The organism is Achromobacter sp. ISS7 (assembly GCF_056523125.1).
The window spans coordinates 5625253-5681668 of record NZ_JAWRZD010000001.1 but is presented as its reverse complement, the minus strand read 5'-3'; the positions used below and the strand labels follow the sequence as shown (position 1 = coordinate 5681668).

Annotated in this window: 53 protein-coding genes (2 of these 53 running past the window's edge); 35 read left to right on the top strand and 18 right to left on the bottom strand. The window is 70.5% G+C overall.

The features are described 5' to 3' along the window. The 5 genes from AC1HFW_RS25725 to AC1HFW_RS25705 form a co-directional block, all read right to left on the bottom strand. Positions 1-794, bottom strand: partial view of an ABC transporter permease gene (locus tag AC1HFW_RS25725; protein WP_479285579.1) — the 5' portion only. Its footprint begins 70 nt before the window's first position; only the first 794 of its 864 coding nucleotides appear in the window; the start codon lies at positions 792-794; its stop codon lies off the left edge, out of view. A 12-nt stretch (positions 795-806) separates the two neighbouring features. Continuing rightward, positions 807-1748: an ABC transporter permease gene (locus AC1HFW_RS25720; RefSeq protein WP_479285578.1), complete on the bottom strand. Its 942-nt coding sequence runs from the start codon at positions 1746-1748 to the stop codon at positions 807-809. Positions 1749-1763: 15 nt separating this feature from the next. Then, a complete protein-coding gene (locus AC1HFW_RS25715; RefSeq protein WP_479285576.1) occupies positions 1764-3347 on the bottom strand; it encodes an ABC transporter substrate-binding protein in 1584 nt (527 codons plus the stop codon). Between the two features lie 57 nt (positions 3348-3404). Continuing rightward, positions 3405-4838: an amidase gene (locus AC1HFW_RS25710; protein ID WP_479285574.1), complete on the bottom strand. Its 1434-nt coding sequence runs from the start codon at positions 4836-4838 to the stop codon at positions 3405-3407. A 287-nt stretch (positions 4839-5125) separates the two neighbouring features. Continuing rightward, on the bottom strand, positions 5126-6034 hold the full coding sequence (locus AC1HFW_RS25705) for a LysR family transcriptional regulator (protein ID WP_241075737.1): 909 nt from the start codon (positions 6032-6034) through the stop codon (positions 5126-5128). A 121-nt stretch (positions 6035-6155) separates the two neighbouring features. Between AC1HFW_RS25705 and AC1HFW_RS25700 the strand changes: the two genes are divergently transcribed. The 7 genes from AC1HFW_RS25700 (at position 6156) to AC1HFW_RS25670 (ending at position 12578) form a co-directional block, all read left to right on the top strand. Continuing rightward, a complete protein-coding gene (locus tag AC1HFW_RS25700; protein WP_061073389.1) occupies positions 6156-6749 on the top strand; it encodes an amino acid synthesis family protein in 594 nt (197 codons plus the stop codon). Then, positions 6746-7531 (top strand): alpha/beta fold hydrolase, encoded by a 786-nt coding sequence (locus AC1HFW_RS25695; protein ID WP_479285573.1) that lies wholly within the window; start codon positions 6746-6748, stop codon positions 7529-7531. The genes AC1HFW_RS25700 and AC1HFW_RS25695 overlap by 4 nt, the downstream gene beginning before the upstream one ends. A gap of 47 nt (positions 7532-7578) precedes the next feature. Further along, positions 7579-8550 (top strand): Bug family tripartite tricarboxylate transporter substrate binding protein, encoded by a 972-nt coding sequence (locus tag AC1HFW_RS25690; RefSeq protein ID WP_479285572.1) that lies wholly within the window; start codon positions 7579-7581, stop codon positions 8548-8550. A gap of 122 nt (positions 8551-8672) precedes the next feature. After that, a complete protein-coding gene (locus AC1HFW_RS25685) occupies positions 8673-9134 on the top strand; it encodes a hypothetical protein (RefSeq protein ID WP_479285570.1) in 462 nt (153 codons plus the stop codon). An 88-nt stretch (positions 9135-9222) separates the two neighbouring features. Then, positions 9223-9687, top strand: a complete 465-nt coding sequence (locus tag AC1HFW_RS25680) for a hypothetical protein (RefSeq protein ID WP_006391246.1) — start codon at positions 9223-9225, stop codon at positions 9685-9687. Further along, complete coding sequence (locus AC1HFW_RS25675; RefSeq protein WP_479285569.1) at positions 9684-11096, top strand: S41 family peptidase; 1413 nt, start codon at positions 9684-9686, stop codon at positions 11094-11096. The genes AC1HFW_RS25680 and AC1HFW_RS25675 overlap by 4 nt, the downstream gene beginning before the upstream one ends. 99 nt (positions 11097-11195) lie before the next feature. Continuing rightward, on the top strand, positions 11196-12578 hold the full coding sequence (locus AC1HFW_RS25670) for an MmgE/PrpD family protein (RefSeq protein WP_479285567.1): 1383 nt from the start codon (positions 11196-11198) through the stop codon (positions 12576-12578). 30 nt (positions 12579-12608) lie between these two features. Here AC1HFW_RS25670 and AC1HFW_RS25665 read toward each other — a convergent pair whose 3' ends face one another. Then, on the bottom strand, positions 12609-13337 hold the full coding sequence (locus tag AC1HFW_RS25665) for an IclR family transcriptional regulator (protein ID WP_225856556.1): 729 nt from the start codon (positions 13335-13337) through the stop codon (positions 12609-12611). Positions 13338-13495: 158 nt separating this feature from the next. Between AC1HFW_RS25665 and AC1HFW_RS25660 the strand changes: the two genes are divergently transcribed. Genes AC1HFW_RS25660 through AC1HFW_RS25635 form a run of 6 tightly spaced genes read left to right on the top strand, consistent with a single transcriptional unit; the run spans position 13496 to position 20975 of the window. Next, positions 13496-14938 (top strand): FAD-binding oxidoreductase, encoded by a 1443-nt coding sequence (locus AC1HFW_RS25660; RefSeq protein WP_479285565.1) that lies wholly within the window; start codon positions 13496-13498, stop codon positions 14936-14938. An 18-nt stretch (positions 14939-14956) separates the two neighbouring features. After that, positions 14957-16321: an adenylosuccinate lyase gene (gene purB, locus AC1HFW_RS25655; protein WP_479285563.1), complete on the top strand. Its 1365-nt coding sequence runs from the start codon at positions 14957-14959 to the stop codon at positions 16319-16321. Between the two features lie 40 nt (positions 16322-16361). Beyond that, positions 16362-17366 carry a Bug family tripartite tricarboxylate transporter substrate binding protein gene (locus tag AC1HFW_RS25650; RefSeq protein ID WP_479285561.1) on the top strand — a complete coding sequence of 335 codons (1005 nt, stop codon included), beginning with the start codon at positions 16362-16364 and terminating at the stop codon, positions 17364-17366. 37 nt (positions 17367-17403) lie between these two features. Next, entirely contained in the window at positions 17404-17745 is a 342-nt protein-coding gene (locus AC1HFW_RS25645) for a carboxymuconolactone decarboxylase family protein (protein ID WP_061073379.1), read from the top strand. Positions 17746-17758: 13 nt separating this feature from the next. Further along, complete coding sequence (locus AC1HFW_RS25640) at positions 17759-18622, top strand: sulfurtransferase (RefSeq protein ID WP_479285560.1); 864 nt, start codon at positions 17759-17761, stop codon at positions 18620-18622. Between the two features lie 7 nt (positions 18623-18629). Continuing rightward, positions 18630-20975 (top strand): molybdopterin guanine dinucleotide-containing S/N-oxide reductase, encoded by a 2346-nt coding sequence (locus AC1HFW_RS25635; RefSeq protein ID WP_479285559.1) that lies wholly within the window; start codon positions 18630-18632, stop codon positions 20973-20975. A gap of 44 nt (positions 20976-21019) precedes the next feature. Here AC1HFW_RS25635 and AC1HFW_RS25630 read toward each other — a convergent pair whose 3' ends face one another. Together AC1HFW_RS25630 and AC1HFW_RS25625 are read right to left on the bottom strand one after the other, a co-directional pair. Further along, on the bottom strand, positions 21020-22033 hold the full coding sequence (locus tag AC1HFW_RS25630) for a cyclase family protein (protein WP_061073377.1): 1014 nt from the start codon (positions 22031-22033) through the stop codon (positions 21020-21022). A 94-nt stretch (positions 22034-22127) separates the two neighbouring features. Further along, positions 22128-23036, bottom strand: a complete 909-nt coding sequence (locus tag AC1HFW_RS25625) for a LysR family transcriptional regulator (protein ID WP_479285557.1) — start codon at positions 23034-23036, stop codon at positions 22128-22130. A 130-nt stretch (positions 23037-23166) separates the two neighbouring features. Between AC1HFW_RS25625 and AC1HFW_RS25620 the strand changes: the two genes are divergently transcribed. Next, entirely contained in the window at positions 23167-23871 is a 705-nt protein-coding gene (locus AC1HFW_RS25620) for an ankyrin repeat domain-containing protein (protein WP_479285556.1), read from the top strand. Between the two features lie 79 nt (positions 23872-23950). Here the strand turns inward: AC1HFW_RS25620 and AC1HFW_RS25615 are convergent, their stop codons facing one another. Beyond that, positions 23951-24385 carry a response regulator gene (locus tag AC1HFW_RS25615; RefSeq protein ID WP_225856555.1) on the bottom strand — a complete coding sequence of 145 codons (435 nt, stop codon included), beginning with the start codon at positions 24383-24385 and terminating at the stop codon, positions 23951-23953. A 175-nt stretch (positions 24386-24560) separates the two neighbouring features. Here AC1HFW_RS25615 and AC1HFW_RS25610 point away from each other — a divergent pair, with 175 nt between their 5' ends. The 4 genes from AC1HFW_RS25610 to AC1HFW_RS25595 are packed head-to-tail and all read left to right on the top strand — an operon-like array spanning position 24561 to position 30600. Beyond that, positions 24561-27974 (top strand): response regulator, encoded by a 3414-nt coding sequence (locus AC1HFW_RS25610; RefSeq protein WP_479285555.1) that lies wholly within the window; start codon positions 24561-24563, stop codon positions 27972-27974. Between the two features lie 15 nt (positions 27975-27989). Next, complete coding sequence (locus AC1HFW_RS25605) at positions 27990-28835, top strand: CheR family methyltransferase (RefSeq protein ID WP_479285553.1); 846 nt, start codon at positions 27990-27992, stop codon at positions 28833-28835. Then, positions 28832-29443 (top strand): chemotaxis protein CheB, encoded by a 612-nt coding sequence (locus AC1HFW_RS25600; protein WP_241073521.1) that lies wholly within the window; start codon positions 28832-28834, stop codon positions 29441-29443. Before AC1HFW_RS25605 ends, AC1HFW_RS25600 begins: the two co-directional genes overlap by 4 nt. A 20-nt stretch (positions 29444-29463) precedes the next feature. Beyond that, positions 29464-30600 (top strand): hybrid sensor histidine kinase/response regulator, encoded by a 1137-nt coding sequence (locus AC1HFW_RS25595; RefSeq protein WP_035359500.1) that lies wholly within the window; start codon positions 29464-29466, stop codon positions 30598-30600. Between the two features lie 15 nt (positions 30601-30615). On the opposite strand, the gene AC1HFW_RS25590 is transcribed toward AC1HFW_RS25595, so the two are convergent. Then, complete coding sequence (locus AC1HFW_RS25590; RefSeq protein WP_479285551.1) at positions 30616-31404, bottom strand: AraC family transcriptional regulator; 789 nt, start codon at positions 31402-31404, stop codon at positions 30616-30618. Positions 31405-31617: 213 nt separating this feature from the next. On the opposite strand from AC1HFW_RS25590, the gene AC1HFW_RS25585 reads away from it, so the two are divergent. The 15 genes from AC1HFW_RS25585 (at position 31618) to AC1HFW_RS25515 (ending at position 44194) form a co-directional block, all read left to right on the top strand. Then, positions 31618-32583, top strand: a complete 966-nt coding sequence (locus AC1HFW_RS25585) for a Bug family tripartite tricarboxylate transporter substrate binding protein (RefSeq protein WP_479285550.1) — start codon at positions 31618-31620, stop codon at positions 32581-32583. After that, complete coding sequence (locus tag AC1HFW_RS25580; RefSeq protein WP_479285548.1) at positions 32576-33457, top strand: PhzF family phenazine biosynthesis protein; 882 nt, start codon at positions 32576-32578, stop codon at positions 33455-33457. Before AC1HFW_RS25585 ends, AC1HFW_RS25580 begins: the two co-directional genes overlap by 8 nt. Beyond that, the gene (locus AC1HFW_RS25575; RefSeq protein WP_479285547.1) at positions 33445-33933 is read left to right on the top strand and encodes a RidA family protein; all 489 of its coding nucleotides are present in this window, start codon (positions 33445-33447) and stop codon (positions 33931-33933) included. Before AC1HFW_RS25580 ends, AC1HFW_RS25575 begins: the two co-directional genes overlap by 13 nt. Before the next feature lie 124 nt (positions 33934-34057). Further along, on the top strand, positions 34058-34603 hold the full coding sequence (locus AC1HFW_RS25570) for an RNA polymerase sigma factor (protein ID WP_006391269.1): 546 nt from the start codon (positions 34058-34060) through the stop codon (positions 34601-34603). Beyond that, positions 34600-35271: an anti-sigma factor gene (locus AC1HFW_RS25565; RefSeq protein ID WP_006391270.1), complete on the top strand. Its 672-nt coding sequence runs from the start codon at positions 34600-34602 to the stop codon at positions 35269-35271. The genes AC1HFW_RS25570 and AC1HFW_RS25565 overlap by 4 nt, the downstream gene beginning before the upstream one ends. 59 nt (positions 35272-35330) lie before the next feature. Beyond that, positions 35331-36230, top strand: a complete 900-nt coding sequence (locus AC1HFW_RS25560) for an alpha/beta hydrolase (RefSeq protein ID WP_479285545.1) — start codon at positions 35331-35333, stop codon at positions 36228-36230. Positions 36231-36232: 2 nt separating this feature from the next. Further along, positions 36233-36985, top strand: coding sequence for a hypothetical protein (locus tag AC1HFW_RS25555; RefSeq protein WP_479285544.1), 753 nt, complete (start codon positions 36233-36235; stop codon positions 36983-36985). A gap of 68 nt (positions 36986-37053) precedes the next feature. Next, on the top strand, positions 37054-37986 hold the full coding sequence (locus AC1HFW_RS25550) for an acyl-CoA desaturase (protein ID WP_479285543.1): 933 nt from the start codon (positions 37054-37056) through the stop codon (positions 37984-37986). Between the two features lie 2 nt (positions 37987-37988). Further along, positions 37989-39254: an NAD(P)/FAD-dependent oxidoreductase gene (locus AC1HFW_RS25545; protein WP_479285541.1), complete on the top strand. Its 1266-nt coding sequence runs from the start codon at positions 37989-37991 to the stop codon at positions 39252-39254. Continuing rightward, a complete protein-coding gene (locus tag AC1HFW_RS25540) occupies positions 39251-40027 on the top strand; it encodes a DUF1365 domain-containing protein (protein WP_479285539.1) in 777 nt (258 codons plus the stop codon). The genes AC1HFW_RS25545 and AC1HFW_RS25540 overlap by 4 nt, the downstream gene beginning before the upstream one ends. Before the next feature lie 5 nt (positions 40028-40032). Further along, positions 40033-41298, top strand: a complete 1266-nt coding sequence (locus tag AC1HFW_RS25535) for a class I SAM-dependent methyltransferase (protein ID WP_479285537.1) — start codon at positions 40033-40035, stop codon at positions 41296-41298. After that, a complete protein-coding gene (locus AC1HFW_RS25530) occupies positions 41298-41810 on the top strand; it encodes a DUF2878 domain-containing protein (protein ID WP_479286557.1) in 513 nt (170 codons plus the stop codon). Before AC1HFW_RS25535 ends, AC1HFW_RS25530 begins: the two co-directional genes overlap by 1 nt. Beyond that, positions 41807-42574, top strand: coding sequence for a DUF1295 domain-containing protein (locus AC1HFW_RS25525; protein ID WP_479285536.1), 768 nt, complete (start codon positions 41807-41809; stop codon positions 42572-42574). Before AC1HFW_RS25530 ends, AC1HFW_RS25525 begins: the two co-directional genes overlap by 4 nt. A gap of 11 nt (positions 42575-42585) precedes the next feature. Continuing rightward, positions 42586-43668 carry an SAM-dependent methyltransferase gene (locus tag AC1HFW_RS25520; RefSeq protein WP_479285534.1) on the top strand — a complete coding sequence of 361 codons (1083 nt, stop codon included), beginning with the start codon at positions 42586-42588 and terminating at the stop codon, positions 43666-43668. Positions 43669-43678: 10 nt separating this feature from the next. Next, positions 43679-44194 carry a lipocalin family protein gene (locus AC1HFW_RS25515; RefSeq protein WP_241073532.1) on the top strand — a complete coding sequence of 172 codons (516 nt, stop codon included), beginning with the start codon at positions 43679-43681 and terminating at the stop codon, positions 44192-44194. Positions 44195-44240: 46 nt separating this feature from the next. Here the strand turns inward: AC1HFW_RS25515 and AC1HFW_RS25510 are convergent, their stop codons facing one another. The 7 genes from AC1HFW_RS25510 to AC1HFW_RS25480 form a co-directional block, all read right to left on the bottom strand. Next, positions 44241-46514 (bottom strand): TonB-dependent receptor, encoded by a 2274-nt coding sequence (locus AC1HFW_RS25510; RefSeq protein WP_479285533.1) that lies wholly within the window; start codon positions 46512-46514, stop codon positions 44241-44243. A 127-nt stretch (positions 46515-46641) separates the two neighbouring features. Further along, positions 46642-47643: a siderophore ABC transporter substrate-binding protein gene (locus AC1HFW_RS25505; RefSeq protein ID WP_479285532.1), complete on the bottom strand. Its 1002-nt coding sequence runs from the start codon at positions 47641-47643 to the stop codon at positions 46642-46644. Further along, a complete protein-coding gene (locus AC1HFW_RS25500) occupies positions 47640-48416 on the bottom strand; it encodes an iron ABC transporter ATP-binding protein (protein ID WP_061073358.1) in 777 nt (258 codons plus the stop codon). The genes AC1HFW_RS25505 and AC1HFW_RS25500 overlap by 4 nt, the downstream gene beginning before the upstream one ends. After that, a complete protein-coding gene (locus AC1HFW_RS25495; protein ID WP_479286556.1) occupies positions 48413-49360 on the bottom strand; it encodes an iron chelate uptake ABC transporter family permease subunit in 948 nt (315 codons plus the stop codon). The genes AC1HFW_RS25500 and AC1HFW_RS25495 overlap by 4 nt, the downstream gene beginning before the upstream one ends. Then, positions 49360-50301, bottom strand: coding sequence for an ABC transporter permease (locus AC1HFW_RS25490; RefSeq protein ID WP_479285531.1), 942 nt, complete (start codon positions 50299-50301; stop codon positions 49360-49362). Before AC1HFW_RS25490 ends, AC1HFW_RS25495 begins: the two co-directional genes overlap by 1 nt. Further along, positions 50301-52070: an ABC transporter ATP-binding protein gene (locus AC1HFW_RS25485; protein WP_479285530.1), complete on the bottom strand. Its 1770-nt coding sequence runs from the start codon at positions 52068-52070 to the stop codon at positions 50301-50303. The genes AC1HFW_RS25490 and AC1HFW_RS25485 overlap by 1 nt, the downstream gene beginning before the upstream one ends. Next, positions 52064-53863: an ABC transporter ATP-binding protein gene (locus AC1HFW_RS25480; protein WP_479285529.1), complete on the bottom strand. Its 1800-nt coding sequence runs from the start codon at positions 53861-53863 to the stop codon at positions 52064-52066. The genes AC1HFW_RS25485 and AC1HFW_RS25480 overlap by 7 nt, the downstream gene beginning before the upstream one ends. Positions 53864-54003: 140 nt before the next feature. Between AC1HFW_RS25480 and AC1HFW_RS25475 the strand changes: the two genes are divergently transcribed. Continuing rightward, positions 54004-54624, top strand: a complete 621-nt coding sequence (locus AC1HFW_RS25475) for a TetR/AcrR family transcriptional regulator (RefSeq protein ID WP_479285528.1) — start codon at positions 54004-54006, stop codon at positions 54622-54624. A gap of 19 nt (positions 54625-54643) precedes the next feature. On the opposite strand, the gene AC1HFW_RS25470 is transcribed toward AC1HFW_RS25475, so the two are convergent. Further along, a complete protein-coding gene (locus AC1HFW_RS25470; RefSeq protein WP_479285527.1) occupies positions 54644-55582 on the bottom strand; it encodes a LysR family transcriptional regulator in 939 nt (312 codons plus the stop codon). 136 nt (positions 55583-55718) lie between these two features. Here AC1HFW_RS25470 and AC1HFW_RS25465 point away from each other — a divergent pair, with 136 nt between their 5' ends. Next, positions 55719-56416, top strand: the 5' portion of a protein-coding gene (locus AC1HFW_RS25465) for an oxidoreductase (RefSeq protein ID WP_479285526.1). 157 nt of this gene lie beyond the right edge of the window; only the first 698 of its 855 coding nucleotides appear in the window; its start codon is at positions 55719-55721; the stop codon falls past the right edge of the window.

Genomic DNA, 56416 nt, shown 5'->3' with positions numbered 1-56416 from the left:
GACAGGATCAGCAGCGCCAGGTAGATGCCCGGGAACAGGACGATCCACGGCGCGCGCTGGAAGAACGGGCGGCCTTCGGAAATGATGCTGCCCAGGCTGGGGATCTCGGGCGGGAAGCCCAGGCCCAGGAAGCCCAGCACCGCCTCGATCAGGATGGCCGAGGCGCAGATGAACGTGGCCTGCACCACCAGCGGGTTGATGGTGCTGGGCAGCACGTGGCGCCACAGCACCCGCCAGGTGCGCGTGCCCATGCCGAGCGAGGCTTCCACGTAGGGTTCCTCGCGCACCGACAGCACCACGCTGCGCACCAGCCGCGCCACGCGCGGAATCTCGGGGATGGCGATCGCGGTCACCATGGTCGAGATGGTCGCGCCGCCCAGCGCCACCATGGCGATGGCCAGCAACAGGCCCGGAATCGCCATGATGCCGTCGATGATGCGCATGACGACCGCGTCCAGCCCGCGGAAATAGCCGGCCAGCAGACCCAGCAGCAGGCCCGCGCAGATCGAGATCACGCTGACCAGCGCGGCCAGCGTGATCGACAGCCGGCCGCCGTACAGCACCCGCGAGAACAGGTCGCGGCCGAGCGAATCGGTGCCCAGCCAGAAATCGGCGCTGATCGGTTTCAGGCGCAGCCGCGGCGCCAGCGCGGCCGGGTCGTGCCAGGTGATGAGCGGCGCCAGCATGGACAGGCCGACCAGCGCCACCAGCAGCGTCAGCCCGGCCAGCATCAGCGGATCGCGCGCCAGCACCGGCCAGATGGAACGGGGATGGACCAGGGTGTTCGAATTCATGGGGATCCGGCCTCAGTAGCGGATGCGCGGATCGAGCACCACGTACAGCAGGTCGATCGCCAGGTTGATGAAGACGTACACGAACGAGAAGAACAGGATCGTGCCCTGCACCACCGGATAGTCGCGCGCCAACACGGCGTCGACGATCAGGCGGCCCACGCCGGGAATGTTGAAGATGGTCTCGGTGACCACCACGCCGCTGATCAGCGTGGTAAGCGCCAGGCCGATCACCGTCACGATCGGCACCGCGGCGTTGCGCAGCGCGTGGCGGTACAGCACGTAGCGCTCAGGCACGCCCTTGGCGCGCGCGGTGCGCACGAAGTCCTCGCCCAGCACCTCCAGCATGCTGCCGCGGGTGATGCGCGTGATCAGCGCCACGAACACCGTGGCCAGCGTCACGGTCGGTAGCACCATGTGGTACAGGAAGGTGCCGAAGCCCGCCGCCAGGCCCGCGTAGCCCTGCACCGGCAGCCAGTTCAGCTTGACCGAGAACACCAGGATCAGCAGGTAGCCGACGACGAAGGCCGGCACCGAGAACGCCAGCACCGTCACCGCCAGCGTCACCCGGTCGATCAGCCGCCTGTGCCACCAGGCGGAAAACACCCCCAGCGGAATCGCCGCGCACACGGTCAGCAGGATGGCGCACAGCGCCAGCGCCAGCGTCGGGCCGAGCCGCTGGCCGATCAGCGTGGCCACGGACTCGCGCGAGATGATGGACGCGCCCAGGTCGCCCTTGAGCAGCGATCCCATGGCCAGCGCGTACTGGGTCAGCAGCGGCTGGTCCAGGCCCATCTGGGCGCGGACCTCGGCCACCGCCTGTTCGCTGGCCATGTCGCCGGCGATGATGCGGGCCGGATCGCCGGGCGCCAGCCGCAGCAGCAGGAACACCACCGTGGCCACCACCAGCATGACGGGGATGGCGGCCAGCAGGCGCTTGAAGATCAGATTCAGCATGACGATTCCCCGGCGTTACTTCGGCGAGGTCCAGAACAGGGGAATCGGCGCGTCCACCATGTCGGCGAACTTGGCGTCGTAGCCCTTGAACTTGGAATAGCCGCCCAGGGGCACGTAGATCACCTGCTCATAGTTGCGGCGCTGGATCGCGGCGGCCACCTCGCGGCGCGCGTCCTCGGTCCTGGCCAGGGCGAACTGGTCGCGCAGGCGCTCCATCTCGTCATCGTGGGTCCAGCCCGGATAGGTCGAGTCGGCGCGGCTGTCCAGGTTCGGGTTGCCCACCGGCGAGGTCAGGTCCAGGCTGGAGAGGTTCGACTGGAAGATGCTCCAGCCGCCCTGCGCCACCGGCTCTTTCTTGCTGCGGCGGCTGAGCAGCGTGGCCCAGTCCATCGACTGGATCTCGACGTTCATGCCGATGCTGCGCAGCGCCTGCGCCGTGACCGGCGCGATGTTGGCGAAGATCGGCAGGTCGGTCGGGTGCAGCACCACGACCTTCTCGCCGGCATAGCCGCTTTCCTTGAGCAACTGGCGCGCGCGCGCCAGGTCGGGCGCCTTGATCTGCGTCGCGCCTTCCTCCGAGGCATAGGGCGAGACACAGGTCAGCACCGCGCCGCACACCTGGTAGATCTCCGGATCGCCGATCTGCACATCCAGGTAATCGACCTCGCTCAGCGCCGCCAGCGCGGCGCGGCGCACCTTGACGTTGTTGAACGGCGGCTGCAGCCAGTTCATGCGCAGCGTGAACATGTTGGAGTTCTTGCCATACGACTTCAGGCTGACGCCCTTGGCGCCCTTGAGTTGCGGCATCAGGTCCGGCGGCACGTCCTCCAGGAAGTCGATCTCGCCGTTGCGCAGCGCGTTCACGGCGGTCTGGCTGTCGGGGATGTTGACCAGTTCGAGCCGGTCGATCTTGGCCAGCTTGCCGCCGGCGAAGGCGCTGGCCGGCTCCTGGCGCGGCACGTAGTCGGCGAACTTCACATAGGTGGCCTTCACGCCCGCCTGGAAGTCGGCCTGCACGAATTTGTAGGGACCGGAGCCGATGACCTCCGTGATCGCCTGCGAGGCCGGCACGGACGCGATGCGCTGCGGCATGATGAACGGCACCGGCGAGCTTTCCTTGGCCAGCGATTCCAGCACCAGGCCATAGGGGGCATTCAACTTCAGCGTGAAGGTGTCCGCGGCCGTCGCCGTGAGCGCCGCCGTCACGCTTTTCAGGCGGTTGCCGATGGTGGGATCGCCCGCCTCCCAGCGCTGCAGCGACGCCACCACGTCGGCCGCGGTGACGGGCGCGCCGTCATGGAACTTCAGGCCCGGCCGCAGCTTGAAGGTGTATTCCAGCCCGTCCGCCGACACCGTCCAGGACGCCACCATCTGCGGCTGCGGGTGGCCCGTCGCGTCCATCGAGAACAGCGTGTCGTACACCAGATAGCCGTGATTGCGCGTCACGTAGGCCGAGGTCAGGACCGGATCGAGCACGCGCAGCGGCGCGTGCATCACGAACCGCGCGGTGGTCTGCGCCTGGCTGGCGGCCGGCACGACCGCCAGCGGCGCCGCCACGGCCAGCAGCAATGCGGCGGAAAACAGAATGGATCGCTTCATTTCTACCCCTTGTATGGTTGGGAACGGCGCCGCCAGCGCGGCGCGCCGCGCTGCGGATCAGGGCAGCAGGATCTGCCGGCCCGCCCAGGGCGCCGCGCGTTCGAGTTCGGCCGCCAGCCGCAGGATCTGGTCCTCGCGGCCGAAGTGCCCGATCAGCTGGCTGGCCACCGGCACGCCCGCGGCCGTCCAGTCCAGCGGCAGGCTCGCCGCCGGCTGGCCCGAGGCGTTGATCACCGCCAGGAAGGTCGCGTAGCGCGACACCTTTTCGCGGAACGCCCAGAATCCGCCTTCCAGCGCCAGGTCGCCCAGCACCGCGGGCAGCTGCGCCAGGGTCGGCGTCAGCACCAGGTCGACGCCCGTCATTGCCGACTCGATGGCGCGGCCGATCGCATGGAAGCGGTTGATCGAATCCACATATTGCGTGGACGACAACGTGCGCCCCACCGCCAGCCCGTCGCGGATCACCGGCTCCAGGTCGTCGTCGCGCAGGTCGCGGCCCAACAGGGCCAGGCGCGCCTGCACCGCCAGCACGATGTTGGTGGCCAGCACCGTGCCGTGGGCGCGCACGAAACCGGAATAGTCCAGCTCCGGCAGCGGCGCCTCCACCACCTCGTGGCCCAGTTCGCGGCACAGCCGCGCGGTGCGGTCGACGGCGGCCAGGCATTCCGGCGCGATGGCGATGCCGTTCCAGGCCTGCCGCCAGACGGCGATGCGCAGCGGCTCGCGGCGCTGCTCGCGCACCGAGTCCAGGTACGAGCCGGGCTGCGGCGGCGCGGCGTACGGTGCGCCGGGCGCATAGCCGCCGATGCCGTCCAGCGCCGCCGCCGTGTCGCGCACGCTGCGGGTGATGACGCCTTCGCAGGCCATGCCGCCCCAGCCTTCGCCGCGGGCCGGGCCCATCGGCACCCGGCCGCGGCTGGGCTTGAGGCCGAACACGCCACAGCACGCGGCGGGAATGCGGATCGAGCCGCCGCCGTCGCTGCCATGCGCCACCGGCACGATGGCCGCGGCCACCGCCGCCGCCGCGCCGCCGCTGGAGCCGCCGACCGAGCGGTCCAGCGCGCGCGGATTCAGGGTCGCGCCGCCATTGCGGCGCGCTTCGGTGGAGGGCCCCATGCACAGTTCCGACACCGTGGTGCGGGCGAACGGCACCAGCCCCGAGGCCTCGAAGCGCTCGGCCAGCGTGGCGTCGAACGTGTACGAAACGTCGTCGAACAGGTGCGATCCCAGGCTCGACGGAAAACGGCGGCTGGGCAGCCCCGAGTCCTTCAGCAGGAACGGGATGCCGCGGAAGATCCCGCGCTGGCGCCATTCAGCGGCCAGGGCCTTGCCCGTTTCCGGCTGCACATAGGTCAGCGCATTCAGCGGCTTGCCGCGCTGCTCCGCCAGTTGCAGGGCGCAATCCATCAACTCGGCCGGCTGCACTTCCTTGCGCGCCAGCAACGCCGCCAGATCCAGGCCGTCCAGCCCTTCGTACTCGTCAATCCGCATGCTGCTCCCCAGCTTGGACGGTCGTCGCGCCAACCCGAAATCGGACGCGAAGCCGTCGATATTCATCTACGCCACAAGTATTTATTAGCAATACTTAGATAGCACATATAAATATTCTAGCCACGGATCCGGCACGCAAGCAATGCGCCGCGGATCAGGGATTTCCCGTGCGTTGGAACAGGTTTGAATGAGAGAAAGGCGTGCGCGGGCAGCCGGCCAAATCGTGCCGGCGGCGGTATGGCGAAGGGGGGGGCTACACGAAGGGAGGAACGACTCGAAGGAAGGAACTACACGCGCACCGCGCCCTTGCGGCGCGTGAACTGGGCCAGGGACTGCAGCGCCAGCGCATGCATGGCGGCCACCGACGGCAGCAGGGTTTCCTCCTTGCGCGTCAGCACGCCGACGATGCGTTCCACCACCGGCCCGGCCAGCGGCACGAACGCCAGGCCGCTGCCGGCGGCGGGCCGCGCCAGCACCGGCAGCACCGTCACGCCAAGGCCGCCTTCGACGCTGGCCAGCAGCGAGGCGCGGTTCGACACCACCATGGCCGGATCGTCGATGGCGCCGCCAAGCTGGCGGTTCTTCAGCGTATCGAAGGTGGCGTTGCCGATCAGCCGTTCCTCCGCCAGCGCCGACCACGGCACCGGACCGCGCCGCCGCGCCAGCGGATGGCTCTTGCGGCAGACCAGCCCGAAGGCGTCGCGCGCCACCGGCGTGAACGCCACTTCGTCCGTGCGCGACGCCTGCCCGGCGACGCCGACCTGCACCTCGCCGGTCAGCACCAGCCGGTGCACTTCGGGCGACGGTTCGTCGATGGCGCGGATGCGCACGTCGGGATGATTGCGCGCATAGCGCTCGAGCAGCCGCGGCAGCCATTCATCGGCCAGCGACGGCATCACCGCCAGCGCCACCGGCCCCTGGTGGCCCGTGCCGAAGCGCCGCGCCGCGTCCAGCACCCGGTCGTGGGTGGCCAGCAGTTCGCGGAACAGCGGCGCCACCGCCACGCCCAGCGGCGTCAGCTGGGCCCGCTTGCCGGGCTCGAACAGCGGCGCGCCCAACTGCTGCTCCAGGTCCTGCATGGCGGCCGACACCGCCGCCTGCGAGCGGAACGTGCCCTGCGCGGCCTGGCGGAAACTGCCGTGGTCCGCGGCCAGCAGGAACTGGCGCAGGTGCTGGATCTTCAAGGGCGTGGGCATGATCGGAGCCTGAATGAATTCGGATTTTCCGAAATTAACTTGCATTAATTTGGATTGTCAAAACTCGCCGCGCCGCCCAACAATGGTTCCATCTTTCAGCCAACAGGTATCGGAGCCCGCAATGTCCCTGCAAGTGCGCAAGGTAGTCAGTTATGTCGAGAAAACGCTCATCGAAGGCGGCCGCGCGGCCGAACGGCCGCTGGTGATGATCGTGGCGGCCGCGGTCATCCGCAATCCGTGGGCCGGCCTGCCGTTCCAGGAAGACCTGCGCCCGGGGATTCTCGCCGCGGCGCCGCCGCTGGGTGAATTGCTGGTCGCCGAAATCCTGCGCCATGCCGGCTCGGCGGACAATGTCGAGGCCTACGGCAAGGCCGCGGTGGTCGGCACCGCCGGCGAAGTGGAACACGCGTCGGCGCTGATCCATACGCTGCGCTTCGGCAACGCCTACCGCAACGCCGTGGGCGGCACCAGCTACCTGAGCTTCACCAACCAGCGCGGCGGCCCGGGCTGCGTGATCTCCGTGCCGCTGATGCACAAGCTCGACGAAGGCCTGCGCTCGCACTACCTGACGGTACAGACCACCATCAACGATGCGCCCGCCCCCGACGAAATCGTGATCGCCCTGGGCGCCGCGACCTCCGGCCGTCCGCATCACCGCATCGGCAACCGCTATTCGGACCTGCAGGAACTGGCGCAGGAGGCGCAGGCGAAATGAGCGCGCGTCAGCGTTCCGGACGCGGCGAACCGCTGGTGCTGCTGCACGGGGTCGGGCTGGACCACACGCTGTGGGATGACCTGGCGCCGCTGCTGGAACCCGATTTCGAGGTACTGCGCTACGACCTGCTGGGACACGGCGCCGCGCCTGCCCTGCGGGGCCCGGCGGCCATCGGCGACTTCATCGCGCAACTGGACGACGAGCTGGAACGCGCCGGCTGGCGCGATGCGCATCTGCTCGGCTACTCGATGGGCGGCCTGATCGCCGGCGCCTACGCCGCGGCCCGGCCGCGGCGCGTCAGGCGGCTGACGTTGCTGAGCACCGTGTTCCGCCGCACGGAGCAAGAAGCCGCGGCGGTCCAGGCGCGCCTGGCGGCCGCGGCCACGCAGGACCCGCAGGCGGCGGCGCGCATCTCGCTGGCGCGCTGGTTCACGCCGGACTTCCAGGCACGGCGTCCGGAGCGCGTGGCGCGGATCGGCCAGCGCCTGCTGGACAACGACCGCGCCAGCTTCCTGGCGGCCTACGCGCTGTTCGCGCATGGCGACGCGATGCTGGCGCAAGCCGCGCCGGACATCGCCTGCCCGGCCCTGGTCATGACGGGCGAGGAAGACGTCGGCTCCAACCCGCGCATGACGCGCGAGCTGGCGCGGGCGCTGCCCACGGCCCGCGCCCACGTGGTGCCGGCCCAACGGCATATGCTGCCGGTGGAAGAACCCGCCGTGGTCGCCGCCGCGCTGCGTGGATTCTTCCTGGCGCGCCAGACCGAATCGTCCACCCCATAGAGACGATCGGCGACACAACCACCCAAGGTGGATACGGAGACAAGACAATGCATCGCAGAACCCTGATCAAGCACATGGCGGCGCTGACCCTGGCGCCGCTGGCCGCCACCGCCGCGCGCATCGCGATCGCGCGCGAAGGCCCGTTGCGCGTCATCGTGCCGTTCCCGCCGGGCGGCGGCACCGACGTGCTGGGCCGCGTCATCGCCGCGACGCTGGGCGACTCGCTCGAACGGTCGGTGATCGTCGAGAACAAGCCCGGCGCCAGCGGCATGCTCGGCGCCGACTACACCGCCAACGGCGCCAAGGACGGCAGCATCCTGCTATTCGCGGGACTGGTCCCTTCCGTGCGCTATTACGCCAGGCCGGCCGAAGAGGTGCTCAAGCAGCTGGCGCCGGTGTGCCCGATCGCGCGCTCGCCCTACATGGTGGCCGTCAACGGCGACCTGCCCGCCAGGACGCTGGGCGAGCTGGTCGCCCAGGCGCGCGGCGCCCCCAAGAGCCTGACGTTCGGATCGCCCGGCAACGCCACGCCGCAGCACCTGGCGACCGAACTGCTGCAAGCCGCCTGCGGCATCGACATGCTGCACGTTCCCTATCGCGGCACCGGGCCGATGATGACCGACCTGCTGGGCGGCCAGATCCAGGTGGTGGTCGCCACGGTCGCCGCCGTCGAGCCCTACCTGAAGAGCGGCCGCCTGCGCGTCCTGGCCGTGACCAGCCAGGAGCGGCTGGCCAGGTATCCGGACATTCCGACAGTCGCCGAAAGCGGCTTCCCCGGCTTCGTCGCGCAGATCCAGTTCGGCACGTATTGCGCGGCCGGCACGCCCGAGGCCGCCATCGCCGCCTTGAACCAGGGCATCAACCGCGCGCTGCAGACCGACGCGGTGCACGCCAAGCTGGCCGAGCAGGGCTTCCAGCCCACCGGCGGCACCCCGGCCCAATTGCGCGACGCGCTGCTGGCTGAAATCCGCGACGTCGCCGGGCTGGTGCAGGCGGGCAAGGTGCGGGTGGACCTGTAGGCGCGGCGGGAACGGCAAGGGATTTGTCGCACCTGTAACCGCCGGCGAAACGTGTCGGCTGATAAGATCGCCGCACGCAAAAAAGCCAGGCGCCGCGTGCCCGCACCGGCGCCGCATCCCGCATGACAAGACTTCTCTCTGCCTTTCTGGCGGGGCCTTTCTGGTCCGCGCTGGTCATCGGATTGCAGGCCCGCCTGTTCTGGCGCCAGCCCGATTTCATCGCGGCCGCCGAGCAGCCGGACTGGACCTTGATGGCCACCCTGCTGGGCGCGGCGGCCGGCGCCGGCGCCATGCTGCTGCTGGGCCTGCCCGCGCACTTCGCGTTGCGCCGCCGCGGCCGCGTCACGCTGGCGCCCTATCTGCTGGCCTTCATCGCCATCGGCCTGGTGAGCTGGTGCGCGCTGATCCTGCTTTCCTCGATATTCGGCCCCGGCGACCTGCGCCTGGCCGTGGCCATGATGGCCGACACCATCGTGTCGCGCCCCATCGTGCCGTTGACCGCCGCCGCGCTGGGCGCGGTGGTCGGGGCCAGTTTCTGGTGGATCGTCCGCCCCGACCGCCGGCACGCGCCGCCACCCGCTTGACCGCCTTGTCCGCCGGCACGCGTGCGCGCGGCCGGCAGGCAGGACTTCCCCCCACCGAACCGTCCGCTCCCGGACCAGGAGGCCACGCATGACCCGTCGTACCCCTCTCGCCTGGACTGCCGCCGCATTCGCCCTGTGCGCCGCATCGACCGCCTTTGCCCAATCCGACCGCGAGGTCGTCGAGACCACCGTGGCGCGCAGCGCCAACGTATGCCCCGGACACAGCAAGGAGCGCACCACCCCGGCCGTCAAGCTGGTGCCGGTGGGCGGCCTGCGCGTGCTGCTCGACAAGGGCCTGGTGATGTGTCCCGACCGGCGCCTGGACGCCGACGCGCCCGCGGTCTGGTACGGCCAGTGGGGCGTGTACGCCTGGAACCCCGAGGTGGACGGCGCCGCCAAGCTGGTGGCCGCGCAGATCGACAAGATGACGCGCGACGAGAGCTTCCCCACCGACACCCTGGTGTGGAACGCCAAGGGCGAAGCCGTGAAGAACCGCACGGTGCCGGCGTTCGAACCGCGTCCCGGCGCCGCGGTGCGCGTGAAGGTGCAGTGATCGACGCGCGCCAGGCGCCGCGGCCGCGCTTGCCGCGGCCCGCGCTCGCGCTGCTGCTTGCCTGCGGCGTCGCGCTGGCGCCGCCCGGCTGGGCCCAATCGCGCCAGCAGGTCGAGGGCACGCTGGCCGCCGCCGTGACGCAGCTCACGGACCAATACGTCGATCCCCTCGATTCGCGCGCGCTGGCGGTGCATGGCCTGCGCGCCCTCGCCGCGCTGCCCGGCGCCTCGGACGAGGCGCGCAAGGCCTCGCTCGCGCAGGCGGTCCAGGCCGAGGACAAGGCCGCCGGCATCACGCCGCAGACCCGCATCCTGGCCGACGAGATCCTGCGCTTTGCCGCCGGCGCGGCGCGCGAAGCCGCCCTGGACGCGGCCCTGCGCGGCATGCTGGCCAGCCTGGACGCCTACAGCCGCGTGGCGACGCGCGCCGAGATGGCGCCGCCGCCGGCCTCGGTCGGCCTGGAGATGTCGATCCAGCGGGGCGTCCTGACCGTCGAACGGCCCTTGCCCGGCAGCCCCGGCGAACGCGCCGGCATCCAGGCCGGCGACATCATCACCCGCGTCGACGGCCGCCCGACCGCCGGCCTGCCGCTACCCGAGGCCGTCGCGCTGCTGCGCGGCGCCGTCGGCACCCGCCCCACGGTGGAGATCCAGCGACCCGGCGTGGCCGACGCCCTCGTCATGCGTCCCGTGCGCGGGCCGGTCCAGGCGCCGCCATCGGTACGCTGGGAGCGGGACGGCGCGGTCGCGGTGATCCGGATATCGGCCTTCAATAGCCAGACCGGCGCGCTGCTGCGGGACGCCCTCGATACCGCGCGGTCCGGCGGCGGCGCGCCGCTGGCGGGCGTGGTGCTGGACCTGCGCGGCAATGCCGGCGGGCTGCTCGAGGTGACCGAACAGGTGGCGGGCATGATGCTGGCCGAGGGCACCCGCGTCGGCAGCCTGCGCGGGCGCACGCCAGCCAATGCCGTGACGCTCGTCGCCCGGCACGGCCGGTTGCCGCATGACGTGCCGATGGTGGTGCTGATCGACCACCGCACCGGCGCCGGCGCGGAAATCGTCGCGGCGGCGTTGCAGGACCACGGCCGCGGCCTGCTCATCGGCGAAAAGACCGCCGGCGCGGGCACGATCCAGACGGTCCTGCCGCTGCCCGACAACCAGGGCGCGCTGGTGGTGACCAGCGCGCGCGTGCACCGGGCCAACGGCGCGACGCTCGAGCGCGACGGCGTGACGCCCGACATGCGGCTCGACGGCGCCACGGGGCGGATCACCCTGCGCGCCGAGATCGCGGCCGATTTCAACCAGCCGATGGCGCAGCGGATACGCGCGGCCCTGGCCGCGGCTCCCGCCGGCACCGACCTGGCTCGGCTCGCGGCGCTGACCGCGTTGCGGGACGCCGGCCAACGATAGGCGTGGCCGCGGGAACGGCAGCGGAGGGATCCGCCACATCGCTTGACAAACCGGCGCTTGTTTCGTTGAATGAAATATATTCCATTCAACGAAACGATAATGACCTCTTCCGCTGAACACTCCCTGGTGACCCACCTGGCCGACCTGCAACGGCGCCCGATTTCCCCAACCACGCGCGCGCGGCTGGCGCAGGCGCTGCTGGACTGGTTCACCGCGGGATGGTCCGCCGCCGACACGCCGGCGGCGGACCGCTACCGGCGCGTGGCGCACGACTGCCAGCCGGGCGCGGGGCCGGCGCCCATTTTCGGCGGCCCCGCCGCCAACGCCAATGGCGCGGCCTTCGCCAATGCCGCCATCGCCCACATCCGCGAAATCGACGACGCCCATCGCGCCGCCATGCTGCACCCGGGCGTGGTGTCGGTCACGCCGGCGTTGGCGTTGGCGGCGAACGGCGGCATGACACAACGGCAGGTCGCGGACGCCATCATCGCCGGCTATGAAGTTTCATTGCGCCTGGGCGAGGCCCTGGGCACGCGCCACGCGGCGGGGTTCCATGCCACCGCGACGGCGGGCGCGGTGGGCGCGGCCGCCGCTGCCGGCGTGGCCCTGGGGCTGGCGCCAGCGCCCCTGCACCACGCGCTCGGCATCGGCGCCACCCAGGCGGCGGGCCTGTGGCAACTGGTGGACGACGACGCGCACGAAGCCAAGTCGCTGCATCCGGCCTTCGCGGTGCGCAACGGCCTGGCCGCGGCCTATGCCGCGCGCGCCGGCCTGCCGGGCGCGCAACGCTTCGCCACCGGCGCGCGCGGCCTGTACGCGCTGCTGGCGGGCGACGGCCCGCTGGACGCGCTGGCGGGCGGCCTCGACGCCAGCGAGCGGCTGAACACCGCCACCATCAAGGCCTGGCCCTGCTGCGCCCAGCTCTTCACGCCGCTGGATGCCACCCGCGAGCTGTTGGACGCGCACGCGCCGACACCCGACGACATCGAATCGGTCGACATCGAGATATTCACGCACGCGCTGAAGATCGCCGGCGTCGACTGGCCCGCCACGCCCGCGCAGACCTGCTTCTCGCTGCGCTACGTGGTGGCGCGGCTGCTGCTCACCGGCGGGTTGGGCATTGAAGACATGGAGTCGGCGGATCTGCAGGCGCCCGACCTGCTGGCGCTGGCGCGCCGCATCACGGTGCGCACCAGCGACGCCTTTCAACGCGAATTTCCGCGCCTGCGGCCATGCCGGGTGACCCTGATACTGAAAGATGGGCGCCGGCTGAGCGCGTTGCGCCAGCTGCGGCGCGGCGATCCCGAAGACCCTTACGACTGGCCCGCGCTGCAGGCGCGCATGCGCGCCTTTGCGCCGGCCATGGACGACGCCGCCGCGCGCGCCATCGTGGCCTGGTGCGAACGCTTCACGGACGAGGGCAATGACGCGCGGACGTGCCTGCCGGCGCCCGCGCTGTTCGGCTGCGCGGCGCCGCGCTAGGCGACGCCGCGGGGCGCCCGCCCGGGCGCCTCATTCGGATGCGGGCGGCGTCCAGGACGCGGGCGGCGCGGTGCGAAAGCCCTGCTGCGCCAGTTCGTGGCGCGCGATCTCGACCGCCTTGCGCTGCGCCGCCTCGTTGTGGCGCGACGCCAGCCCCAGCACCACCAGCGCGCCGACGAAGGCATCGTCGGCATCGAACACCGGCACGGCCACCGACGCCATTTCCGCGACCCGCTCGGAGCGGGTCATGGCATAGCCCTTCTCATGGATGTCGCGCGCCAGCGGCGTGGCGCCACCGGTGAAGGCGCGCAGCACGTGCGCCGACGAACCGCCGTCCTTCAGGCTGATGCGGGTGCCGACCTCGACGTGGTGGCGCACTTCCTTGGTGGTGTTCTCGCGGTACAGGCAGATGCGGTCGTCGCCGCTGCGCACGTACACGGCCACGGTCTCGCCGGTCTGCGCGACGATGTTGCGCAGCGCCGGCTGCAGGCGCGAGCCCAGGTCGAAGGTATCGCGATACAGCATGCCCATGTGCAGCAACGCCGGTCCCAGCGCGTAGGTGCTGCTGTCGTAGCGATGGATCATGCGCGCCTTGATGAACACGCCCAGCAGGCGCAGCAGCGTGGCCTTGTCCAGGCCGGTGCGGTCGGCCAGGTCACGCAGCGACAAGCGCAGATGGTCTTCGCCAAAGCACTCCAGCACGGAGATGCCGCGTTCGAGCACGCCGGCGGGCGGCTTAGGGGAATTCTCGCTTGACACGGTTTCGGATGCTTCCTATAGTTTTGTTCAATAAAACGTATTTTAATCAATGAAACGAAAGACGGCTACCGGACCAGGGAACCGCCGTCCCGGTTTCAACCCAGGAGACAAGCGTCGCGCGACCCGCGAGCCTTACGCCCGCCGCGCACCGTAGCATTATGCCGAATCAGATCGATGCATTCGCCGCCGCGCTGGGCGCCATCGTCGGGCCGTCCCACGTCCTGACCCATGCGGCCGACACCGCCCGCTACACGGCCGACTGGCGCCGCAATTTTCCGGGCGCCGCGCGCGCCGTGGCGCGCCCGGCCGATACGGCCGAAGTCTCGCGGGTGGTGGCGCTGTGCGCGGCGCAGGGCGTGGCGGTGGTGCCGCAAGGCGGCAACACCGGCCTGGTGGGCGGCTCGACGCCCGACGCCTCGGGCCGCGAAATGGTGCTGAGCCTGGACCGCATGACGGCGGTGCGCCGGGTCGACGCGCTGGACAACAGCATCACGCTGGAAGCCGGCTGCACGGTGCTGGCCGCCCAGCAGGCGGCCGCCGAGGCTGGCCGGCTGTTCGCGCTGTCGCTGGCCTCGGAAGGCAGCGCCACCATCGGCGGCGTGGTCTCCACCAACGCCGGCGGCGAACAGGTGCTGCGCTATGGCAATACCCGCGAACTGACGCTGGGGTTGGAAGTGGTGCTGGCCGACGGCAGCGTGCTGCCGCAACTGGGCACGCTGCGCAAGGACAACACCGGCTACGACCTCAAGCAGCTCTTCATCGGCGGCGAGGGCACGCTGGGCGTGGTCACCGCAGCGGCCTTCCGCCTTTACGCCCTGCCGCGCAAGGTAGTGACGGCCTGGGTCGCGGTGCCGACGCCGCAGGCGGCGGTGGACCTGTTGGCGCGCCTGACCGACGCGGTCGGCGAGCGCGTCACGGCCTTCGAGCTGATCGGCCGCCAGACGCTGCAACAGGTGCTGGCGCATCCGCTGGACGGCATGCGCGATCCGCTGGCGCAGCCCTCGCCCTGGGCCGTGCTGTTCGACGTGTCCGAGACGTCGGCCTTGATGGACCCGCAACCGGCCGTCGAGGGCGTGCTCGAGGCCGCCATGGAACACGACGACGTGACCGATGCGGTGATCGCCGCCTCCGGCCGCCAGGCGCACGGACTGTGGGCGCTGCGCGAGCACGTGCCGGAGGCACAGCGGCTGGACGGCCCCTCCATCAAGCACGACATCTCGGTCGCGGTGTCGCGCATTCCCGAATTCATCGCCACCGCCGGCGCCCGCCTGCAGGCCCTGATGCCGGGCATCCGCATCGTCTGCTTCGGCCACGTCGGCGACGGCAACCTGCACTACAACCAGAGCAAGCCGCTGGCGATGGACGACGCCGCCTTCCGGGCCCAGGAGGACGCGGTGCACGACATCGTGCACGACGTCGCCGCGCGGCTGGACGGCTCTATCTCGGCCGAGCACGGCATCGGCCGCCTCAAGCAACACGCCTTCCTGCAATACAAGCCCGCCGTCTCGGTGGACGTCATGCAACGCATCAAGCACGCGCTCGACCCGCGCGGCACGTTCAACCCGGGCCGGCTGCTGCCCCGCCCCGCCCATCACTCCTAAGCCTCCAGGACCCGCACCATGCCCGTTTCCGTCTTCGACATGCAATCGCTCCAGCACCTGTGGAGCACCGATGAACTGCGCCCCATCTTCTCGGAAGAGAACCGCGTCCAGCAATGGCTGGATTTCGAGGCCGCGCTGGCCGAGGCCCAGGCCGAGCTGGGCATCATCCCGGCCGCCGCCGCCGCGCGGATCCGCGCCCAGGCGACCGTGGCCAATATCGACATCGCCGCGATGTCGGCCGAGATCCGCCGCATCAAGCATTCGCTGGTGCCGGCGCTCAGGCAATTGCAGGCGCATTGCGGCCCCGACCATGGCGAATGGCTGCACTACGGCGCCACCACCCAGGACGTGGTCGACACCGGCGTGGCGCTGCAGCTCAAGCAGGCCCATGCCGTCTTCATGCGCGACCTCGCCGCCATCGGCCGCGAGCTGGCGCGCCTGGCGCAAAGCCATCGCGACACGCCCATGGCGGGCCGCACCCATGGCGTGCAGGCGCTGCCCATCACCTTCGGGCACAAGTGCGCGGTGTGGCTGGACGAACTGTCGCGCCATCACGAGCGCCTGAAGGAATGCGAGGCGCGGGTGCTGGTGGGCATGGTGGTCGGCGCGGTCGGCAGCCAGGCCTCGCTGGGCGAACAGGCCGCCGAGGTCGAGCGCCGCACGCTGGCCAGGCTGGGGCTGGAGACGGCGCCGATCAGCTGGGCGCCGGCGCGCGACCGCTTCACCGAATACGCGCTGGTGCTGGCCATGATCGGCGCGACGCTGTCGAAGATCGGCAATGAACTGTTCAACCTGCAACGCAACGAATTCGCCGAAGTCGAGGAAGCCTTCTCGGAAGGCAAGCTGGGCTCGTCGACCATGCCGCACAAGCGCAACCCGACCTCGGCCGAGAACCTCGCCGGCCTGTGCCGGCCGCTGCGCGCCAATGCGACGCTGATGCTCGAAGGCATGGTGCAGGAAGGCGAGCGCGACGGCATTGCCTGGAAGATCGAATGGAAGGCGCTGCCCGAATGCTGCCTGATCGCCGGCGCCATGCTGTTCCAGGCCAAGAACCTGCTGGCCGGGCTGCGCGTGGACGCCGACGCCATGGCGCTGAACCTGGACCGCATGCGCGGCTACCTGCTGTCCGAACACGTGATGCTGGACCTGTCCGAGCGCGTCGGCAAACAGACCGCGCACGAATGGATCTACGAGGCCTCGATGCACGGCATCACGCACAAGCTCGATTTCGCCCAGGCGCTGCGCCAGCACAAGGATCTGGCCAACCTGCTGGGCGAGGGAGAGATCCTGCGCCTGACCGATCCCGCGGGTTACCTGGGACAGTGTGCCGCCTCGGTGGACAGGGTGGTGCAGCGACATCAAGCCGGCTGGCTGCAGGCCTGACGGTTCCCCCTGATAAAAAAATACACAGGAGACAAACACCATGGGCATTTCCTTCGCAAGCGGCGCCATGCGCCGGCTGGGCCGGCGCGCCGCCCTCGCCGCGGCGCTGGGGCTGGCGGCGCTGGCCGGCGGCCAGGCGCAGGCGGCATTTCCCGAGCGTCCCATCACCCTGGTGGTCGGCTTTCCGCCGGGCGGCGGCGGCGACCTCTATGGCCGCCTGATCGCCACCGCCATGGGCAAGACCCTGGGGCAGACCGTGATCGTCGAGAACCGGCCGGGCGCGGGCGGCAACATCGCCGCCGGCCTGGTCGCCAAGGCCGCGCCCGATGGCTACACCATCCTGCTGGCCATGAGCGGCAACCTGGCGGTCTCGCCGGCGCTCAAGCCGCAGAGCCTGCCGTACAAGGTGCCGGACGACTTCGCGCCGATCGGCCTGATCCTGGAGGCGCCGCACGGCCTGTTCGTGGCCACGCCGTCGCATTTCAAGACGGCGCGCGAAGTGATCGACGCCGCCAGGCAGAAGGAACTGACCTTTGCCTCCACCGGCACCGGCGGCGCCGCCCACATCGGCATGGAGACGATCAAGGAACTGGGCCACCTGAAGCTCCTGCACGTGCCCTACAAGGGCTCCGGCCCCGCCATTACCGACATGCTGGGCGGACAGATCGACATGTTCTTCGCCACCGCCTCGCCGCTGGTGCCGCAGGTGCAGCAGGGCCAGTTGCGCGTGCTGGCCCTGACCGGCCGCCAGCGCAGCCCGATCCTGCCCGACGTGCCGACCTTCAAGGAACTCGGCATCGACATGACCATGACGCAGTGGTACGGCCTGGCGGCGCCGGCCGGCACGCCGCCCGCGGTGATCAAGGTGCTGTCCGAGCACCTGTCGCGCGCGCTGGCGGACCCCACGGTGCAGAACACGATCCGCAAGGACGCCGCGATGGAGCGCGACCTGCCGATGGACCAGTTCAAGCAGTACATCCTCGACGACATCGCCAACTACCGCAAAGCCGCCACCCCCGACCTGCTCAAGCAGATCGGCCAATGACCCGATCAGACCGAACCGATTTTCAGGAGACCCCACCATGTTGCAGAACTGGACCGACACCCTCGCCAACAACCGCAAGGCCGGCGAGGCCCTGGGCAAGCACAACCCGCAGCTGCTGACCGCGTTCCGCGCCCTGAACCAGGCGCAGGGCGCCACCGGCACGCTGGACGCCAGGACGCGCGAGCTGATCGCGCTGGCGGTGGCCGTCACCACGCGCTGCGACGGCTGCATCGCCGCGCACGCCGACGCCGCCCGCAAGGCCGGCGTGACGGAACTGGAGCTGAGCGAGGCCTTGAGCACCGCCATTGCCCTGAACGCGGGCGCCGCCTATGTGTATTCGTTGCGCGCGATGGACGCGCTGGCGGCGGGCCAGGGTTGAACGGGAGCCACGCATGTACACCACCCTGATCAGCGCGGACGAACTGGCCCGCGCCCTGCAAGACCCGCGACACCGCGACATCGTGGTGCTGGACTGCGGCTTCGAGCTGACGGATCCCCAGGCCGGCCGCCGCCACTACGATGCCGGCCACCTGCCGGGCGCCTTCCACGTGCATCTGGAAGACACCCTCAGCGGCCCCAAGACCGGCCGCAACGGCCGCCACCCGCTGCCCGACCGCGCCGCGCTGGCGCGGGCCCTGGCGGCGCTGGGCGTGAACGCGGACACCCAGGTGGTCGCCTACGACAATGCCGGCGGCATGTACGCGGCGCGCCTGTGGTGGCTGCTGCGCTGGATCGGCCACGAGGCCGTGGCGGTGCTCGATGGCGGCGAAGGCGCCTGGAAAGCCGCGGGCCAGCCGTTCACGACCGATGCGCCGGCGCCGCGCCCGGCGGGATCCCTGGCCGTCGGCGAGGGCCGCCAAGCCACGCTGGACTACCCCCAGCTGCGCCAGGCGCTGGCCGCCGACGCGCGCCGGGTGCTGGACGCGCGCGCCCCCGACCGCTACCGGGGCGAGAACGAGACCCTGGACGCGGTGGGCGGCCACATCCCCGGCGCCAGCAACCGGTTCTTCCGCGACAACCTCGGCGCCGACGGGCGCTTCCTGCCCCCCGCCGCGCTGCGCCAGGCCTTCCTGGCGCAGCTGGATGGCCACGCGCCGGACGCGGTGGTATGCCAATGCGGTTCCGGCGTCACGGCGTGCCACAATCTATTGGCCATGGAAATCGCCGGCCTGTCCGGCGCCGCCCTCTACCCCGGCTCGTGGAGCGAATGGAGCGCGCAACCCGATGCGCCCGTCGCCACGGGCGCCAACCCCTGATCCGCCCATGATCGACGCCTCTTCCCGCCCGCCCCGTCCCGACAGCGGCCGCCTGTCCCATAGCGCGCACTGGGGCGTGTTCTCGGCCGCCTGGAAAAACGGCGCGCTCGAAGTGCGGCCGCATCCGGGCGATCCCGACCCCAACCCGCTGATCCAGAACTTCACCAACGCGCTCGACCATCCGGCGCGCGTCACCACGCCGATGGTGCGGCGCGGCTGGCTGGAACGCGGGCCGGGTCCGGACGCGCGCCGGGGACACGACGATTACGTGCCGCTCGGCTGGGACGACGCGCTGGACCTGCTGGCCGCCGAACTGCGCCGGGTGCGCGACCAGCACGGCCCGCAGACGGTGTTCGGCGGTTCGTATGGCTGGTCCAGCGCCGGCCGCTTCCATCACGCGCAGAGCCAGGTGCACCGCTTCCTGAACACGGCGCTGGGCGGCTACGTGCGCTCGGTCAACAGCTACAGCGCGGGCGCCTCGGCCGTGATCCTGCCGCACATCCTGGGCAGCATGGACGACGTGGCGCGCCGCAACGTCACCTGGGAACAGATCGTGGCGCACACCGACGTGGTGCTGGCCTTCGGCGGCATGGCGCTGAAGAACTCGCGCGTGGCCAGCGGCGGCATCAGCCGGCACATCGAGCGCGACTCGATGCGCCAGGCCGCGCGGCGCGGCTGCCGCTTCCTGAACATCAGTCCGCTGGCCTCCGACCTGCCGGCGGACGCGGCGGCGCAGTGGGTGCGCGCCGTGCCCGGCACCGATGTGGCGCTGATGCTGGCCCTGGTGCACGAGCTGGTGGCCAATGGCTGGCATGACCAGGCGTTCTTGCGCGACTTCTGCGAAGGCTGGGACGGTTTCGAGGACTACCTGATGGGCCGCGCGGACGGCCAGGCCAAGGACCCGGCCTGGGCCGCGCCGATCTGCGGCGTGCCGGCCGCGGACATCGCGCGGATCGCGCGGTCGCTGCCGGGCAAGCGCGTGCTGGTGACCGTGGCGCATTCGCTGCAACGCGCCGAACATGGCGAACAGCCGGTCTGGATGGGCGCGGTGCTGGCCGCGGCGCTGGGGCAGCTGGGATTGCCGGGCGGCGGCTACGCCTACGCGCTCGGCACGCTGGCGCACTACGGCAAGCGCAGCAACGCGGTGCCGGTGGCATCGTTGCCGCAGGGCGTGAACGGCGTCAAGGCGTTCATCCCCGTGGCGCGCATCGCCGACATGCTGCTGCACCCTGGCGAACCGTTCGACTACAACGGCAAGCGCATGGACTACCCGCACATCCGCCTGGCCTATTGGGCGGGCGGCAACCCGTTCCACCATCACCAGGACCTCAAGCGCCTGTCGCGCGCCTTCGCCACGCTCGACACCTTCGTGGTCCACGAGATCGGCTGGACCGCCACCGCGCGCCACGCCGACATCGTGCTGCCCTGCACGATGACGCTGGAACGCGAGGACATCGGCGGCGCGCCCACCGACCCGCTGCTGGTGGCCATGCACCGCATCGCCGCCCCCAACGGCCTGGCGCGCGACGACTACGACATCTTCGCCGACCTGGCCGAACGGCTGGGCACGCGCGAGGCCTTCACCGAAGGCCGCAGCAGCGGCGAATGGCTGCGCCACCTGTATGAAAGAACCCGCGCGGCCCTCGAGGAAAAAGGCCTGGAGGCGCCGGGCTTCGACCAGTTCTGGACGCGCGGCGAATTGACGCTGCCGCAGCAGGAGGACGACGGCGGCATCCTGCGCGCGTTCCGCGGCGATCCCGCCGGCAAGCCGCTGCCCACGCCCAGCGGCAAGGTCCAGATCAGCTCGCCGACCGTGGCCGGCTTCGGCTACCCCGATTGCCCCGGCCATCCGGCCTGGCTGGCGCCACAGGATGCGCCGACGCCGGCGCATCCGCTGTTCCTGGTCGCCAACCAGCCCGCCACCCGCCTGCACAGCCAGCTGGATTTCGGCGCCCACAGCGCGTCACAGAAGCGCCAGGGCCGCGAGGTGTGCACCCTGCATCCCGATGACGCCGCCGCCCGCGGCATCGCCGAGGGCGACATCGTGCGGCTGTTCAACGAGCGCGGCGCCTGCCTGGCCAGCGCCACGCTGAGCGAGGCCATCATGCCCGGCGTGGCGCAGCTGCCCACCGGCGCCTGGTACGACCCGGTGCGGGACGAGCGCGGCGAGGTGACGCTGTGCGGCCACGGCAATCCCAACATCCTGACGCGCGACGTCGGCACCTCGTCGCTGGCGCAGGGTTGCAGCGGCCAACTGACGGCGGTGCAGGTCGAGCGCTACGACGGCATCCTGCCGCCGATGCGCGCGTTTGATCGCCCGCAGCACGGCGAACCCTCCCGGACGAAGGCATAGGCCGGGCGGCGCGGCCGCAGGCGCAGGCGGGCGGCGTAGCCGCGTCAGCGCAACGGCATCGCCACCGGGCGCAGCGGCGCCGCGTCGCCGCCGCGGATCTTCAGCGGGCCGCCGATGAAGGCGAATTCATAGACCTGGTCGCGCGACAGCTCGTCCAGCGCGGCCAGCTCGATGATCGGCACGCCTTGCTGCGCCAGCAGATACGTATGCAGCGGCACGTAGTCATCGGCCACCTCGGACGGGAAGGTCTCGAAGCTGAGATTGTCGGCCCCCAGGATCATGGCGCCGCCCTCCTCCACCAGATAGCGGGCCGCGTCCAGCCCCATGCCGGGCGGCTTGGCCATGTAGGCGGCCGGATCGTCGTACAGCTTCATGCGGCCGGTGCGGATCAGCACGATGTCGCCCTGCTGCAACGCGGTCTTCTGGCGCGCCAGCGCCGCCTTCAGGTCCTGGCGGGTGATGCGGTACGAATCGGGCAGCATGTCCACGCCCTTGAGCGCGGCCACGTCGATCAGCACGCCACGCGCCACCAGCGGCGGGAATTTCTCGATGCCGGTGCGGCGCCAGCCGCGGTCGCCCAGGTGCTCGTCGGCGCGAAAGCCGTTCCAGATCTTGCCGTGGATGCCGAAATGGTTGAGCGCGTCGATGTGCGTGCCGGTGTGGCTGTACATCGAGAACGCGGTGCCGGTGTAGCTGCGCGTGGCGTTCATGTCCTTGCCCACGCCCATCGGGTCGTCGACCTCGGTGCCGCGCGGCGTGTGCGTCATCCAGAACTGGTAGCGCGGATCGCCCGCGTCCTGCCAGCTCGGCATGCCCACGTAGTATTCCGTGGCCAGGTCGTAGACCTTGCCGCCGGCCACGCGCGACATGATCGCGGCGCGCGATTCGGGCGTGATCAGGTTCAGGCGGCCGATCTCGTCGTCGGGCCCCCAGGGGCTGATGCCCACCTCCTGTCCGGACGCCGGGGCGCGCGACGGCGCCCCATGCGCGAAAGCGTTGCCGGCAAGGGCGGCGGCCAGCGCCAGGCCGAGCAGTTTGCGGGAGTAAGACAGCGACATGATGCACCTTGTGCGTGGTTTCAATGGACGCCAGCTTACGGAGGGAACGGCGCGCCAGTAAGGTGGCCGCCGGCAGGACATTATTCGCTGGGCGTCAGCAATCGCCGCGCATGGCGGCGGGCAGATGCGCCGCCAGGAAATCCACGAAGGCCTTGACCTTGGGCTGCAGGTGGCGGCTGGTCGGATACACCGCGTAGACATGGCGCGGCGCGCCGGGCAGCTCCGGCAGCACCTGCGCCAGCCGGCCCGCGGCGATGGCGGGCGCGGCCAGGAAGGACGGCAACGCGCCGATTCCCAGGCCGGCCTCCAGCAGATCGCGCAGCATCAGGCTGTTGTTGGCCTGGACCCGCGCCGGGCCGCCGAACGGGTCCGCCGGCTGCCCGGCGTCGTCATCCGGAACCGGGCCGGGGCTGTCGGCCAGGCTATAGCTGAGCAGGTCATGCGCGCGCAACGCGTCCACGCTGTCGGGCCGGCCGTGGCGGTCGAGATACGACGGCGCCGCGCACAGCACCTGCGTCAGCGACGCCAGCCGGCGCGCGATCAACGAGGAATCGTCCAGTTGCGCGCGCAGGCGGATCGACACGTCGAACCCCTGGCCCACCGCATCGACCAGGCGGTCTTCCATGGCCAGGTCCAGCCGCAGCTCCGGATACTGCCGCAGGAAGCGCGCCAGCAGCGGCGACAACACGCTCAACGCGAAAGACACGGGCGCGTTCACGCGCAGCCGCCCGGCGACACGCCCGGACTGCTGCTTGATGGATTTCTCCAGGGTGTCGAGCTCATCGAGCAGGCGGCAGCATTCGGCGTAGTACGCGGCGCCGGTGTCGGTCAGGCTCATCTTGCGGGTGGTGCGCTGGAGAAGCACCGCGCCCAGGTGGGCTTCCAGCGTGCGCAACTGCTTGCTCAGACCGGCGGATGACAGGTTCAGGTCTTCCGCCGCCTTGGCGAGGCTGCCGAGTTCCACGATGCGCCGGAAGGCGCGCATGTAGTTGAAGGTGTCCATGGCGGAAACGGATAGAAGGGAATCCCGGGATTCTGCAGGGATCGGCGGCATTCGCCAAACAGGCGGACCGTGCCGGGCCATGGCGGCATAATCAGGGGGTATCCCGTTACACGACAAGGAGGCTCGACGCATGTCCATCATCCGTTCCTGGCGCAGATTCCTGGCCGCCACCCTGCTCATGGTCGCGGAGAGCGGTGCGACCGGCGTAGGTGCGGCCGGCGCGGCCAGTCCCCGCGCGGCCGAGGCGGGCGCCGCCCTGCTGCGGGCCGCCGGCGACGGCGACGCCGCCCGGGTCCAGGCCCTGCTGGCCGAAGGCGCGCCGCTGGAAGCGCGCGACGCCGACGGCAACACGCCCCTGCTGCGCGCCACGCTGGCCAATGCGGAGGCCGCCGCCAAGGTTCTCATCGAGGCCGGCGCCGACGTCAACGCCAAGAACGCCATGCAGGACAGCGCCTACCTGTACGCCGGCGCGCGCGGCCACAACGGCATCCTGGCGCGGACGCTGCGCCATGGCGCCGACTTGCGCAGCACCAACCGCTACGGCGGCACCGCGCTGATCCCGGCCTGCGAACGCGGCCTGGTCGAAACGGTGCGCATGCTGCTGGAGGCCGGCGTCGATCCGAACCATGTCAACCGGCTGGGCTGGACGGGCCTGCTGGAGGCCATCATCCTGAGCGATGGCGGGCCTGACCACCAGGCCGTCGTCGCGCTGCTGATCGCGGGCGGGGCCGATGTGAACCTGGCCGATGGCGATGGCCGTAGCCCGCTGTGGCACGCGCGCCAGCGCGGGCAGGCGGCGACGACGCAGCTGCTGCTGGCCGCCGGGGCGCGCTGAGGCCGCTTGCCAGCCCTGTCGTCGATGGGAATCCGTGCGCGCGCGGGCCGGGCCCGGGGCGGCGCGCAGCGAGGCGGCGCTACGCGGCCAGGGCGGCCAGTTGGCGGGCCTCGCCCGCCGCCAGGACCGGCGCGTCGGCGCGCGGCCGCCGCGCGGGCGCCGGCGCCAGGCGACGGACGACAGCCAGCACGTCGTGCGGCTCGGCGGGCTTGCGCATCAGGGTGGCGCGCCCTTCGCAGGCCGCGGCGATCTCGGATTCCGGCCGGCCGCTCAGCACCAGCACCGGCGTGTCGCCCAGGTAGGCGTTCTCGCGCATGGCGGTCAGCAAGGCCCCGCCGTCCATGCCGGGCATGGAAAAGTCGGTGATGACCAGATCCGGCCGCACTTCGAGCATTTGCCGCAGCGCGGTCAAGCCGTCCGTGTGCGTCGTGACGTCATAGCCTTCGCCGCTCAGGAATTCGCTCATCAGGGCGACCAGCACGGGCTGATCGTCGACCAAAAGGATTTTCGTCATGGTTGTCGGTGCCATGCATTCAAGACGCCGGCGGGCAAAACAGATTGGGGGAGAGGCCGAATCCTAGGACATGCGGGCTCTTCATGTGTGAAGTAATTGTATCCGGGCGAAACGAACGCTCCATACCCCTGTATAGTCCATCGGTCCTTTCCCCCCCGAACCGTAAACCGTTCTCATGCCGAATTCGCTGCAATCCGCCAGCCGCCATACCCTTCCGCGCACCCTGATCGGCGGTTTCGTGCTGGCGGCGCTGGCCACCCTGCTCATCGCCTTCGTCAACGTGCGTTCGGCGGAGACCCGCACCCGCGCGGTCAAGGCCATGGACCGCGCCACCGAGACGGTGCGCCAGCTCAGCCTGTTCAACTCGGCGCTCAAGGATGCCGAGATCGGCCAGCGCGGCTATCTGTTGACGGGCGACCCGTCCTACCTGCAACCGTACCTGCGTTCGGTGCCGCTGATCGAACAGCGCCTGGAAGTGGTCAAGGAAGCGGCGAGCGGCGATTCCGCGCAACGCCGCATCGTCAACGACATCGCCGGCATCACGCAGCAGAAGCTGACCGAACTGCGCGAGACGGTCGAAATGCGCAAGGCCGGCGACGTGGAAGGCGCCATGGCCGTGGTGCGCACGGACGCCGGCAAGGACGCGATGGACCGCCTGCGCGACCTGGTCGCCGACCTGTACACGCGCCAGTTGAGCCAGGTCGAGGAGGAACGCGAGGCCTGGGCGGCGGCTTCGGCCACCTCCACCCTTTACTCATGGGGCGGATCGTTGCTGCTGCTGGCGCTGATCCTGGCATCGGCCGGCATGACCATCCGCGAATACCGCGCCAAGGCGCGCCAGGCCTGGGTCACGACCGGCCTGTCGGGCCTGAGCCTGCGCCTGCGCGGCGACCATCGCCTGGACGAGATCGGCAAGCGCGCGCTGGACTACCTGGCGGACTACCTGCACGCCAGCGTCGGCGCGGGCTACGTCGTCACCAACGGCGGCGACGACCTGGAGCTCTTTGGCGGCTACGCCCTGCCGGCCGAGCGGCTGGCGCAGAAGATTCCCGGCGCGCAGGGGCTGGTCGGCCAGGCCGCCGCCTCGCGCAAGCTGCTGCACCTGCGCGACGTGCCCGCCGGCCACTTCGAGGTCTCGTCGGCCACCGGCCGCTCCAACCCGGCCGAGCTGATCCTCGCGCCTGCCATGCAAAACGAGCGCGTCTATGCCGTGATCGAACTGGGCTTCAACCACGCCGTCGGCCAGAGCGAGCGCAGCCTGCTGGAAGGCGCCTCCGAGATGCTGGCCTCGGCGATCCGCGCCGGCCTGGACCGCACGCGCCTGGAAGCGCTGCTGGCCGAAACCCAGCGCCAGTCGGAAGAACTGCAGACCCAGCAGGAAGAGCTGCGCGTCAGCAACGAAGAGCTGGAACAGCAAAGCCGCATCCTGCAGGAATCGCAGGCCCGCATGGAAGTGCAGCAGACCGAGCTCAAGCAGGCCAACGTCAGCCTGGAGATGCAGACCGAGCAATTGCTGCGGGTGCAGGGCGCGCTCACCGACAAGGCGCGGCTGCTGACGCAGGCCAGCCAGTACAAGAGCGAATTCCTGGCCAACATGAGCCACGAGCTGCGCACCCCGCTGAATTCGACGCTGATCCTGTCCAAGCTGCTGTCCGAGAACAAGCCGGGCAACCTGAGCGCGGACCAGGTCAAGTACGCTCGGACCATCTACGAAGCGGGCAGCGACCTGCTGGCGCTGATCAACGACATTCTCGACCTGGCCAAGATCGAGGCCGGCCAGGCCACCGTGGAAGTCGAGGCGGTGGCCATCGCGCCCACGCTGGAACGGCTGCTGGATCCGCTGCGGCCGATCGCGCAGGACAAGCGCCTGACGCTGGCACTGGACATCGCCGCCGACGTGCCGGCGTCGCTGCACACCGATCCGCAGCGGCTGGGCCAGGTGCTCAAGAACCTGCTGTCGAACGCCTTCAAGTTCACCGAGCAGGGCGGCGTGGCGCTCAAGGTCTCGCGCGCGCCGCGCAACATGCTGTCGTTCGCCGTGCAGGACACCGGCATCGGCGTGCCGGCCGACCAGCAGGAACTGATTTTCGAAGCCTTCCGCCAAGCCGATGGCAGCAGCCACCGCAAGCATGGCGGCACGGGCCTGGGGCTGTCGATCTCGCGCGACCTGGCCAAGCTGCTGGGAGGCACCCTGTCGCTGGTCAGCACGCCGGGACAAGGCAGCGTGTTCACGTTGCTGCTGCCGATGCGCCTGGAGGCCGCGCCGGCCGCGCCCGCGCCGATCGCCGCGGCGCCAATGCCGGAAATTCCCGCCTGGGCGACGCCCAAGGCGCCCGTCACGCCTCCGCCGGCCGAGCCGATGAGCTCGCCGGAACCGGCCCTGGAACCGCCCCCCGAGGCCGGCCGCACCATCCTGGTCATCGAGGACGATGAACGCTTCGCCGACATTCTCGGCGACCTGGCGCGCGAAATGGGATTCGGCTGCCTGGCCGCGCACACCGCCACCGACGGCCTGGCGCTGGCGGCGCAGCGCCGGCCCGACGCCATCGTGCTCGACATCAACCTGCCCGACTTCTCGGGCCTGGGCGTGCTGGACCAGCTCAAGCGCAATCCCCAGACCCGCCACATCCCGGTGCACATCGTGTCGGTGGCCGACTATTCGCAGGAGGCCATGGGCCGCGGCGCGATCGGCTACGCGCTCAAGCCGGTCAAGCGCGAAGAGCTGACGCAGGCCCTGCTGCGCCTGGAAGCCAAGTTCACCCAGAACGTGCGGCGCGTGCTGGTGGTGGAGGACGATGACCGCCAACGCGAAAGCGTGCGCGAGCTGCTGGCGCGCGACGACGTCGAGATCGTGCCGGCCGCGACCGCCGGCGCCGCCCTGAACCTGCTGCGCGAGGCCACCTTCGACTGCGTGGTCATGGACCTGAACCTGCCCGACATCAGCGGCTACGAGCTGCTGCGCGAGATGGCCGAACAGGAGAGCGTGTCGTTCCCGCCCGTGATCGTGTACACCGGCCGCGCCCTGTCGCGCGACGAAGAGCAGCAGCTGCGCCGCTTCTCCAAGTCCATCATCATCAAGGATGCGCGTTCGCCCGAGCGCCTGCTTGACGAAGTGACGCTGTTCCTGCACCAGGTCGAGGCCGACCTGCCGCCGCAGCAGCGCCAGATGCTGGAGCTGGCCCGCAGCCGCGACAGCACGCTGGAAGGCCGCACGGTGCTGGTGGTCGAGGACGACGTGCGCAACGTGTTCGCGCTGTCGAGCATCCTGGAGCCGACCGGCCTGCGGGTGGAGATCGCGCGCAACGGCCGCGAGGCGCTCGAGGCGCTGGATCGCGTCGGCGTGGACGGCCATCCGGTGATCGACCTGGTGCTGATGGACATCATGATGCCCGAGATGGACGGCTACACCGCCATGCGCGAGATCCGCACGCGGCCCGAATGGCGCCGCCTGCCGATCATCGCGCTGACCGCCAAGGCCATGAAGGACGACCAGGAGAAATGCCTGGCGGCCGGCGCCAACGACTACATCGCCAAGCCGCTGGACGTGGAGCGCCTGCTGTCGCTGGTGCGCGTCTGGATGCGCAAGTAACGCGGCCCCGCGACCATGCCCCAGTCCCCACCGAACAAGGCGCATACCGAGGATATCGAGCAGCGGCTGCTGCTCGACGCGATCTACCACCAGTACCACTACGATTTCCGCGCGTATGCGCAGGCCTCGCTCAAGCGCCGCCTGCAGAGCGCGCTGTCGCACTTCAGCTGCAAGACCCTGTCGCAGCTGCAGGACCGCGTGCTGCACGAGCCCTCGGTGTTCACCGGCCTGCTGCAATTCCTGACGGTGCAGGTCAGCGACATGTTCCGCGACCCCAGCTACTTCCTGGCGCTGCGCCGCGAAGTGGTGCCGATCCTGCGCACATACCCCTCGATCAAGGTGTGGGTGGCCGGCTGCAGCACCGGCGAGGAAGTCTATTCGCTCGCCATCCTGCTGCACGAGGAAGGCCTGCTGGACCGCGCCCTGATCTACGCGACCGACATCAACCCGCATGCGCTGCGCGCGGCCGAACAGGGCGTGTTCGACCTGGAGCGGGTCGCCACCTTCACCAGCAACCACGCCCAGTCCGGCGGCCGCAGCTCGCTGTCCGACTACTACACCGCGCGCTACGGCCGCGTGGTGTTCGACAAGCGGCTGCGCGAGCACATAGTGTTCTCCGACCACAGCCTGGCCACCGACAGCGTATTCGCCGAGGTGCACCTGGTGTCGTGCCGCAACGTGCTCATCTATTTCGAGCGCGACCTGCAGAACCGCGCGCTGCGCCTGTTCCACGACGCGCTGGTGCATCGCGGCTTCATGGGCCTGGGTTCGCGCGAGTCGGTGCGCTTTTCCGCCCAGGCCGACGGCTTCGACGACTTCGTGCTCGAAGACCGCATCTACCGCAAGAAGGCCGGCCTGTGAGCGCCCCGACGCCGGATCGCCGCGACGCGGCGCTTGACTGGGACGCCATCGTCATCGGCGGCTCGTCGGGCGCCATCGAGGTCCTGAACCTGCTGATGCCCGCCCTGCCGGCCGGCCTGCGCGCGGCCGTGATCGTGCTGCTGCACCTGCCGCGCGACCGCCGCAGCCTGCTGGCCGACATCTTCCGCGACCGCTGCGCGCTGCCGCTGTGCGAGGCCGAGGACCAGCAGCCCATCCAGCCGGGCCACGTGTATTTCGCGCCGCCCGACTACCACCTGCTGGTCGACCGCGGACCGCGCCTGGCGCTGTCGATCGGCCCGCTGGTGCATTTCTCGCGGCCGTCGATCGACGTGCTGTTCCAGTCCGCCGCCGACGGCTATGGCGAACGGCTGCTGGGCGTGCTGCTGTCGGGCGCCAACGAGGACGGCGCCGCCGGCCTGGCCGCCATCCACGCCGCGGGCGGCCGCGCCGTGGTCCAGGCGCCGGACACCGCCGCCATGCGCGCCATGCCCGACGCCGCCCTGGCGCGCATCGACACCGCCGAAGTCCTGGCGCCCGCCGCCATCGCGGCGCTGCTGTCGCGACTGCCCGCGCAGCCGCGACCCTGAACTCCCAACCCCACGACACCATGATATTGACATCCGCCAAACCCTCGGACGACCGCATCAAGTGCCTGTTGGTCGACGACGTGCCCGAGAACCTGGTGGCGCTGGAAGCGCTGCTGGCGAGCGACCGGGTCGAAGTTCTGAAAGCGCAGTCGGGCCCGCAGGCGCTGGAACTGCTGCTGAACCATCCCGACGTGGCGCTGGCGCTGCTCGACGTGCAGATGCCCGACATGAACGGCTTCGAGCTGGCCGAGCTGATCCGCGGCAGCGAACGCACCCGCCACATTCCGCTGATCTTCATCACCGCCGGCTCGCGCGAACAGAACTGGCAGTTCCGCGGCTACGAGAGCGGCGCGGTGGACTTCCTCTACAAGCCGGTCGACCCCTACATGCTGCGCAGCAAGGCGAACGTGTTCTTCGAGCTGCACGAGCGCCGGCGCGCGCTGGCGCAGCAGCTGGAAGCGCGCACCGAGGCCCTGCGGGTCAACGACATGTTCATGGCGGTGCTGGGCCATGACCTGCGCACGCCGCTGCAGGCCGTCATCATGGGCGCGTCGATGCTGGAGCGCCAGGGCGGCGACGCCCGCGTCGTCAGCCTGGCGCAGCGCATGCTGCAAAGCGGCGAGCGCATGAAGCACCTGATCGAGGACCTGCTCGACGTGACGCGCATCCGCCAGGCCGGCGGGCTGGCGCTGGCGCCGGCGCGCATCGGCATGGACACGCTGGTCAACCGCACGCTGGATGAGTTGCGCACCGGCTTCGCCGAGCGCGAGATCGACGCCGAATTCCATGGCGACCCGATTGGCGAATGGGACGGCGAGCGCATCGCGCAGGTGCTGGCCAATCTGCTCGGCAACGCCCTGCACCATGGCGCCCGCGACGTGCCGGTGCGGATCGAGGTGGATGGTTCCGCCGCCGACCGGGTCGTGGTCACCGTCAGCAACGGCGGCAGCATCCCCGCCGAGCTGCTGCCGCAGCTGTTCAACCCGTTCCGCAGCGGCGTGCGGCCGGCCGGCGGCCATCGCGGCCTGGGCCTGGGGCTGTTCATCGCGCAGCAGGTGGCGCAATCGCATGGCGGCCGCATCAGCGCCGAATCGCGCGACGGCATCACCCGCTTCCGCGTGGCGCTGCCACGGCAGGCCTGCGCCGCCGCGGGTTGAGCGGCAAGACCCGGATCAGGCCGAGCCGGCGCCATCCGAGCCCGGATCGACCGCGCGCAGCAGCCGGCCCAGGTGCCCGCTGCTGGCAAACCCCAGTTCGGCGCTGACCCGCGCCACCGGTTCGCCCAGCGCGATCCGCTGGCGCGCGGCCTGCGCCAGCAGCTTGCGGCGCAGGGCGATGGGGGACAGCCCGTAGGCTTCCTGGCAGGCGCGCTGCAGCGTGCGCGTGGTGGCGCCCAGCGCGCTGGCCGATTCCGCGATGGCGGGCAGCGGCTGCCCTTCCTCCAGCCGGCCGCGCAGCAGCGCCAGCCATTGCCGCGCCAACGGCAGCGGCGCCTGCGCCACGCGGGCCCGGGCCTGCAGCCGGTGATTGGCATCGAGCTGCGTGATCAACGCCGCCACCAGCATCGGCAGGGCCGCGTCCGCCAGCGCCGGCTTCCATAGCGCGTCCAGCATGGCCTGGGCCGCGCCATCCAGCAGCAGCACACCACATGCCTGGCAGTCGCGCAGCAATTCGGGGGCCAGATAGAGTTCGCCGTGCTGCTGCGCGGCGCTCTCGGCGCGCGTGCTGTGCTCGACGTGCGACGGCAGCAGCAGGGCCTGGCCGCGCACCAGCCGGCTGCGGCGGCGCGCGCCTTCCTCGTCCTGCCAGGCGCTGTCGAGCGCGCCGGCGCGCGGCCAGAGCAGCATGGCGCAGTCGTGCTCGTGCCAGTGGAAGGCATAGTGCGGCTGGCGGCTGGCGGCGATGGCAAAGCCGGTCTGGGCGATCAGGTCCTGTTTGGACGAAAGCGGGACGGAACGCATGATGGGCGGCGCGGTGGCCACGCCGGCAGCGGGCCGGCGCGGGCGGGAATGGACGTTGGGCCAGTATCGACGCGCGCCCGCTTTCCCGCAAGCGCGGCGCCCGCGCCGCGCCGTCGTTGTCGCGCGCGGGATCAGCCCCTGTCGCGCCGTGGTTCGCCCGCGCGCGGGCCGGTCCCTACGATCTGGACACGCCACCAATACAAGGGGAAGTCCATGATCCGCGCATTGCCGCTAACGTTGCTGTCCGCCGCCACCCTGGCCCTGCCGCTCGCGGGAGCGGCGGCCGAACCCGCTTGGCCCGATAAACCGATCACGCTGATCGTGCCGTTCCCGGCCGGCGGCGGCACCGACCTGGTGGTGCGCACGCTGCAGCCGGCGTTGACGCGCCAATTGCAGCAGACCGTCATCATCCAGAACGCGGGCGGCGCCGGCGGCACGGTGGGCACCGGCCAGGCCGCGCGCGCCAAGCCCGACGGCTACACCGCCGTCGCGGTCACCACCAGCACCGTCGCGCTCAGCGCCAGCCTGTACAAGAACCTGCCGTACAAGCCGGCCCGCGATTTCGACTACGTCGGCTTCATCGGCACCTCGCCCTACGTGCTGGCGGCGCAGCCGGCCCTGAAGGCCGCCACCCTGCCCGCGCTGGTCGCGGCGCTCAAGGGCCGCGGCGCCACCTACGCCTCGGTGGGCGCGGGCACCGTGTCGCATCTGCTGGGCGAGATGTTCAAGAAAGACCAGCGCCTGGACCTGACCCACGTGCCCTACCGCGGCGCGGCGCCCGCCTACACCGACCTGATCGGCGGCCAGGTCGACATCATGTTCGACAACCCCGTGGGCCTGGCGCCGTTCGTGCAGAGCGGCAAGCTGGTCGCCGTGGCCACCACCAGCGCCACCCCGATCCTGCCGAACGTGCCGACCTTCGCCGCGCAAGGAATGCCGGCCTACACGCAATCGCTGTGGTACGGCCTGGCCTTCCCGCAAGGCACGCCGCCGGCCATCGTGCAGAAGATGAATCTTGCCCTGAACACGGTGCTGCGCGATCCGGCCATCGCGGCGGACCTGGCCGCCAAGGGCGTCGACGTCCGCCCGGACACGGCCGACGCGCTGACGCGCACCGTCTCCCACGACCTCGCCTTCTGGGGCGAGCTCATCACCACCCTCGGAGTCCAGTTTGACTGACCTTCAATCCCTGCCCGCGCCCGCCGAGCCGGCCGCCGGCACGGCCGCCCTGCTGCGCGTCTTCGTCGATCCCACCCAGGCCGCCCAGGGCGGCAACCCCGTGCCGCTGGTGCTCGACGCGCGCGGCATGACGGCCGCCGACATGCAGGCCCTGGCGGCGCGCCACGGCCACGAATCGTCCTTCGTGGTGCCGGCCGATCGCGACGGCCATCTGTGCCGGCTGCGCTTCTTCGTGCCGGGCCACGAGATGGAGATGTGCGGCCACGCCACCGTCGGCACGCTCTGGGCATTGCGGCAATGGGGCCACTGGCGCACGCCCGCCGCGCGGGTCCAGACCCTGAGCGGCAGCGTCGACATCGAATGGGACGAGGCGCGCGACCGTGCCTGGGTCTCGCAACCCGCCGTGGCCACGTCCGCGCTGACGCCGGACCAGTGCCGCGCCATCGCGGCCGTGCTGCGCATCGATCCCGGGCTGCCTGGCCTGCACATGGTCAACGCCAGCACCAGCCGCGTCAAAACCCTGGTGCGGCTGCCCGACGCGGCCGCGCTGGACGCCCTGGCCCCCGACTTCGACGCCATGCGCGGCCTGTGCGAGGCCATCGGCTCGACCGGCCTGTATCCCTATGCCCTGGGCGCCGATGGCGCCAGCGCGCGGCAGTTCCCCAAGGCCTCCGGCTATCCCGAGGACGCCGCCACGGGCATCGCGGCGGCGGCGTTGTGGGGCTATCTGGACAAGACCGGCGCCATCCCCCCGGGCCAGGTCTACACGGTGCGCCAGGGCGTGGCCATGGGCTCGCCGTCGGCGATCCAGTTGCGCGCGCGCGGCGATGGCGCGGGCTGTTGGCTGAGCGGCGTCACGCAATGGATGACGTGACGCACGCGATCGAGTCCCGGCTGGCCGCCGCGGGCTGGCGCCTGCCGGCGCCGCCGCGCCCGCGCGGCAGCTATGCCCCCTTCCACCTGGTGGCGCTGGACAGCGCCCGGCTGGCCTGCGTCAGCGGCCAGGCCAGCCGCCTGGACGGCGCGCCGCTCGTGGGGCTGTGCCAGCCCGGCCAGGACCTCGCGCCAGCCCGGGCGGCATGCGCGCAGGCGGCGCTGAGCGGCCTGGCCGCCCTGCGCCAGGCCTGCGGCGGCGACCTCGGCCAGGTGCGCGCCATCCTGCAGCTGCGCGGCTATCTGCGCAGCGCGGCGGACTTCGAGGAGCACAGCGCGGTGCTGGACGGCGCCTCGCGGGTACTGGAGGCCGCCTTTCCCGCCATGCCGCGTCCGGCGCGCAGCGCGGTGGGCGTGACCAGCCTGCCCGGCCGCGCCTGGGCCGAGGTGGAGATCATCGCCCTGCTGGGCGGATGAGCCCGCGCAACGACGCGGGAGTTTTCGGTAGTATGTCGGCATGGTGCCGCGGCGCGTCCCGCCGCCGCCCCCCCTTTTCCGCGCATGCTGCGGCCGCACCCCAATGTGACCCCGGATATTCTTCATGCCCGACCCGATACGTCTGCAGGCCCTGATACAGGATTGCGCGCGCGGCCAGGAATCCGCGCTGGCCGAACTCTATCGCCAAACGTCCCCGCATCTGTTTGCCCTCGCCGTCCGTATATTGCGACGAAGCGACTGGGCGGAAGAAGTCCTCCAGGACAGCTTCATCAATATCTGGCGCAACGCCGCCCGCTATTCTTCGGAGCAGAGCCAAGTCATGACCTGGATGACCCGCATCGTGCGCAACCGCTGTATCGACCTGCTGCGCAGGCCGGACCTGGAGCGCCCGGACGCCGACGGCGAGCTGACGCTGGCCTGGGCGGACGATGCGCCCGGCCCCTTCGAGCGCCTGCAGACCGACCAGGACGCCCGGCGCCTGGCCGACTGCCTCAAGCAGCTGGAGGGCCAGCAGCGCACGGCCATCGCGCTGTCCTTCTTCGACGACCTGAGCCACGGCGAGATCGCCCGCCGCCTGCAGGCGCCGCTGGGCACGATCAAGAGCTGGGTACGGCGCGGCATGGAGCGGCTCAAGAGGTGCCTGTCATGAACTACCGCGATCCGCAATTGCGCGCCCGGCTGGCGGCCGACTATGTCTCGGGCGCCATGCGGGGCGGCGCGCGCCGCCGCTTCGAGGGCCTGATGGCCGCCGATGCCAACCTGCGCCGGCAGGTGCGCGGCTGGGAAGACGACATCTACCCCTTGCTCTGGTCGCTGCCGGGCAGGACGCCGCCGGGCCGCGTCTGGCGCGCCATCGAATCGCGCCTGCGCCCCGGCGCCGCCCCCTGGTGGCGCGGCCTGGCATTCTGGCGCATCGCCAGCGGCGCGCTGGCCGCCTTGCTGGTGGCCGGCGTCGTCATCTACCCCATGCAGGTCGACCGCGCCGCCCGCGCGCAACTGATGGCCGTGCTGCAAAGCCCCGAGGCCCAGGCCATGCTGGTGGTGCGCGCCGACGAAGCCGGCGGCCTGCGCATCCAGGCGCTGCAGAACCTGGCCACGCGCGCCGGCGACAAGGCGCTGGAGCTCTGGGCCATCCCGCCCGGCCAGGCGCCGCAGTCGGTCGGGCTGGTGTCGCCCGAAGGCCTGACGGCGCTGCGCCGCGCCCAGGGCCTGGCCGGCGTCCAGCAACTGGCCATCACGCTGGAACCGCCGGGCGGCTCGCCGACCGGCGCGCCCACCGGGCCGGTCATCATGAGCGGCGACGTGCTGAAGATCTGAGCCGCATCCAACGCGGGCCCGGGCCCGTATAGAGGGGTGTCCCCGTTGCGGAGCACCCCATGTCTTCCTGGATCGGCCCGGGCCCGCGCGGCCTGCTCGAAATGCTGCTGGTGGCAGGCCTGGCGCTGTGCCTGCTGGCCGCCTGCTCGCCCCTGACCCTGCTCAACGGCGCCGTGCCCGACGGCGCCAGCCGCGCCACGTCCGGGCTGGCCTATGGCCCGCTGCCGCGCCAGCGCCTGGACATCCATGCGCCGCTGGACGCCGCCGGCGCGCCGGTGGTGGTGTTCTTCTACGGCGGCAGCTGGCGCAGCGGCGAACGCGCCGACTACCGCTTCGCCGGCGACGCGCTGGTCTCGCGCGGCATCATTGCCGTCATCGCCGACTACCGCCTCTACCCCGAGGCCGCCTACCCCGCATTCCTGCAGGACGCCGCGCTGGCGGTGGCCTGGACGCAACGGCATATCGGCGCCTATGGCGGCGACCCCGGCCGGGTGTTCGTGGCCGGCCACAGCGCCGGCGGCTACATCGCCGCCATGCTTGCGCTGGACCCGCGCTGGCTGCGGGAGGCCGGCTCCGCGCCAGGCACGCTGGCCGGCTGGATCGGCCTGGCCGGCCCCTACGACTTCCTGCCGATCGTCGACCGCGACGTGCGGCCGGTGTTCCGGTTTCCCGACACGCCGGCCGACTCGCAGCCCATCCGCCACGTCAGCGCCGCCGCCCCGCCGGGCCTGCTGCTGACCGGCAGCGCCGACACCGCGGTGGACCCACGACGCAACAGCGCCGGCCTGGCCCGCGCGCTGCACGCCGCCGGCGCCTGCGCGCGCCTGGTCGAGTATCCCGACCTCGGCCACAAGCTGCTGGTCGGCGCGCTGGCGCGGCCGTTGCGCTGGCGCGCGCCGGTGCTGGACGACATGGCCGCGTTCGTCGCTCGCCCGTGCGCCCCCGCCCCTAGAGAATGACCATGCGCCCATCGCTGCTGCTTGCCCTGATCCTGCCGCTGGCGCCGCTCGGCGCGCAGGCGGCCAACGAACATTACCTGGGCTACGCCTATGCCCCGCACGGCGGCGCCGAGCGCTACCGCGAGGAGCACTGGCTCGTCAGGGACGGCGCGCGGCAGACCCGGCTGGTGCTGTACCGCTGTCCGGACGGCGCCGCCTTCGCGCGCAAATGGGTGCGCGGCGGCGTCGACGATCCGGCGCCCGATTTCGCCCTGTTTGACCAGCGCGACGGCTATCGCGAAGGCGCCAGCCGCCGCGACGGCGAACGTCACGTCTATATGCAGGCCCGCGCCAGCGCCGCCATGCAGAGCCAGAAGCTGCCGGCGGTCGCGGATCCCGTGATCGACGCCGGCTTCGACGCCTGGCTGCGCGCGCACTGGGACCCGCCGGCCGCGCCCTTGCAATTCCTGGTGCCCAGCCGCTTGGCCTGGGTGCCGCTGGAGGTACAGGTGCGCGACCAGCCGGAACCGGGCCAGCGCACGTTCCGGCTGCGGCTCGATGCCTGGTACGGCTTCGCGGCGCCGCCGCTGCGCGTGACCTACGACCGCGACAGCCGGCGCCTGCGCCGCTTCGAAGGCCCCAGCAACCTGCGCGACGACAACGGCGGCACGCAGACCGTGCGGATCGAATTCCCCCCCGACGCCGAGCTGGCCCCGCCCACGCAGCAGGACATGGACGCCGCCGCGGCCACGCCGCTGACGGGGCGTTGCGACTAAGGGTTTTTACCAACGCATCCAGCCGGCGCGCCCGCCCGTATATCCCCGCAAGCCTTGAACAGGACACGATGATGCGCCCCGAACTCTCTCGCTGGACCGCCTCGATGCGCCGCTGGGTCGACACCCAGGCGGCGGGCGCGCCTGGCGGCCCGCCCGACCGTATCGACTGGGCCCGCGCCCTGCCCTTCGCGCTGCTGCACGCGGGCTGCCTGGGCGTGGCGTGGACCGGCGTCTCGCCGGTGGCGCTGGCCGTGGCGGCGGCGCTTTACGCGCTGCGCATGTTCGCCCTGACCGGCTTCTACCACCGCTATTTCTCGCACCGCACCTTCCGCACGTCGCGCGCCATGCAGCTGGTCTTCGCCATTCTCGGCGCCTCGTGCGCCCAGCGCGGGCCCCTGTGGTGGGCGGCGCACCACCGGCACCATCACCGCCACGCGGACGACGACCAGGACCTGCACTCGCCGGCCCGCCATGGCTTCTGGTGGAGCCACATGGGGTGGTTCCTGACGCCGCGCGCCTTCGCCACCGACCTGGCCCGCGTGCCGGACCTGCGCCGCTACCGCGAACTGCGCTGGCTGGACCGCTTCGACGCCGCCGTGCCCATCGCGCTGGCGCTGCTGTGCTACGGCCTGGGCGCCGCGCTCGAGCGCCTGGCCCCCGGCCTGGGCACCAGCGGGCCACAGATGCTGGTGTGGGGCTTCTTCATCTCGACCGTGGCGCTGTTCCACGCGACCGTCACCATCAATTCGCTGGCGCACCGCTACGGCACGCGCCGCTACGACACCGCCGACGACAGCCGCAACAACGCCTGGCTGGCGCTGCTGACCTTCGGCGAAGGCTGGCACAACAACCACCATTTCTATCCCGGTTCGGCGCGCCAGGGCTTTCGCGCCCGGGAAATCGACCTGACCTGGTACGGCCTGCGCCTGCTGGCGGCCATCGGCCTGATCTGGGACCTGAAACCCGTGCCGGCCTGGGTGCTGGCGCGCGCCAAGGAATGACCATGCGCATCGCCATCATCGGTTCGGGCATCGCGGGACTGGTCTGCGCCTGGAAGCTGGGCCAGGACCACGACGTGACGCTATACGAGGCCAACGACTACCTGGGCGGCCACACCCACACCCACGACGTCGAGCAGGACGGCCGCCGCTACGCGGTGGACAGCGGCTTCATCGTGCACAACCCGGTCAACTATCCGCGTTTCACGGCCATGCTGGACGAGCTGGGCGTGCGCTCGCAGCCCACCACCATGAGCTTCTCGGTGCACCAGGAGGCCGGCGGCCTGGAATACAACGCGACCTCGCTCGACACCCTGTTCTGCCAGCGCCGCAACCTGCTGTCGCCGCGCTTCCTGGGCATGGTGCGCGACCTGCTGCGCTTTTACCGCGAGGCGCCGGCGCTGCTGGCCGGCGACGAGCCCGGCCCGACGCTGGGCGAGTACCTGGCGCGGCACCGCTACGGCCAGGCGTTCCAGGCCGACCACCTGATCCCGATGGCGTCGGCGTTGTGGTCGTCGCCCGCCGCGCGCATCCTGGAGTTCCCGGCGCGCTACCTGGTGCAGTTCATGGCCAACCACCAGATGCTGCAAGTCGATCCGCGGCCTCAATGGCGCGTGGTGCAGGGCGGCTCCAGCAGCTATATCCGCGCCCTGCGCGAACGTTGGAACGTGCGGGTGCGGCTGAACTGCCCGGTGTACCAGGTCACGCGCCAGGCGGACGGCGTCACCCTGGCCACCTGCGAAGGCCGGCCGCGCTACGACCAGGTGGTATTCGCCTGCCACAGCGACCAGGCCCTGAAGCTGCTGGCCGCGCCCAGCGCGGCCGAGCGCGAGGTGCTGGGCGCGATCACCTATCAGCACAACGACGTCGTGCTGCACACCGATGCGCGCCTGCTGCCGCGCCACCCCAAGGCCTGGGCGGCGTGGAATGCCTACGTGCCGGCCGATCCATCGGCGCCATGCTCGGTGAGCTACTGCATGAACCTCCTGCAGGGCCTGCAATCGCGCCAGCCGTTCATCGTCACGCTCAATCGCGGCGACGCCATCGATCCGGCGCGGGTACTGGCGCGCATGCGCTACCACCACCCGGTCCACACGCTGGCGTCCGTGGCCGCCCAGGCGCGCCGCGACGAAATCTCCGGCCACCAGCGCTGCTGGTACGCGGGCGCCTATTGGGGCTGGGGCTTCCACGAAGACGGCGTGGCCAGCGCGCTGGACGTGGTGCGCGGCATCCAGTCACAGGCCGCGGCGCTGTCCGCGGTGGCGGCATGAACGGCCACAGCGCCCTCTATGAAGGCCGCGTGACGCACCGGCGCCACGTGCCGCACGCGCACGGCTTCAGCTACCGCATGGCGCAGCTCTACCTGGACCTGGACGAGATCGACCAGGTGTTCCGGCACCGCTGGTTGTGGTCGGTGGACCGGCCCAACCTGGCCGAATGGCGCCGCGGCGATTATCTCGATGGCGATGCCGGGCTGCCGCTGGCGCAGGCAGTGCGAGCGCGGTTGCGGGCCAGCCTGGGCGAGGCCCCCGCCGGGCCGATCCGGCTGCTGGCCCATCCGCGCTACGCCGGCTATGTCTTCAACCCGGTCAGCTTCTATTACTGCTACGAAGCCGATGGCGTGACGCTCGCCGCCATCCTGGCCGAGATCACCAACACGCCCTGGAAGCAGCGCCATTGCGTCGTCCTGCCGGTCGAGACCGCCGACCGCCGCGACGGCGCGCTGGCCTGGCGCTTCGACAAGCGCTTCCACGTCTCGCCCTTCATGCCGATGGACTGCGCCTACGACTGGCGCTTCAACGCGCCGGGCGAGGACCTGCGGGTGCACATGCGCGTCAACCGCCAGGGCCAGCCGCAATTCGACGCCCACCTGCAGCTGCAACGCCGCGAACTCGACGGCGCGGCGCTGGCGCGCCTGCTGTGGCGCTATCCCCTGATGACGCTGCAGGTCATCGGCGGCATCCACTGGCAGGCCCTGCGCCTCTGGCTCAAGCGCAACCCGATCCACGACCATCCCCGCACGCCCAACGGAGAACCCCAATGAAAGCCATGACGCCTTCCGAACATGCCGCCATCGCGGCGACCCGCCCGCCCGGCGCGCTGGATCGCCTGTTGCGCAAGCGCCTGTTCGCCAGCCTCTCGACGCTGACGGGCGGCCGGCTGGCGATCGAGGACAGCCTGGGCAGCGTCACGCTCGGCCAGGGCGAGCCGGTGGTGCGCCTGACCATCCGCGACATGGCCTTCTACCGCCTGGTGGCCACGCAGGGCAGCGTCGGCGCGGGCGAGGCGTATGGCGACGGCATGTGGACCTGCGACGACCTGGTCGCCCTGGTGGGCCTGCTGGTGCGCAACCGCGACACGCTGGACGGCATGGAATCGGGGCTGGCGCGCGTGGCCGGCTGGGTGCTCAAGCGCTGGCACGCCCGCAACCGCAACACCCCCGAAGGCAGCCGCCGCAACATCGCCGCCCACTACGACCTGGGCAACGATTTCTTCTCGCTGTTCCTGTCGCCCGACCTGATGTATTCGTCGGCCCTGTGGGCCGGCGCCGACGACACGCTGGAAGAGGCGTCGCGGCGCAAGCTGGACACCATCTGCCGCAAGCTCGAACTCGGCCCGCGCGACCGCGTGGTCGAGATCGGCAGCGGCTGGGGCGGATTCGCCATCCATGCCGCGCGCCACTATGGCTGCCACGTCACCACCGCCACCATCTCGCGCGAGCAGCACGTCATGGCGCTGGCGCGGGTGCGCGCCGCCGGCCTGGACGATCGCGTCAGCGTGGTGCTGCAGGACTACCGCGACCTGCAGGGCCGCTACGACAAGGTGGTGTCGATCGAGATGATCGAGGCCATCGGCGCGCAGTACCTCGAAACCTATTTCGCCAAGATCGCCGACCTGCTCGCGCCGCACGGGCGCGCCCTGATCCAGGCCATCACCATCGAGGACCACCGCTACCAGCAGGCGCTGGGCGAAGTGGATTTCATCAAGCGCCACATCTTCCCGGGCAGCTTCATTCCCTCGATCGAAGCGATGCTACGCGCCAAGACGCGCGCCAGCGACCTGGCCCTGGTGCACCTGGAGGACTTCGGCCACTCATACGCGCGCACCCTGCAGGCCTGGCGGCAACGCTTCCTGGCGCATCTGCCCGAAGTGCGGGAACAGGGTTTCGACAGCCGCTTCTGCCGCCTGTGGGAGTTCTACCTGGCGTACTGCGAAGGAGGCTTTCGCGAGCGTTCCATCGGCGTCTCGCACCTGTTGCTGACCCACCCCGGCGCCCGCGGCAGCGGCGAACGCTGGGTCCAGGCAGGCGTGTGATGCGCTTCTGGGCCAACCTGCTCGGCTACCAGCTGGTCTGGTTCAGCGCCGTCATCGGCGCCGGCCGCGGCCTGGCCTGGCCGGGCGTGGTCGCGGCCCTGGTCTTCATTGCCGCGCAGCTGGCCTGCTCGGTCGAGTGGCGCGCCGACCTGAAGCTGGCCGCCGCCGCGCTGCTGTGCGGCTGCCTGCTCGACGGCGCGCTGTCCGCGCTGGGCTGGTCGGTCTACGCCGCCGATGCCTGGCCCGCGCCGCGCTGGATCCTGGCGCTGTGGGCGGCCTTCGCCCTGACGCTGAATCATTCGCTGGCCTACCTGCGGCCGCGCCGCTGGCTGGCCTGCGCTTTCGGCGCCATCGGCGGGCCACTGGCCTACTGGGGCGCCGCGCGCGGCTGGCAGGCGGTGCAGTTCGACGCGCCCGCCTGGCGCGCCACCGTGGCGCTGGCGCTGGGCTGGGGCCTGATCCTGCCGGCGCTGACGCGCTGGGCGCACCGCTGGACGCGGGAGGCCGCATGAATCCCCTGTCGCAATGGCTGGTCATCGCCGTCGTCATGGTCATCGCCATGGCCCTGGCCTGGACCTGGCAGCGCCGCCATGCCAACGCCGGCATCGTCGACGTGGTCTGGGCCGCGGGCATGGGCGCCAGCGCCCTGCTGGTCGCCGCCACCGGCCAGGGCGACCAGGCGCCCAGGGCCAGCCTGGCCGTGATGGCCGGCGTCTGGTCGCTGCGGCTGGCCTGGCACCTGTGGCGCAGGGTCCGGCAGGGCGAGGACGGGCGCTACCGCGCGCTGCGCGAACACTGGGCGGGCCATCAGGGCAAGTTCTTCGGCCTGTTCATGTTCCAGGCCGGCCTGGTGATGCTGTTCAGCCTGCCCTTCCTGGCCGTCGGCCTGAGCCCCGCGCGCGGCCTGCCCGTCGCGCTGGGCCTGGCGATCTGGCTGGCCGCGTTGGCCGGCGAAGTCATCGCCGACCGCCAGCTCGACCGCTTCCGCGACGATCCGGCCCATCGCGGCCAGACCTGCGACAGCGGCCTGTGGCGCTACTCGCTCCATCCCAATTATTTCTTCGAATGGTGCCATTGGTTCGGCTACGTCGCGCTGGCCTGGGGCTCGCCCCTGGCCTGGCTGGCGTGGCTCGGCCCCGTGCTGATGTACGTGTTCCTGCGCTGGATCAGCGGCATACCTTTCACCGAGCAGCAGGCCCTGCGCACGCGCGGCGACGACTACCGCGCGTATCAGCGCCGCACCTCGGCCTTCTTCCCGTGGTTCCCCAAATCCTGACGAGGCCCGCCATGACGACCGCCAGCCTGCACGACCTTCCGCTCGCCACCGACCGCCCCGCGCCCGGCCTGCTCGGCCTGGCCGAACGCGGCCTGGTGCCCGACGCGCTGCTGCGCCTGGGCATCCGCCGCCTGTGCGCCGAACGCCTGGCGGCTGAATACGCCGGCGGCATCGACGCCTGGACGGCGCGCAACCAGGACCTGATCGCGCGCCTGCGCACCAGCGCGGTGGCCATCCACACCGACGCCGCCAATGCCCAGCACTACGAGCTGCCCACCGCGTTCTTCCAGCTCTGCCTGGGCGCCCGCATGAAGTACTCCGGCTGCCTGTACCCGACCGGCGCCGAGACCCTGGACCAGGCCGAAGCCGCCATGCTGCGCCTGTACGGCGAACGCGCCGAACTGGCCGACGGCCAGGACATCCTGGAACTGGGCTGCGGCTGGGGCTCGCTGACACTGTGGATGGCCGAACATTATCCCAACGCCCGCATCACCGCGGTGTCCAACTCGGCCACCCAGCGCCAGCACATCGAGGCGCGCTGCCGCGAACGCGGCTGGGAACACGTGCGGGTCGTCACCTGCGACGTGAACGTGCTGACGCTGCCCGCGGCCGCCTACGACCGCTGCGTCTCGGTGGAAATGTTCGAGCACATGCGCAACTACCAGGACCTGCTGGCCCGCATCGGCCAATGGCTGCGCCCCGGCGGCAAGCTGTTCGCGCACATCTTCGCGCACCGCGAACGCGCCTATCCGTTCGAGACCGAAGGCGCCGGCAACTGGATGGGACGCCACTTCTTCACCGGTGGCATCATGCCGGCGGCCGACACGCTGCTGCACTTCCAGCGCGACCTGCAATTGCAGGAAAAGTGGTTTCTCGACGGCACGCACTACGCGCGCACGGCCAACCATTGGCTGGCCAACCAGGACGCCCGCGCCGCGCAGGCCCGGGCGGTGCTGGAGCAGGCCTACGGCCCCCGCTTGGCGCCGCTGTGGCACCAGCGCTGGCGCATGTTCTGGATGGCCTGCGCCGAATTGTTCGGCTACGACGACGGCCAGCAATGGGGCGTCGCCCACTACCGCTTCACGCGTCCCTGAGGAGACCGCCATGTTGCGCGCCCTGTGTGTCGCCGCGATGGGCCTGCTGGCGGGCTGCGCCGGGCCCGCGCCCATGCCGCCCGTGGCCCATGTGGACCTGTCGCGCTTCATGGGCGATTGGTACGTCATCGCGCACATCCCCAGCTGGCCCGAACGCAACGCCTACGATGCGGTGGAAAGCTACCGGCCGCTGCCCGATGGCAGGATCCAGACGGACTTCCGCTACCGCAAGGGCAGCTTCGACGCCGAGGTGAGCACCATGCACCCGGTGGCCACGGTGCGGCCGGACAGCGGCAACGCGGTCTGGGGCATGCAGTTCATCTGGCCGATCCAGGCCGAATACGTCATCGCCTACCTGGACGACGCCTACCAGACCACCATCATCGGCCGCTCCAAGCGCGACTACGTATGGATCATGGCGCGCGTGCCGTGCCTGAGCGAGGACGCCTACGCCCAGCTGGCCGGCCGCGTCGCGGCGCTGGGCTACACCGAGCCCCTGCGCAAGGTACCGCAGCGCTGCCAATAGGCAACGCCGGCCCGCGTCACCGCCGCGGGCCGGCGCCTTGCCACCGTCAGAAGTCCATCGATGCCGACAGCATGAAGGTGCGCGGGGCGCCCAGCGCCAGGCTCGACAGCTGCGGCATGCCCCAATAGGCCTTGTTGGTCAGGTTGTTGATACCCGCCCGCAGGATCAGCGGACGGTCGGCCACCTTGGTGGCGTAGCGCGCGCCGACGTCATAGGTGGTGCGGCCGGCCACCGACAGCGAGTTGTCGGCGCTGATGTACTGCTTGGACAGCGAGGTCGCGTTGGCGGTCAGCGTCAGCCCCTGCACGGCCGGCACGTCCCACTCGATGCCGAGCTTGCCCTGCAGCTTGGGCACGCCGGTCGCCTGCTTGCCCTCGTTGACGGCCAGCGCGGCCTTCGTGACCTTCGGGTCGATGTATGCCACGCCGCCCATCAGGCGCACGCCGCGCAGCGGCTCGCCGAAGAAGCCCCATTCCACGCCCCGGTTGCGCTGTTCGCCGCCGAACGAGAACACGTTGGTGACGGGATTGGTGTAGCCGCTCGGCCGCGTGATCTCGAACACGCTGAGGGTATGCGTGAAGTCGCCGAAGTCGAGCTTGATGCCGGCCTCTTTCTGCTTGGTCTTGTACGGCGCGAACAACTGGCCGGCGTTGGCGGCGGTGACCGGCGCCGTCTGGCCCTTGCTCAGGCCCTCGATGTAGTTGGCGTAGACGGAAATGTTGTCGGTGGCCTTGACCAGAATCGCCGCCGCGGGCGTCGTGGCATTGGCGTCATAGCGGCTGGTGCGCGCGCCCGTGGCGACGTTGAAGGTATCCGAACGCACTTCCTGGCGGCGTGCGCCCAGCGTCAGCTGCACGCGGTCCTCGGCGAACGACAGGGTGTCCGCCAGGCCATAGCTGATCAGGCGCGTCTCGGTATGCAGGATCGCCGGCCAGACGCCGTCGACCTCCGGGCCCCAGACCGGCTTGTAGATGTTGGTGGTCCAGTCCGCGCCGGGCACCGAACGGCGGCCATAATCGTGTTCGGTATCGGTGTAGTAGGTGGTGTTCAGCACCCACTGGTGCTTGATGCCGCCCGTCTGCAGCTTGCCCCGGACCCCGGCTTCGCCCGTGGTCTTCTTGATGTGCATGTTCAATTGGCCGATGGTGGTGCGGAAATCGCCCGCGGCATTGAGCACCTGGGCCGAGATGGCGCCGTTGTAGGTGTACTCGGACCGGCTGGTGCCGATCGCCGCATACGCCATCAGGTTGTCATTGAGGTCGACTTCACCGCGCACCATCGCGCCGCGATCGCGGTTGTGCACGTATGCCCAGTCCGGGTTCAGCAAGGTGTCGGCCTTGGGCGGCTTGGGCACCCCCACGCCCGGCGCCAGGTTGATGCCGCGGGTCACGCCGTCGACCCGCTCGTCGCTGTCGTACAGGTCCGCCGAGATGCGCACGCGCTCGCTGCGCCAGTCCAGCCCGACGGCGGCCAGCTGCGCCTTCTTGTCCTGGTCCTTGATGGCGCCGGCGCCGTTGCGATAGACCCCGTTGAAGCGGATGCCGAACTGCTTGTCCTCGCCGAAGCGGCGTCCCATGTCCAGGTGCCCGCCGAACTGCGCGTCCGACATGTAGGTCGCGGTCAGGCGCGTCAACGGTTCATCGCCGGCGCGCTTGGGCACCAGGTTGACGGTGCCGCCCACCGAGCCGCCCGGCGGCATGCCGTTGAGCAGGGCCGACGGCCCCTTCAACACCTCGATGCGCTCGAACATTTCCGGCGTGGTGCGGTAGTACGGCGCCATGCCGAACAGTCCGCCGAAGGAGATGTCGGTGGTGGCGGAAGCGAAACCGCGGATCGAGTAGTTCTCGCTCCAGGCGCCGGTGACGCCATTGCTGAACACCGACGGGTCGGTGCGGGCGATCACGTCGGTGATGTCCTGGGCCTGCAGGTCCTGGATGTACTTGTCGGTGTAGCTGATGACCGAGAACGGCGTGCTCATGAAGTCCCGCTCGCCCAGGAAGCCGGCGCGGGCGCCGTAGGTCACCTGGCCGCCGGCATACGGCGTGGCGGGTTCTTCGGACTGGGCCGTGACGCGCACCGCCGGCAGCGTCTTGACCCCGGCGCCGGCCTCGCCCGCTCGCGGCTGCGCCGCCGTTTCGCTGGTTCGGGCGCGGCCATCGACGGCCTCCTGGGCCTGCGCGGCAGGGGCCGCGACCAGGACGGCGCCGGCCGTCAGGCCGAACAGGGCCGCGGTCAGGACATTGAAGGAAAAGACGGTCCTGGCGTTCGCGGCGTGCGATGAAGGACGCGCGACGCGGCCGCTATGGCGACGTTTGCTCATGGGATGCTCCGTTCGGTTGAGCGTGGGTTGGCCTTCATCGGTTTTCTGGATTGCGAATGAAAACAATGAAGCGAATGGGAATCGTTAATCAATAAAATCCGGGGCGCCGAAGCGCCGGCCGCTCGCGTCAGTCGCGGTAGCCCTTCATCACGTCGTCGATCACGATGCGCAGCGAATTCACGCTGGCGGCCGTGACGTACCAGGCCTCGGCGTCGGCAAAGACCACGCGGCCGTTCGGCCACGCCGGCGTCTGGCGCAGCAAAGGATTGCCCAATGTCTCGGCGTTCAGGACGGGCCGCCGTTCCATCACGGCGGTGCGGTCCACCACGTAGATGACATCGGGATTGGCCTGCTGGATGAATTCGCTGGAGATCGGCTGGCCATGCAGGCCGGCCTCCGCCATCGGGCCGGCCGGTTTCACGCCCAGCGCGTTGAAGACGAAGCCATAGCGCGACTGGACGCCGAAGGACGTGAAGGCGCCGTTGTTGTGCAGCACGATCAGCGCCTTCTCGGGGCGGTCCTGGATCAGGAGGCGCGCCTCCCGGACCTTCTCGTCCAGCGCCGCCGCCTGCTGGCGCGCCAGGTCTTCCTTCTCGAAGATCCGCCCGAGCGTCATCAGGTGGTCCTTGATGACCTCGATGTGATTGGCCTGGCTGTCGCGGTAATCCACGTCGAAATGGATCGTCGGCGCGATCTGGCTCAGTTCCTTGTAGTGGTTCGCCTGCAGCGACGTGATCAGGATCAGGTCGGGCTTGGCCGCGTGCACCCGCTCCAGGTTCGGCTGCACGATCGCGCCCATGTCGCGCACGTCCGGCGCGTCCTTGTATTGCGCCAGGAAGTGCGGCACGAAATCCTTCGGCATGCCGGCCACGGGCACTCCCAGCAGGTCCAGGAAATCGACCTCGTTCATGTCCAGCGCCACCACGCGCTGCGGCCGCTTGTCGATGACGGTGGTGCCGAGCTTGTGCTGCACCGTGACGGCTGCATAGGCCGGTTGCACGGCGGCGCTGGGCGCATCGGGCGCACGCGCGGCCTGGGGCGGATCCGCCGCCTCCCGGCCGCAGCCCTGCACCGCAATCGTGGCGGCCGCCAGCAGGGCCAGCGCCCAGGATCTGTGCTTGAAGGTCATGTCAATTCTCCCGATGGGTTGAAGTAGTTGCACAAGCGTCCGCGCGCGCCGTGCGTGATCTCGAAATCCAGCCCATACAGTTCCCGCAAGCGGTCCTCGGTCACGACCTGCCGCACCGTGCCGGCGCAATGCACCGCGCCATCCTTCATGGCGACGATGTGGTCGGAGTAGCTGGCCGCGAAGTTGATGTCGTGCACCACCAGGATGACGGTGCGGCCGTGCGCGTCGCACAGGCGCCGCAGCGCCCGCATGATCTGCACGGCGTGCTTGATGTCCAGGTTGTTCAGCGGCTCGTCGAGCAGCAGATAGTCGGTCTGCTGCGCGATGGTCATGGCCAGGAACGCCATCTGCCGCTGGCCGCCGCTCAACTCGTCGAGATAGGCCTGCCGCAGCGGCCCCAGCGACAGGAACGCGATGGCCTCGTCGATCACCCGCCGGTCCTGCGGCGTCAACGCGCCGCGGCTGTAGGGGAAGCGCCCGAACGCCACCAGTTCTTCCACCGTCAGGCGCAGGTTGAAATCGGGCGACTGGCGCAGCGTGGCGACGCGCTTGGCGTAGTCGCCGATGCCAATGCCCGACACGTCGCGGCCGTCGATCAGGATGTCGCCACGGGTCGGCTCCAGCAACCGCGCGATCATCATCAACAGCGTGGTCTTGCCGGCGCCGTTGGGACCGATCAGCGAGGTCAGCCGCCCCGCCGGAAACTGCGCGCTGACGTCGGACAGCACGGCCCGCGCGCCATAGTGTTTGGAAAGATGCTTGACGCTAATCATGCCGTGCCTCGCGCCCGCGCCATCAGCGCCAGGAACCAGGCGCCGCACACCAGGTTGACCAGGATGCCGACGGTGGTCCGGTAGTTGAAAAGATGCTCCACCGCCAACTGGGCCAGCAGGAACAGGCCGATCGCGATGGCGCAGCCGGTGGGCAGGGTGGCCCGGTGCCGGCGCGTGCGCGCCAGCGCATAGGCCATGTTGGCGACGAAGATGCCCATGAACGCCGTGGGTCCCAGCAGGCTGGTCGATACCGCGACCAGCGTCGCGATCAACGCCAGGTGCAGCCGCACCTGCCGCGGGTAGCCCACGCCCAGCGACAGCGCCTGATCGCGCCCCAGCGACATCACATCCAGCGTCGGCAAGGTCTTCAGACCGGCCAGGCACACGCCCGCCACCAGCAGTCCCGACACCAGCAGCTGCGCCGGTTCGGTCTTGTTGAACGACGCCTGGGAAAAACCCAGCAGGATCGAGAACTCGCCGGGGCTGGTCTTGAGCTGCACGAACTGCGTGAAGGTGCCGATCACCATCGTCAGCACCAACCCCACCAGCAGCAGGAAATAGACGTTCTGCCGGCCCTGGCGGAACAATCCGCGATGGATCAGCCACGAATAGCCCAGCATCACCGCCACGGACAGGAAGAAATTGCCGTTCGCCCCCAGCAGCACCAGGCTCTGCGCCCCCAGCGCCAGCACCAGCAGCGATTGCAGCAACAGGTAGACCGCCTCGTAGCCCATGATGGCCGGCGTCAGGATGCGGTTGCCCGTCAGCGTCTGGAACACGATCGACGACCAGGCGATGGCCACGCCGCCGATCAGCATGGCCGCCAGCCGCGCAAGCCGCTTGGGGATGACATAGTCGAAATCGAAGCCGGCGCCCAGGAACAGGAACGCCAGCGCCAGGGCGATGACGAGCAGCCAGGCCAGTTGCCGTGGAGCCCGGCGCATCATCGGTGCTTCCAGAAGATCAGCGCCAGGAACAGCAGGCCGCCCAGCCCGCCCGCGGTCAGGCCGATCGGCACCTCGAACGGGTGGATCAACAGGCGGCCGAGCACGTCGCAGGCCAACAGCAGCGACGCGCCGCCCAGCGCCACCAGCGGCAGGGTGCGGCCCAGGTTGTCGCCGTAATGCAGCGCCACCAGATTCGGCACCACCAGGCCGACGAAGGGAATGGCCCCGACCGTGATGACCGTGGCGGACACCGTCACGGCCACCAGCACCAGCCCCAACGCCACCGTGGCGGAATAGTTCAGCCCCAGGCTCGACGCCATGCCCTCGCCCATGCCCAGCACGGTGAAGCGGTGCGCGTACAGATACGTCAGCGCGACGATGGGCAGGATCAGGTAGATGATCTCGTAGTGGCCCTGCACGATCCGCGAGAAGTCGCCCAGCATCCAGCCCTGCATGCTCTGCAGGATGTTGTGGCGGTAGGCGTAGAACTCGGCCAGCGCGCTCAGCACGCCGCCGTACATCAGCCCGATCACCGGCACCAGCACGGTGTTCTTGAATCTCACGCGGCGCACGATCGCCACGAAGGCCAGGCTGGCGGCCAGGCAGAAGACCAGCGCGAACAGCATCCGCGCCGCCGTGCCGGCGGCGGGCGCCAGCGTCAGCGACACCAGGATGCCGAACTTGGCGGCGTCCAGCCCGCCCGAGGTGGCCGGTTCGACGAACTTGTTGCGCACGACGTGTTGCAGGATCACCCCGCAGACCGACAGGCCCACGCCCGTCAGCACCAGCGCCGCCAGGCGCGGCAACCGGCTCGCCGTCAGCGTCAGCCAGTCGTCGCCGGACAGCGACAGCAGCTGCGACCACGCCATCTGCCGCGCGCCCACCAGCAACGACGCGCCGCACAGCACGATGAACACGCCCAGCAGGCCCGCACGCATCAGCCGCACGCCTTGTCCGGTTCCGCGGCGGCGATGCGCCAGCCCTTGGCGGCCCGGCGTTGCGCCAGGAATCGCGCATAGCGTCCCTGGCCCGCGCGCAGCAGCGCGGGCGAGCCCTGCTCAACGATGCGGCCGGCTTCGAGCACCACGATCTGGTCGGCCATCGCCACCGTGGACAACTGATGGGCGATCACCACCAGCGTGCACCGGCCGCGCAGCCGCGCCAGCGCCTCGGTGACGACGATCTGGTTCTCCGCGTCCAGCGCCGCGGTAGCCTCGTCCACCAGCAGGATCGGGGCGGCGCTGATCAACGCGCGGGCGATGGCGACGCGCTGGCGCTCGCCGCCGGACAGGCGCGCGCCGCCCTCGCCCACCGCCGTGTCCAGGCCTTGCGGCAGCCGTTCGATGATGCCGGCCACGCCCGCCTGGCGCGCGGCGTCCATGACCTCGGCGTCGCTGGCATCGGGCTTGCCGACGCGGATGTTGTCGGCGATGCTGCCCGAAAACAGGTAGTTGTCCTGGAAGATCTGGCTGATCTGGCCGGCCAGGCGCGCGCTGGCGATCTGCCTCACGTCCACGCCGCCGACGCTGACGCTGCCCGCGGTCACGTCGAAGAAACGGGCGATCAGCCGCGCCAGCGTGGTCTTGCCGGAGCCGGACTCGCCGATCAGGGCAACCATGCTGCCCGGCGCGATGCGCAGCGTCACGTCGCGCAACACGTCCGGTTCATCCGGCGCGTAGCAGAAGTCCACTTCGCGCAGTTCGATCGCGCCATCGCGCGGCGCCTGCGGCGCTTCGGGTTCCGGCAACGGTTCCACCGCGAACAGCGCCGCGATGGCATCGAGCTGGCCGCGCGCGCCGCGCAGCACCTCGCCATAGCCCGCCACCTCCAGCAACGCATCGACGTAGCGGGCTGCCAGCACCAGCGAGACGATGACCGCCACGACCGCGCCGGACGCCAGCGGACCGCCCGCCAGGCCATTGGCCCACCACACCGCCGCCATCAGCATGGCGGCGAACGCCGCCTGCACGGCCCAGGCATTCAAGACGGCCGCCCCCGCCGACAGCCAGATCAGCCGCGCGCCGGACTGGCGCTGGCGTTCGACCGCCTGCTCCAGCAACCGCAAGCCGCCGCCGTCGCCATTGAAGGCGCGCAGCACCGACTGCGCCTGCGCGAACTCCACCACGCGCTGGCTGGCGTCGGCGAAACTGCGATGGAAAGCGTCGTCCGCCCGCCGTGCCATGGCGGCCGTCAAGGCCAGGACGCCAGCCAGCAGCGGCAGCGCCAGCAGCGCGATCACGCCCAGCAGCCAGTGCTGCGCGAACAGCGCGGCGACCAGCACCATCGGCGTCACGATCCCGGTGATCACCGGCGTGAACACGTGCGCGGGCAACTGGGCCACGGCCATCATGCCCTGCGTGACCACATGCCCCAGGCGCGCCGTGTGCGCCGGCGTGAACCATCCCACCGGCAGGCTCGCCACGTGCTCGCCCAGGCGATGGCGACCGCTGCGCAGGATGGCCACGCCCACGCGCACGCCGGCCCGCTCCACCTGGCGCCGCAGCAGCCAGCAGGCCGCCACCTCGGCCACGAGCAAAGACAGCCAGGGCGTCACCCGCCGCACGTCACCGTCAAGCAGATGGATCAGCACCGGCGCCAGCGAGGTGATGGCCAATCCGCACAGCACGCCATAGGCGACGGCCATCCAGGCATAACGCCGCAGCACGGGCGCCTCCTTGCCCAGCAACAGCAGGAAGGTCTTCAGCATGACGCCCCCGCCTGTTCCGTCGCCATGTCGTAGCCGCCCAGCGTCCACAGCCGGGCATAGCGGCCGCCCAGCGCCAGCAGCGCGTCGTGGCGCCCCTGCTCGACGATGGCGCCGTCCTCCAGGACGAGAATGCGGTCGGCGTGCATCACCGTGTCCAGCCGGTGCGCAATCACCATCAGCGTGCGCCCTTGCGCGAAACGCGACAGCGCCTCCTGGATCGCCACCTCGTTGCCGGCATCTGCCGCCGCCGTGGCCTCGTCGCACACCAGCACCGGCGCATCGAGCAACACGGCGCGCGCGATGCTCACCCGCTGGCGCTCCCCGCCCGACAGCTGCGCGTCCTCGCCGACCACCGAGTCGTAGCCACGCGGCAGCGCCAGGATGCGTTCATGGATGTTGGCGGCGCGCGCGGCGGCCTCGACCTCCAGGCGGCTGGCCGCCGGCCGGCCCAGCGCGATGTTGTCATGGATGCTGGCGTGGATCAGGCGCACCTCCTGCAACACGAAGCCGATGCGCCGGTAGAGCTGCGTGGTCTCGATGTGCCGCAGATCCACCCCGCCCAGCGTGATGCGCCCCTCGGCCGGATCGAAGAACCGCAGCAGCAGCCGCGCCAGCGTGGACTTGCCCGCGCCCGACGTCCCGACGACGGCCGTCACGGTGCCGGGCTCCAGCGTGAAGCTGATGTTCGACAATGCCTGGCGTGACTCGCCATAGGCATAGGCGACGTTCTCGAAACGCACCTCGTGGCCGGCCGGCGTCCCGCAACGTCCGGCCTCGGGCGATGCCAGCACCGGCGTGTGCAACAACGCCAGCACGCGTTGCGCGGCGGCCGTGGCGCTGCCCAGGTCGTGCAGCAAGGTATGCAACATCAACACCGGCGCGCAGATGGCCGGCGCCACCAGCGCGAACGGCAGCACATCCACCGGCGCGATCCAGCCCAGGCCGACGAACAGCGCGCCGCAGCCCAGCACCACGCCCAGCACCGTGACCGGGGCGATCATGGCGTGCGCATGGGCCATCGCCGCCACCAGCGGGCGGGTGAAACGGACGAAGGCCTCGGCCAGTCCATCCACGGCCTCGTGGTAGCCGCGGTGCGCCTTGCCGCCGGCGCCGAACGCCTTGACCACCGGCATCCCGCCGACGAACTCGACCGTCGCGCCATTCAGGCGTTCGAGCCGGGTGACGAAAGCCTGCATCTCGCCGCCGCCGGCCTTCATGGCGCGGCGCAGGAACAGGAAGAACCCCGGAAACGGCAGCAGCGCCGCCAGCGCCATGCGCCAGTCCAGCGCGAACAGGTAGATGACCGACAGCCCGATGGCGCCCGCCGCGCGCCCCACCGCCGTGTAGAAATGCGCGGTCAGGCTGTGCAGCGTGGCGATGTCGTCCTGCATCGCCTGCTTGACCTCGCCCGACGCCCTGCCGCTGAACCAGCCCAGCGGCGCTTGCGCCAGCCGCCGCGCCACGGCCAGTCGCAGGTGATGCGTGACGCGGTTATCGGCCAGATGCGCGGTCAGTTCGCCGGCCGACACCAGCGCCATGCCGGCGAACAGGCAGATCACGCTGGCGCCCGCCACCCACCAGAGTTCCGCCCGCACCGCCGCGCGGGCGGCGTCCGCCAGGTCGAGGGCGGCCAGCAGAAGCTTCGCGATGTGCGCGATGCCCGCCAGCGGCGCCAGTGTGAGCATGGTGCCCACCGAGGCCAATAGCGCCGCGGCGATCAGTTGCCCGCGGATCGGGGACAACACTTGCCTGAGCGGGCCAGGGGTGGCCGCGGCGACTGCGGACGTGCTCATGAAATCGGACTACCCAGATGTTGGTGATAATTATTTGCATGACTATAAACTAAATCTTGAATTAGTTGCATTGCCATAAACTAAATAATCGTGCGCGGGTTAAAGTGACGGATAGCCGCCGCCATCACCAAGGACCAGACATGAACCCGCCAGAGCGCCGTCCGGCGCGGGGCCGCCCGCCCACCATCACCCTGGAGCGGATTGCCGACGCCGGCATTGCAATGGGCTTGCCCAACCTCACCTTCGTCGGCGTCGCCGCCGCGCTGGGCGTCAGCCACATGGCGCTCTACAAGCACGTGCCGAGCCTCGAGGCGCTCAAGCGCCTGATCGCCGAGGAAATCTTCAAGCGCTGGCAGATCCCGCAAGCGAGCGGCAACGACCGCGGCGGGCTGAAGGAATACCTGACCGTGTTCACCGCATCCGTGCGGGAATTCGTCAAGGCGCATCCGGGCGTGACGCCCTACGTGATCCGGCGGCTGGCGGCCACGCCGTCGATGATCGCCAAGATCGAAGGGCACCAGCGCCACATCGCCCACGCCTACGGCATTTCAAGGGACCAGGCGCGCATGCTGCTGGCGACGGTGGCGTTCCATTGCATGGCGGTGGCCGACACCGTGTATTCGGTGGCCGGCCTGGAGCCGGTGGTCGAGGCGGCGCGCACCGCCGAGGAAGCCGAGATGGAGGCGGAGCTCGATCAGGGCATGCAGGCGCTGATCATCGGGGTGCTGGCGGTGCTGGAAAGCGAGACGCCGCGAACCTGACGCGGCAGGCCTGGCGCGGCTAGCCCCACGCCCGTGCCAGCTCGCCAGGCTCCAGGAAGAACTGGCGGTTCCCTTCCAGCTGCCTGACCATGAAGTCCACGAACGTCCGCACGCGCAGCGGTTGCTCGGTGCGGCGCCCGTAGTACAGGTAGATGCCCTCGAGATACACCACGTGCCGCAGCAGCAGCGGCACCAGCCGGCCGGCGCGGATGTGCGGCACGGCGCTGAAGCTGCCCAGCTGGCCGATGGCCTCGCCCGCCAGCACGGTCTGGGTCTCGGCGTCGATGTCGTTCATGCACAGCGCCGGCGTGATCTCGCGGTAGACCTGCTCGCCGTCGACCTGGAATTCCCAGGGCGCAAGCTTGCCCGTGTTGGCGTGGACATATCCCGTGCAGCGATGCCGCGCCAGGTCATCGATGTCCGCGGGCGCGCCGTGGCGCGCCAGGTAGTCGGGCGCGGCGCAGATCAGCAGCTGGATCGGCAGCAACCGGCGCGCCACGGTGCCCGCCGCCGGCAACGAACCGCCGCGAAAACCCACGTCGGCCCGGTCGCTGACGAGATCGGTGAAACGGTCGTCGAAATGCACATCGAGCTGCACCGCGGGATATTCACGCGCGAACGCCAGCACGTGCTGCCACAGCATGCAGTGGATCAGCGACCGCGGCGCGCTGATGCGCAGCGGACCGCTGATCTCGTCGCCGGCGCGCCGCGCATCCGCCAGCGCTTCCGACAGCAGGCCGAGCGCCAGGCTGGCGTTGTCGAGTAGCCGCCGCCCTTCCTCGGTCAGGCTCAGCTTGCGCGTGGTCCGGCGCAGCAGCTGCACGCCCAGCGATTTCTCCAGCTGCATCACCGCGTGGCTCGCCGCCTGCGGCGAAATGCCCTGGTCCACGGCCGCCTTGCGCAGGCTGCCCAGTATGGCGGTGCGCACGAAGATGGTCAGGGCGCGGACTTCATTCATGGCAGGTCTCCCGGCCGGTCAGGGGCGGCCGATTGGCAAATAAAAGTTGATTATCATTCTATTGAATAGCCGCTATTCGGAACACATCCGGCTCTCTACCATGCGTTTCATCCCTTCCCCCTGACTGGAGAAACGCATGAACACCCCGACGAATTTCAAGAAAATCTGGTTCATCACCGGCGCCTCGCGCGGCCTGGGCGCGCTGATCGCCGAAGCCGCCCTGGCCGATGGCAACGCCGTGGTCGCCGCCGGCCGCAATACCGCCGCCATCATCGAACGCCTGGGCCAGGCGCCCGGCCTGCTGCCGGTCGCGCTGGACGTGACCCGCCCCGAACAGGCCCAGGCCGCGGTCGACGCCGCGCTGGATGCCTTCGGCCGCCTCGACGTGCTGGTCAACAACGCCGGCTTCGGCCTGCTGGGCGCGGTAGAGGAATCCAGCGACGCCGACGTGCGCCGCATGTACGACACCAACGTCTTCGGCCTGCTCAACGTGACCCGCGCGGTGCTGCCGGCCATGCGCGCGCGCCGCGCCGGCCACGTCATCAATATCTCGTCCATCGGCGGCTTCCGCTCGGGGGCCGGCTTCGGCGCGTACTGCTCGACCAAGTTCGCCGTCGAGGGGCTGACCGAGGCCTTGCACGATGAGCTGGCGCCGCTGGGCATCCACGCCACCGTGGTCGAACCCGGCTACTTCCGCACCGACTTCCTGGACGCCAGTTCGCTGGTCGTCGCGCCCGGCGAAATCGCCGACTACGCCGCCACGTCGGGCCAGGTGCGCCAGAAGGCCGTGCACCTGAACCACCAGCAACCCGGCGACCCCGTCAAGCTGGCCGC

Coding starts and splice junctions, on each gene's coding strand:
- AC1HFW_RS25475 (WP_479285528.1), top strand. CDS start 54,004: ATGAACCCGCCAGAGCGCCGTCCGGCGCGGGGCCGCCCGCCCACCATC.
- AC1HFW_RS25515 (WP_241073532.1), top strand. CDS start 43,679: ATGTTGCGCGCCCTGTGTGTCGCCGCGATGGGCCTGCTGGCGGGCTGC.
- AC1HFW_RS25540 (WP_479285539.1), top strand. CDS start 39,251: ATGAACGGCCACAGCGCCCTCTATGAAGGCCGCGTGACGCACCGGCGC.
- AC1HFW_RS25595 (WP_035359500.1), top strand. CDS start 29,464: ATGATATTGACATCCGCCAAACCCTCGGACGACCGCATCAAGTGCCTG.
- AC1HFW_RS25590 (WP_479285551.1), bottom strand. CDS start 31,404: ATGCGTTCCGTCCCGCTTTCGTCCAAACAGGACCTGATCGCCCAGACC.
- AC1HFW_RS25710 (WP_479285574.1), bottom strand. CDS start 4,838: ATGCGGATTGACGAGTACGAAGGGCTGGACGGCCTGGATCTGGCGGCG.
- AC1HFW_RS25685 (WP_479285570.1), top strand. CDS start 8,673: ATGACAAGACTTCTCTCTGCCTTTCTGGCGGGGCCTTTCTGGTCCGCG.
- AC1HFW_RS25715 (WP_479285576.1), bottom strand. CDS start 3,347: ATGAAGCGATCCATTCTGTTTTCCGCCGCATTGCTGCTGGCCGTGGCG.
- AC1HFW_RS25550 (WP_479285543.1), top strand. CDS start 37,054: ATGATGCGCCCCGAACTCTCTCGCTGGACCGCCTCGATGCGCCGCTGG.
- AC1HFW_RS25645 (WP_061073379.1), top strand. CDS start 17,404: ATGTTGCAGAACTGGACCGACACCCTCGCCAACAACCGCAAGGCCGGC.
- AC1HFW_RS25610 (WP_479285555.1), top strand. CDS start 24,561: ATGCCGAATTCGCTGCAATCCGCCAGCCGCCATACCCTTCCGCGCACC.
- AC1HFW_RS25635 (WP_479285559.1), top strand. CDS start 18,630: ATGATCGACGCCTCTTCCCGCCCGCCCCGTCCCGACAGCGGCCGCCTG.
- AC1HFW_RS25495 (WP_479286556.1), bottom strand. CDS start 49,360: ATGCGCCGGGCTCCACGGCAACTGGCCTGGCTGCTCGTCATCGCCCTG.
- AC1HFW_RS25520 (WP_479285534.1), top strand. CDS start 42,586: ATGACGACCGCCAGCCTGCACGACCTTCCGCTCGCCACCGACCGCCCC.
- AC1HFW_RS25510 (WP_479285533.1), bottom strand. CDS start 46,514: ATGAGCAAACGTCGCCATAGCGGCCGCGTCGCGCGTCCTTCATCGCAC.
- AC1HFW_RS25485 (WP_479285530.1), bottom strand. CDS start 52,070: ATGCTGAAGACCTTCCTGCTGTTGCTGGGCAAGGAGGCGCCCGTGCTG.
- AC1HFW_RS25720 (WP_479285578.1), bottom strand. CDS start 1,748: ATGCTGAATCTGATCTTCAAGCGCCTGCTGGCCGCCATCCCCGTCATG.
- AC1HFW_RS25490 (WP_479285531.1), bottom strand. CDS start 50,301: ATGCGTGCGGGCCTGCTGGGCGTGTTCATCGTGCTGTGCGGCGCGTCG.
- AC1HFW_RS25605 (WP_479285553.1), top strand. CDS start 27,990: ATGCCCCAGTCCCCACCGAACAAGGCGCATACCGAGGATATCGAGCAG.
- AC1HFW_RS25500 (WP_061073358.1), bottom strand. CDS start 48,416: ATGATTAGCGTCAAGCATCTTTCCAAACACTATGGCGCGCGGGCCGTG.
- AC1HFW_RS25535 (WP_479285537.1), top strand. CDS start 40,033: ATGACGCCTTCCGAACATGCCGCCATCGCGGCGACCCGCCCGCCCGGC.
- AC1HFW_RS25625 (WP_479285557.1), bottom strand. CDS start 23,036: ATGGACACCTTCAACTACATGCGCGCCTTCCGGCGCATCGTGGAACTC.
- AC1HFW_RS25530 (WP_479286557.1), top strand. CDS start 41,298: ATGCGCTTCTGGGCCAACCTGCTCGGCTACCAGCTGGTCTGGTTCAGC.
- AC1HFW_RS25660 (WP_479285565.1), top strand. CDS start 13,496: ATGCCGAATCAGATCGATGCATTCGCCGCCGCGCTGGGCGCCATCGTC.
- AC1HFW_RS25705 (WP_241075737.1), bottom strand. CDS start 6,034: ATGCCCACGCCCTTGAAGATCCAGCACCTGCGCCAGTTCCTGCTGGCC.
- AC1HFW_RS25650 (WP_479285561.1), top strand. CDS start 16,362: ATGGGCATTTCCTTCGCAAGCGGCGCCATGCGCCGGCTGGGCCGGCGC.
- AC1HFW_RS25570 (WP_006391269.1), top strand. CDS start 34,058: ATGCCCGACCCGATACGTCTGCAGGCCCTGATACAGGATTGCGCGCGC.
- AC1HFW_RS25505 (WP_479285532.1), bottom strand. CDS start 47,643: ATGACCTTCAAGCACAGATCCTGGGCGCTGGCCCTGCTGGCGGCCGCC.
- AC1HFW_RS25680 (WP_006391246.1), top strand. CDS start 9,223: ATGACCCGTCGTACCCCTCTCGCCTGGACTGCCGCCGCATTCGCCCTG.
- AC1HFW_RS25695 (WP_479285573.1), top strand. CDS start 6,746: ATGAGCGCGCGTCAGCGTTCCGGACGCGGCGAACCGCTGGTGCTGCTG.
- AC1HFW_RS25690 (WP_479285572.1), top strand. CDS start 7,579: ATGCATCGCAGAACCCTGATCAAGCACATGGCGGCGCTGACCCTGGCG.
- AC1HFW_RS25700 (WP_061073389.1), top strand. CDS start 6,156: ATGTCCCTGCAAGTGCGCAAGGTAGTCAGTTATGTCGAGAAAACGCTC.
- AC1HFW_RS25585 (WP_479285550.1), top strand. CDS start 31,618: ATGATCCGCGCATTGCCGCTAACGTTGCTGTCCGCCGCCACCCTGGCC.
- AC1HFW_RS25555 (WP_479285544.1), top strand. CDS start 36,233: ATGCGCCCATCGCTGCTGCTTGCCCTGATCCTGCCGCTGGCGCCGCTC.
- AC1HFW_RS25545 (WP_479285541.1), top strand. CDS start 37,989: ATGCGCATCGCCATCATCGGTTCGGGCATCGCGGGACTGGTCTGCGCC.
- AC1HFW_RS25630 (WP_061073377.1), bottom strand. CDS start 22,033: ATGTCGCTGTCTTACTCCCGCAAACTGCTCGGCCTGGCGCTGGCCGCC.
- purB (WP_479285563.1), top strand. CDS start 14,957: ATGCCCGTTTCCGTCTTCGACATGCAATCGCTCCAGCACCTGTGGAGC.
- AC1HFW_RS25560 (WP_479285545.1), top strand. CDS start 35,331: ATGTCTTCCTGGATCGGCCCGGGCCCGCGCGGCCTGCTCGAAATGCTG.
- AC1HFW_RS25640 (WP_479285560.1), top strand. CDS start 17,759: ATGTACACCACCCTGATCAGCGCGGACGAACTGGCCCGCGCCCTGCAA.
- AC1HFW_RS25615 (WP_225856555.1), bottom strand. CDS start 24,385: ATGACGAAAATCCTTTTGGTCGACGATCAGCCCGTGCTGGTCGCCCTG.
- AC1HFW_RS25525 (WP_479285536.1), top strand. CDS start 41,807: ATGAATCCCCTGTCGCAATGGCTGGTCATCGCCGTCGTCATGGTCATC.
- AC1HFW_RS25565 (WP_006391270.1), top strand. CDS start 34,600: ATGAACTACCGCGATCCGCAATTGCGCGCCCGGCTGGCGGCCGACTAT.
- AC1HFW_RS25620 (WP_479285556.1), top strand. CDS start 23,167: ATGTCCATCATCCGTTCCTGGCGCAGATTCCTGGCCGCCACCCTGCTC.
- AC1HFW_RS25575 (WP_479285547.1), top strand. CDS start 33,445: ATGGATGACGTGACGCACGCGATCGAGTCCCGGCTGGCCGCCGCGGGC.
- AC1HFW_RS25470 (WP_479285527.1), bottom strand. CDS start 55,582: ATGAATGAAGTCCGCGCCCTGACCATCTTCGTGCGCACCGCCATACTG.
- AC1HFW_RS25480 (WP_479285529.1), bottom strand. CDS start 53,863: ATGAGCACGTCCGCAGTCGCCGCGGCCACCCCTGGCCCGCTCAGGCAA.
- AC1HFW_RS25670 (WP_479285567.1), top strand. CDS start 11,196: ATGACCTCTTCCGCTGAACACTCCCTGGTGACCCACCTGGCCGACCTG.